This is a genomic window from Streptomyces sp. NPDC046308 (assembly GCF_055588065.1).
Genome location: NZ_JBVJFB010000008.1, coordinates 360,921 through 416,832 on the forward strand (window position 1 = coordinate 360,921; position 55,912 = coordinate 416,832).

General features: G+C 73.4%; 49 protein-coding genes (2 of these 49 only partly in view). 21 read left to right on the forward strand and 28 right to left on the reverse strand.

Annotated elements, in window-relative coordinates; translation table 11 throughout:
* The 5 genes from ACZ6JT_RS29485 to ACZ6JT_RS29505 form a co-directional block, all read right to left on the reverse strand.
* Window positions 1-14: the 5' portion of an ATP-dependent DNA helicase gene (locus ACZ6JT_RS29485; protein WP_376618413.1), read on the reverse strand. The gene continues 1,957 nt to the left of window position 1, outside the view; 14 of the gene's 1,971 nt are visible here — the first part of the coding sequence; it begins with the start codon at window positions 12-14; its stop codon lies off the left edge, out of view.
* Window positions 15-66: 52 nt separating this feature from the next.
* Complete coding sequence (locus tag ACZ6JT_RS29490; RefSeq protein ID WP_469214330.1) at window positions 67-1,995, reverse strand: IucA/IucC family protein; 1,929 nt, start codon at window positions 1,993-1,995, stop codon at window positions 67-69.
* Between the two features lie 98 nt (window positions 1,996-2,093).
* Entirely contained in the window at window positions 2,094-2,792 is a 699-nt protein-coding gene (locus ACZ6JT_RS29495; protein ID WP_469214332.1) for a GNAT family N-acetyltransferase, read from the reverse strand.
* Between the two features lie 32 nt (window positions 2,793-2,824).
* Window positions 2,825-4,942: an IucA/IucC family protein gene (locus ACZ6JT_RS29500; RefSeq protein WP_469214334.1), complete on the reverse strand. Its 2,118-nt coding sequence runs from the start codon at window positions 4,940-4,942 to the stop codon at window positions 2,825-2,827.
* 543 nt (window positions 4,943-5,485) lie between these two features.
* On the reverse strand, window positions 5,486-6,829 hold the full coding sequence (locus ACZ6JT_RS29505; RefSeq protein ID WP_469214452.1) for a diaminobutyrate--2-oxoglutarate transaminase family protein: 1,344 nt from the start codon (window positions 6,827-6,829) through the stop codon (window positions 5,486-5,488).
* Between the two features lie 303 nt (window positions 6,830-7,132).
* Between ACZ6JT_RS29505 and ACZ6JT_RS29510 the strand changes: the two genes are divergently transcribed.
* Window positions 7,133-8,302 carry a trypsin-like serine peptidase gene (locus ACZ6JT_RS29510; RefSeq protein ID WP_469214336.1) on the forward strand — a complete coding sequence of 390 codons (1,170 nt, stop codon included), beginning with the start codon at window positions 7,133-7,135 and terminating at the stop codon, window positions 8,300-8,302.
* Between the two features lie 122 nt (window positions 8,303-8,424).
* On the opposite strand, the gene hflX is transcribed toward ACZ6JT_RS29510, so the two are convergent.
* From hflX to miaA, 6 genes are all read right to left on the reverse strand, one after another.
* The gene (hflX, locus tag ACZ6JT_RS29515; protein ID WP_469214337.1) at window positions 8,425-9,930 is read right to left on the reverse strand and encodes a GTPase HflX; all 1,506 of its coding nucleotides are present in this window, start codon (window positions 9,928-9,930) and stop codon (window positions 8,425-8,427) included.
* A gap of 139 nt (window positions 9,931-10,069) precedes the next feature.
* Window positions 10,070-11,605 (reverse strand): M1 family metallopeptidase, encoded by a 1,536-nt coding sequence (locus ACZ6JT_RS29520; protein ID WP_469214339.1) that lies wholly within the window; start codon window positions 11,603-11,605, stop codon window positions 10,070-10,072.
* A 142-nt stretch (window positions 11,606-11,747) separates the two neighbouring features.
* Complete coding sequence (locus ACZ6JT_RS29525; RefSeq protein ID WP_469214341.1) at window positions 11,748-13,829, reverse strand: RelA/SpoT family protein; 2,082 nt, start codon at window positions 13,827-13,829, stop codon at window positions 11,748-11,750.
* Between the two features lie 140 nt (window positions 13,830-13,969).
* Complete coding sequence (gene dapF, locus ACZ6JT_RS29530; protein WP_469214343.1) at window positions 13,970-14,845, reverse strand: diaminopimelate epimerase; 876 nt, start codon at window positions 14,843-14,845, stop codon at window positions 13,970-13,972.
* A 72-nt stretch (window positions 14,846-14,917) separates the two neighbouring features.
* Complete coding sequence (locus ACZ6JT_RS29535) at window positions 14,918-15,430, reverse strand: hypothetical protein (protein WP_469214454.1); 513 nt, start codon at window positions 15,428-15,430, stop codon at window positions 14,918-14,920.
* A 132-nt stretch (window positions 15,431-15,562) separates the two neighbouring features.
* Window positions 15,563-16,501 (reverse strand): tRNA (adenosine(37)-N6)-dimethylallyltransferase MiaA, encoded by a 939-nt coding sequence (miaA, locus tag ACZ6JT_RS29540; protein WP_469214345.1) that lies wholly within the window; start codon window positions 16,499-16,501, stop codon window positions 15,563-15,565.
* Window positions 16,502-16,710: 209 nt separating this feature from the next.
* On the opposite strand from miaA, the gene ACZ6JT_RS29545 reads away from it, so the two are divergent.
* Together ACZ6JT_RS29545 and ACZ6JT_RS29550 are read left to right on the forward strand one after the other, a co-directional pair.
* Window positions 16,711-16,926 carry a gliding motility protein gene (locus tag ACZ6JT_RS29545; RefSeq protein WP_469214347.1) on the forward strand — a complete coding sequence of 72 codons (216 nt, stop codon included), beginning with the start codon at window positions 16,711-16,713 and terminating at the stop codon, window positions 16,924-16,926.
* Between the two features lie 23 nt (window positions 16,927-16,949).
* On the forward strand, window positions 16,950-17,195 hold the full coding sequence (locus tag ACZ6JT_RS29550) for an antitoxin (RefSeq protein WP_469214349.1): 246 nt from the start codon (window positions 16,950-16,952) through the stop codon (window positions 17,193-17,195).
* 103 nt (window positions 17,196-17,298) lie between these two features.
* Here the strand turns inward: ACZ6JT_RS29550 and ACZ6JT_RS29555 are convergent, their stop codons facing one another.
* From ACZ6JT_RS29555 to ACZ6JT_RS29565, 3 genes are all read right to left on the reverse strand, one after another.
* Window positions 17,299-18,021, reverse strand: a complete 723-nt coding sequence (locus ACZ6JT_RS29555) for a class III extradiol ring-cleavage dioxygenase family protein (RefSeq protein WP_469214350.1) — start codon at window positions 18,019-18,021, stop codon at window positions 17,299-17,301.
* A gap of 161 nt (window positions 18,022-18,182) precedes the next feature.
* Window positions 18,183-19,715 carry a tRNA (N6-isopentenyl adenosine(37)-C2)-methylthiotransferase MiaB gene (gene miaB, locus ACZ6JT_RS29560; protein WP_469214351.1) on the reverse strand — a complete coding sequence of 511 codons (1,533 nt, stop codon included), beginning with the start codon at window positions 19,713-19,715 and terminating at the stop codon, window positions 18,183-18,185.
* The gene (locus ACZ6JT_RS29565; protein WP_469214353.1) at window positions 19,712-20,410 is read right to left on the reverse strand and encodes a maleylpyruvate isomerase family mycothiol-dependent enzyme; all 699 of its coding nucleotides are present in this window, start codon (window positions 20,408-20,410) and stop codon (window positions 19,712-19,714) included. Before ACZ6JT_RS29565 ends, miaB begins: the two co-directional genes overlap by 4 nt.
* 70 nt (window positions 20,411-20,480) lie before the next feature.
* Here ACZ6JT_RS29565 and ACZ6JT_RS29570 point away from each other — a divergent pair, with 70 nt between their 5' ends.
* Window positions 20,481-21,437, forward strand: coding sequence for a LysR family transcriptional regulator (locus ACZ6JT_RS29570; protein WP_469214355.1), 957 nt, complete (start codon window positions 20,481-20,483; stop codon window positions 21,435-21,437).
* 31 nt (window positions 21,438-21,468) lie between these two features.
* Window positions 21,469-22,464, forward strand: a complete 996-nt coding sequence (locus tag ACZ6JT_RS29575) for a TAXI family TRAP transporter solute-binding subunit (RefSeq protein WP_469214357.1) — start codon at window positions 21,469-21,471, stop codon at window positions 22,462-22,464.
* Window positions 22,465-22,527: 63 nt separating this feature from the next.
* On the opposite strand, the gene ACZ6JT_RS29580 is transcribed toward ACZ6JT_RS29575, so the two are convergent.
* Window positions 22,528-23,616, reverse strand: a complete 1,089-nt coding sequence (locus ACZ6JT_RS29580) for an ROK family protein (protein WP_469214358.1) — start codon at window positions 23,614-23,616, stop codon at window positions 22,528-22,530.
* Between the two features lie 21 nt (window positions 23,617-23,637).
* Window positions 23,638-24,708 (reverse strand): LacI family DNA-binding transcriptional regulator, encoded by a 1,071-nt coding sequence (locus tag ACZ6JT_RS29585; RefSeq protein WP_469214360.1) that lies wholly within the window; start codon window positions 24,706-24,708, stop codon window positions 23,638-23,640.
* Window positions 24,709-25,118: 410 nt separating this feature from the next.
* Between ACZ6JT_RS29585 and ACZ6JT_RS29590 the strand changes: the two genes are divergently transcribed.
* Together ACZ6JT_RS29590 and ACZ6JT_RS29595 are read left to right on the forward strand one after the other, a co-directional pair.
* Window positions 25,119-26,372 carry a glycoside hydrolase 5 family protein gene (locus ACZ6JT_RS29590; protein ID WP_469214362.1) on the forward strand — a complete coding sequence of 418 codons (1,254 nt, stop codon included), beginning with the start codon at window positions 25,119-25,121 and terminating at the stop codon, window positions 26,370-26,372.
* A gap of 33 nt (window positions 26,373-26,405) precedes the next feature.
* Window positions 26,406-28,622, forward strand: coding sequence for an endo-beta-N-acetylglucosaminidase (locus ACZ6JT_RS29595; protein ID WP_469214364.1), 2,217 nt, complete (start codon window positions 26,406-26,408; stop codon window positions 28,620-28,622).
* Window positions 28,623-28,626: 4 nt separating this feature from the next.
* On the opposite strand, the gene ACZ6JT_RS29600 is transcribed toward ACZ6JT_RS29595, so the two are convergent.
* Together ACZ6JT_RS29600 and ACZ6JT_RS29605 are read right to left on the reverse strand one after the other, a co-directional pair.
* Window positions 28,627-30,039: a sensor histidine kinase gene (locus ACZ6JT_RS29600; protein ID WP_469214366.1), complete on the reverse strand. Its 1,413-nt coding sequence runs from the start codon at window positions 30,037-30,039 to the stop codon at window positions 28,627-28,629.
* A 12-nt stretch (window positions 30,040-30,051) separates the two neighbouring features.
* Window positions 30,052-30,786, reverse strand: a complete 735-nt coding sequence (locus ACZ6JT_RS29605; RefSeq protein ID WP_469214368.1) for a response regulator transcription factor — start codon at window positions 30,784-30,786, stop codon at window positions 30,052-30,054.
* A gap of 300 nt (window positions 30,787-31,086) precedes the next feature.
* Here ACZ6JT_RS29605 and ACZ6JT_RS29610 point away from each other — a divergent pair, with 300 nt between their 5' ends.
* The 8 genes from ACZ6JT_RS29610 to ACZ6JT_RS29645 all read left to right on the forward strand — a co-directional run bounded on the left by ACZ6JT_RS29610 (window position 31,087) and on the right by ACZ6JT_RS29645 (window position 37,385).
* Complete coding sequence (locus ACZ6JT_RS29610; RefSeq protein ID WP_469214369.1) at window positions 31,087-31,872, forward strand: amino acid ABC transporter ATP-binding protein; 786 nt, start codon at window positions 31,087-31,089, stop codon at window positions 31,870-31,872.
* 118 nt (window positions 31,873-31,990) lie between these two features.
* Window positions 31,991-32,842, forward strand: a complete 852-nt coding sequence (locus tag ACZ6JT_RS29615) for a glutamate ABC transporter substrate-binding protein (RefSeq protein WP_469214370.1) — start codon at window positions 31,991-31,993, stop codon at window positions 32,840-32,842.
* Between the two features lie 83 nt (window positions 32,843-32,925).
* The gene (locus ACZ6JT_RS29620) at window positions 32,926-33,600 is read left to right on the forward strand and encodes an amino acid ABC transporter permease (RefSeq protein WP_469214373.1); all 675 of its coding nucleotides are present in this window, start codon (window positions 32,926-32,928) and stop codon (window positions 33,598-33,600) included.
* Window positions 33,597-34,490 (forward strand): amino acid ABC transporter permease, encoded by an 894-nt coding sequence (locus ACZ6JT_RS29625; RefSeq protein ID WP_469214375.1) that lies wholly within the window; start codon window positions 33,597-33,599, stop codon window positions 34,488-34,490. Before ACZ6JT_RS29620 ends, ACZ6JT_RS29625 begins: the two co-directional genes overlap by 4 nt.
* A 188-nt stretch (window positions 34,491-34,678) precedes the next feature.
* On the forward strand, window positions 34,679-36,253 hold the full coding sequence (locus ACZ6JT_RS29630; protein WP_469214377.1) for an FAD-dependent monooxygenase: 1,575 nt from the start codon (window positions 34,679-34,681) through the stop codon (window positions 36,251-36,253).
* Window positions 36,254-36,285: 32 nt separating this feature from the next.
* A complete protein-coding gene (locus tag ACZ6JT_RS29635) occupies window positions 36,286-36,372 on the forward strand; it encodes a putative leader peptide (RefSeq protein WP_311318651.1) in 87 nt (28 codons plus the stop codon).
* A gap of 78 nt (window positions 36,373-36,450) precedes the next feature.
* A complete protein-coding gene (locus tag ACZ6JT_RS29640) occupies window positions 36,451-36,999 on the forward strand; it encodes a cupin domain-containing protein (RefSeq protein WP_376617997.1) in 549 nt (182 codons plus the stop codon).
* Window positions 36,996-37,385, forward strand: coding sequence for a rhodanese-like domain-containing protein (locus ACZ6JT_RS29645; RefSeq protein WP_376617999.1), 390 nt, complete (start codon window positions 36,996-36,998; stop codon window positions 37,383-37,385). The genes ACZ6JT_RS29640 and ACZ6JT_RS29645 overlap by 4 nt, the downstream gene beginning before the upstream one ends.
* 239 nt (window positions 37,386-37,624) lie before the next feature.
* On the opposite strand, the gene ACZ6JT_RS29650 is transcribed toward ACZ6JT_RS29645, so the two are convergent.
* The 3 genes from ACZ6JT_RS29650 to recA all read right to left on the reverse strand — a co-directional run bounded on the left by ACZ6JT_RS29650 (window position 37,625) and on the right by recA (window position 41,974).
* Window positions 37,625-40,198, reverse strand: coding sequence for an FtsX-like permease family protein (locus ACZ6JT_RS29650; protein WP_469214379.1), 2,574 nt, complete (start codon window positions 40,196-40,198; stop codon window positions 37,625-37,627).
* 90 nt (window positions 40,199-40,288) lie between these two features.
* Window positions 40,289-40,855 (reverse strand): recombination regulator RecX, encoded by a 567-nt coding sequence (gene recX / locus ACZ6JT_RS29655; RefSeq protein ID WP_469214381.1) that lies wholly within the window; start codon window positions 40,853-40,855, stop codon window positions 40,289-40,291.
* A gap of 3 nt (window positions 40,856-40,858) precedes the next feature.
* Complete coding sequence (gene recA, locus ACZ6JT_RS29660) at window positions 40,859-41,974, reverse strand: recombinase RecA (protein WP_376618004.1); 1,116 nt, start codon at window positions 41,972-41,974, stop codon at window positions 40,859-40,861.
* Window positions 41,975-42,241: 267 nt separating this feature from the next.
* On the opposite strand from recA, the gene ACZ6JT_RS29665 reads away from it, so the two are divergent.
* Window positions 42,242-42,736, forward strand: coding sequence for a hypothetical protein (locus ACZ6JT_RS29665; RefSeq protein ID WP_469214383.1), 495 nt, complete (start codon window positions 42,242-42,244; stop codon window positions 42,734-42,736).
* 91 nt (window positions 42,737-42,827) lie between these two features.
* Here ACZ6JT_RS29665 and ACZ6JT_RS29670 read toward each other — a convergent pair whose 3' ends face one another.
* On the reverse strand, window positions 42,828-43,958 hold the full coding sequence (locus ACZ6JT_RS29670) for an NADH:flavin oxidoreductase (RefSeq protein WP_469214385.1): 1,131 nt from the start codon (window positions 43,956-43,958) through the stop codon (window positions 42,828-42,830).
* A 184-nt stretch (window positions 43,959-44,142) separates the two neighbouring features.
* Here ACZ6JT_RS29670 and ACZ6JT_RS29675 point away from each other — a divergent pair, with 184 nt between their 5' ends.
* On the forward strand, window positions 44,143-44,592 hold the full coding sequence (locus ACZ6JT_RS29675; protein WP_469214456.1) for a MarR family winged helix-turn-helix transcriptional regulator: 450 nt from the start codon (window positions 44,143-44,145) through the stop codon (window positions 44,590-44,592).
* A gap of 125 nt (window positions 44,593-44,717) precedes the next feature.
* On the opposite strand, the gene ACZ6JT_RS29680 is transcribed toward ACZ6JT_RS29675, so the two are convergent.
* The gene (locus ACZ6JT_RS29680) at window positions 44,718-45,170 is read right to left on the reverse strand and encodes an iron chaperone (RefSeq protein WP_469214387.1); all 453 of its coding nucleotides are present in this window, start codon (window positions 45,168-45,170) and stop codon (window positions 44,718-44,720) included.
* Window positions 45,171-45,349: 179 nt separating this feature from the next.
* Between ACZ6JT_RS29680 and ACZ6JT_RS29685 the strand changes: the two genes are divergently transcribed.
* Window positions 45,350-46,105, forward strand: a complete 756-nt coding sequence (locus tag ACZ6JT_RS29685; protein ID WP_469214389.1) for a Clp protease N-terminal domain-containing protein — start codon at window positions 45,350-45,352, stop codon at window positions 46,103-46,105.
* Here the strand turns inward: ACZ6JT_RS29685 and ACZ6JT_RS29690 are convergent.
* Window positions 46,059-47,348, reverse strand: a complete 1,290-nt coding sequence (locus ACZ6JT_RS29690; RefSeq protein WP_469214390.1) for an AI-2E family transporter — start codon at window positions 47,346-47,348, stop codon at window positions 46,059-46,061. The genes ACZ6JT_RS29685 and ACZ6JT_RS29690 overlap by 47 nt on opposite strands.
* Before the next feature lie 54 nt (window positions 47,349-47,402).
* Complete coding sequence (locus tag ACZ6JT_RS29695) at window positions 47,403-47,597, reverse strand: DUF3046 domain-containing protein (RefSeq protein ID WP_030154244.1); 195 nt, start codon at window positions 47,595-47,597, stop codon at window positions 47,403-47,405.
* Window positions 47,598-47,678: 81 nt separating this feature from the next.
* Here ACZ6JT_RS29695 and ACZ6JT_RS29700 point away from each other — a divergent pair, with 81 nt between their 5' ends.
* Window positions 47,679-48,752: a hypothetical protein gene (locus tag ACZ6JT_RS29700; protein ID WP_469214391.1), complete on the forward strand. Its 1,074-nt coding sequence runs from the start codon at window positions 47,679-47,681 to the stop codon at window positions 48,750-48,752.
* On the opposite strand, the gene ACZ6JT_RS29705 is transcribed toward ACZ6JT_RS29700, so the two are convergent.
* From ACZ6JT_RS29705 to ACZ6JT_RS29715, 3 genes are all read right to left on the reverse strand, one after another.
* A complete protein-coding gene (locus ACZ6JT_RS29705; RefSeq protein ID WP_469214393.1) occupies window positions 48,721-49,029 on the reverse strand; it encodes an AzlD domain-containing protein in 309 nt (102 codons plus the stop codon). The two genes, ACZ6JT_RS29700 and ACZ6JT_RS29705, sit on opposite strands and share 32 nt — an antisense overlap.
* On the reverse strand, window positions 49,026-49,706 hold the full coding sequence (locus ACZ6JT_RS29710; protein ID WP_469214395.1) for an AzlC family ABC transporter permease: 681 nt from the start codon (window positions 49,704-49,706) through the stop codon (window positions 49,026-49,028). The genes ACZ6JT_RS29705 and ACZ6JT_RS29710 overlap by 4 nt, the downstream gene beginning before the upstream one ends.
* Before the next feature lie 138 nt (window positions 49,707-49,844).
* Window positions 49,845-50,678 (reverse strand): AraC family transcriptional regulator, encoded by an 834-nt coding sequence (locus tag ACZ6JT_RS29715; protein ID WP_469214397.1) that lies wholly within the window; start codon window positions 50,676-50,678, stop codon window positions 49,845-49,847.
* 80 nt (window positions 50,679-50,758) lie between these two features.
* Between ACZ6JT_RS29715 and ACZ6JT_RS29720 the strand changes: the two genes are divergently transcribed.
* The gene (locus ACZ6JT_RS29720) at window positions 50,759-55,348 is read left to right on the forward strand and encodes an ATP-dependent helicase (RefSeq protein WP_469214399.1); all 4,590 of its coding nucleotides are present in this window, start codon (window positions 50,759-50,761) and stop codon (window positions 55,346-55,348) included.
* A 157-nt stretch (window positions 55,349-55,505) separates the two neighbouring features.
* Window positions 55,506-55,912 carry the 5' portion of a hypothetical protein gene (locus ACZ6JT_RS29725; RefSeq protein WP_469214400.1) on the forward strand. 289 nt of this gene lie beyond the right edge of the window, so only the first 407 of its 696 coding nucleotides appear in the window; it begins with the start codon at window positions 55,506-55,508; the stop codon falls past the right edge of the window.

Below are 55,912 nucleotides of genomic sequence, written 5' to 3' on the forward strand. Positions count from 1 at the left end.
GAGGGCTTCGTCATAGCACTGCCAACCCTACGGGGCGCCACCGACAGCGAGCGCATCAACGAGGAATCACGGCCGGTACAAGGGGTTGGGTACGGTGCCGTGCTGCACGGCGTGCGGGCGGTCGGGGCGGTCGCGGTAGCCGTCCTCGTAGAGCCGGTTCCGGTTGAGGCAGAGGCGGCCGATGCGCTCGCCGAGCAGGTCGAAGAGCTCGTACCGGTCCTTGAGCTCAGGGAAGCGGGCCTGGTGGCGCAGGATCTCCGCCCGTACGAGGGACCAGAAATCGTCCTCGGGGACACCTAGGCGGTCCTCGCACACGGCCGACAGGTAGCGGAAGACACCGACGAACAGCCCGGAGTGGATGAACTGGGGGAGGAAGTCGGCGGGCTCGGTGAGCAGGGCCGCCCGGACCTCGTCGGGCAGGGAGGCCAGCTCGGGCAGCGGCTCGTCGCTGATGTTGATGTCGTCCACGAAGTCCTTCACCCCGAGCCGGACCGGTACGTCGTGCTCGTCGAAGATCACGATGGCGTTCTCGCCGTGCGGGGAGAAGACGGTGCCGTAGCGGTAGAGGAAGTGCAGCAGCGGGGGCAGGAGGGCGGCGAAGAGGCGCTGCAGCCAGACGGCGGGGGTGAGCCCGGACCGGGCCACGAGCTCGGCGGTGAAGGACCGGCCGCGCGGATCGGTGTGGAGGAGGGAGGCGAGGGTGCGTGCGCGCTCGCCGGGGGCGAGGAGCCCGGTGAGGGGCTCGCGCCAGATCGCGCCGAGGAGTTCCTTGTACTGGTACGGGACCTCGGGGAGCTCTTCGTAGACCGGGTGGCGGACGGTGACCGAGGCTACCTCGCCGAGCAGGACGACCCGGCACTCGTCGCGCAGGAAGGGGTCGCCGTCGCGGAGGGAGTGGATCCAGGCGGTGACGGCGGGTGCGGCGAGGGCGAGGTCGGAGGGGAGGCCGCGCCAGACCATGGTGTTGAAGACGGACAGCGGGAGTTTGACGCTGTGCCGGTCGGGGCGGCTGAGATTGAGGAAGGTGCGGATCGACTGCTGGGGCAGGCGCAGGTCGGGATCGGCCGGGAGCGGCACGAGGGTGCCGGAGGCGAGCGCCGGGGCGAAGAGGGGGAGGACGACCTCGTCCCACTGCCAGGGGTGGAGCGGTAGGTAGAGGTAGTGGAGCGGGTCGAGGCCGCGATCGCGCAGGGTTTGGTCGAAGGCGGCGCGGGTGACGGGGTCGAGCTCGGCGGAGTAGAGGCGGACGGGGTCCTCCAGCCCGGCGGTGCCGCGGTAGGCGGCCAGCGAGGTGTGGGCGGCGAGCCAGGGCAGGCGCTGGCGGGTGCGGGCTTCGGGGGCCCAGGCGGCGGTATCGGAGGCGGAGAGTCCGATGCGGCCCTTGTTGAGGACGAGCCAGGGGTGGCCGGTCTGGTGCCCTTCGAGGGCGGCGTAGTCGAGGTCGGCGAGGACGTCGGCGGTGAGGGCGGTGTGGTCGATACGGGCGTCGGCGGTGAGGGTGGCGCTGAGCTCGCGGACGAGGTGGCCGAGGGTGGGGCCGTCGAGCCCGAGGAGGGTGCGGGCGCGGATGAGGAAGCCGTACGGGTCCCCGAAGGCGGTCGGGTTCCCTGAGGGGGTGGGGTTTCCGGAGGGGGTCGGGTGCCCTGGGGGGGTCGGGTTTCCAGAGCCTGTCGGTGTCTGTGGGGAGGCCGGCGGCGGGGTGATCGTGATGGTGTCGGGGGCTACGTGCCAACTGCCGTACGAGCGGCGGCGGGCCCGGAAGCCGAGGCTGCTGCCGTCGTCGAGGGTCAGGGTCCATGCGTCGCCGGCGGCGGACGGGGCGGCGACGGGGGTGATGATCTCCTCGTAGGCGAACTCGGCGAGCATCTTGGCGAGCAGTCGACGGGCGGCGAAGTCCCAGGTCGAACGGTTGAGTTCGGGTGGCGTGCAGGGGTGCTGGGGCGACGGTGGCACGGTGGGTTCCGCCGCGTCGGGGGTTGCGTGGAATTTCGGCACGGGACTCCTCGAAGATCGGGAACTTTGCTGCGCGACGCAGAGTTTTCTAAGGGAGAGGTGCGAAGCGGCGACGACGGTCAGGGCTTGCGGGGCGGCACTCAGAGGAGATTGCGCAGCGCCCGCTCCCGGATCATCAGGGCGGCGCGCTTCTCGGGAAGGTCGATTTCCGCGGAGCAGCGGAAACCGGAGCTCAGGAAGGCAGATACGGAGGGGGTGTTGCGGATGTCCGGTTCCGCGATCACGCGGGTGCAGCGGGGGCGGTTGCCGAGGACCATGTCGGCGACGGCGCGCAGCAGGGTCGTGCCCAGGCCGCGGCCTCGGTTCGTGCCGTCTCCGATGAGCAGGTGGATACCGGTGTCGTGGGGGCGCGCCGGGTAGTGGCGGGAGAGCGGGTCGAGGTCGGCCCGGTAGATCTCCCAGTAGCTCATCGGCGTGCCGTCGAGGAGGCCGAGGCAGGGGATGCTGCGGCCGTCGCCGTCGAGCTGGGCCCGTAGGTGGGCTGCGGTGACCGCGGCGGGGCCGGCGAGTTCCCAGTAGGCGGCCACCTCTGGGTCGTTCATCCAGCCTGTGAGGAGCTCCAGGTCCCGGCCCGGCCGTACGGGTTCGAGACGGAAGGCTCCGGCGGGCGTGGCGACGCTGCCCCAGATGGCCGGTGAGTCGAGCAGGTCGGCTTCGGCGAGCTGGGGCAGCAGGTCGGCTTTGAGCCGTGTTTCGACGGTGTGCTCCACCACCTTGGGGGGGCCGAGGGCGTCGGTGGCGGATCCGGCGGAGTGGGCGGGTGTGTCGGTGGAGCGCATCGGGGGCTCTTCTCCGCGTCGGCGCCGACGCGTCAATCGTGAAGGGGGTTGGTGATGGTGACGTAGACGGACTGGGTGTCGACGGGGCCGACCAGCTCGTCGAGACCTCCCAGGCGGGTGAGCAGATTCGCCTTGCAGCGCAGGGTGGGCGAGTCGAGCAGCCGTGTGGGGAGCGGGCCCAGGCCCGCGGCCTTGGCGAGGAAGCGGCGGAAGGCAGCGAGGAGCACGCGCTCGTCCGCGAGCCGCTGGGATCCGAAGGCGCCGATGAGTCCGAGCACGTTGTTGATGCCGAGGTAGTAGGCGAAGCGCTCGTCGGTGACGGCGTCGGAGACGAAGGTGTCGCTGGCGCTGCCGATGCCGGGCAGCCGTTGCTCCAGTTCCGCGCGGCGGGATGCGCGGAAGTAGTAGCCCTGGTTGTCGCGGTAGCGGCCGCCGGCCGGCCAGCCGGCGGCATCGAGGAGCACCAGGGTGTTCTGCTGGTGCGCTTCTAGGGCGATGCCGGCGAGCGCGTCGAAGGCGAGGACCGGCAGGACCACGTGGTCGAGGTAGCGCAGGAACCACTCGGCGGCGACGGCGGACGTGCTGCGTCCGGTGGCGGCGGCGAGGCGGGATACGAGTTCGGCGAGTCGGGAGCTCATGGTGGGCCGGCCGGGCCATGGGCGGGGAGAGGTCAGTGCGGCGATGCAGACGGCGTCGTCGCCCGAGCGGAAGGGGTTGTGGCGCAGCAGGGCGTCGAGTCCGGGCACGGGGGTTCCGTCCGGGGCGTCCACGGCGACCCAGGCGGGGTCGCGGACGATGTCGAAGCGGGGGTGGCCCGCCTGCCACTGCTCGGCGAGGCCGGTGCGGAGCAGCCGGTGGACCTCCACGCCTCGGTGCAGTTCCTTGCGGAGGTTCTCGCGGCGGGAGTTGGTGATGCGCAGGCCCAGGGAGAGCTTGATCATCGCGGGGTCGCCGGGACGGTGGACGGTGCGGACGGAGGAGGTGGGGTACCAGGGCTTGCCGTGCGGGCCCAGGTCGTGCAGAAGTCCCGCGTCGCGGAGGGCGGTGACGGCGGGGCGCTGGAGCAGGTCGCGGGCCTGCCAGGGGTGCAGGGGAAGGGGGGTTGCGCCGTCGGGCAGCGGGAGCCCGGGAGCGAGTCGGCCGAGCAGCTGGGGCGCGGAGACGGGGCGGCCGCGTTCGGTCCAGGCGGATTCGGTGGCGAGGACGGAGGAGTCGACCGCGAACCAGTGCAGGGGGAAGGAGCCGTGGAGTTCGGGCGAGTAGTGACGTGCCTCGGCCTCGGAGAGTCCTTCGCGGCTCTTCGGGTCGGGTTGGAGGGGGTGACCGAGGAGGAGTGACTGTTCGGCTGTGAGGAAGCGGTCCCCGCCCACGGGGGCCGGGGCGGTGGGGCGTTCTCGCCGGTCGGCGATGAACTCGGTGGTACGGCGCACCGAGTCGGCGACCCGGCCGACGAGGTCGGCGCTGCCTCGGCCGCCGCCGGTGCCCTCGCGGGCGATGAGGGAGGCGAAGGTGACGGCGTCCAGGCAGGGGGCGCCGGCGGGGGCGCCTTCGAGCCGGGCCGGACCGAATCGGTGCCAGCCGGTCTGGGACCAGTAGCGGACGGCGACGAGCGCGGCGGTGCCCGAGGCGGGGAGGGAGACGCGGAGGGGGGTTCCGACGGGGCCGTCGGGGTGGCCGATCCCGGCCTCGCGGACCCAGCACCGGAGCAGGTTCTCCACCGCCGCGGCCTCGGCTGCGACGGCCGGGTCCGGGTGGTTCAGGAGGTCGGGCAGCGCGGCCGGCTCGGGCCAGACGGGGCCCGCCCAGCCGGCACGGGCTCTGGGCGTGCCGTCCTTCTGCCGCGGGACGGTGGCCGTCGCCCCCGCGGCGGTCACGGGGAGCGGCCCTCCTTCGGCCTCCCGCGGGGCGGCCGGGGTGCCCGCCGGGCCCTCGTCCGGACGCTCCGGCGCGACCTCGCGGGGCTGGGCCGACGCACCGGAGCGGAGCCCGTCGGACGGGTCGGCGGGAGTCCTGTCCGGTCTTCCGTCCACAGCCGCCTGCCCTTCGGCGTCCAGCGGTGCGAGGGGCGGCACTGGTGCCGGGCCGCCGTCGGCGGAAGCGGCCTGCGCCGTGGCCGCCCCGGTACCGGCCATGGCGTCGGGAAACGCCATGGCACCCGCCCACGGCTGCCGACCGTCGATCGAGCTCACGCCCGACCCAGGGGCGATGGCGTCGGGAGACGCCGCTGAGCGTTGCAGCTGTCGGCTCTCGGTCGCACCGGCCGGCGGGCTTCCTGCGGAGCCGGGGGCGGCGGTGTCGGGAGACAGCGCTGAAGTCGCCCAAGGCTGCCGGGCTTCGGCAGGGCTGCCCGGGACGCTCAAGGCCGGGCCCGGGGCAGCAGGGTCGGGGGTATCCGCAGAGGGCGGCTGCGGCTGCCGGCGCTCGGTCGCGCCGGCCGACGGGCTCAGGGCCGAGCCCGGGATAGCGGTGTCGGGAGACGGTGCGGCCGCCCGTGACTGGCGGGCCTCGGTCGGGCCGGCCGACGGGTTTGCGGCGGCGTCGGGAGACGTTGCCGAGGGCTGCCGGTGTTCGAGTGGGCTCGGGGGCGGTGGTGCCGGTGGCGTTGTGGGGGTGGGGTTCGACAGCGGGGGCGGCTGGTGGGGGTTCGGGGTGGACTGGTGCGGGTCTGGCATCGCGGGTCCTCGGGGTGCGGGTCAGTGGGGGCGGCGGGCGGCGGCCGGGATGGCGTCGGCCAGGCGGTCCAGGACCGCGGCGGCCTGCTCGTCGGTCAGGGTCAGCGGGGGGAGCAGGCGGACCACGGCGCCGTGGCGGCCGCCGAGTTCGACGATCAGGCCGCGGTCGAGGCACTCCTGGCGGACGGCCGCGGCCAGGGCCGGTGCGGCGGCCCCTGTCTCGGGATCGACGAGTTCGACGCCGATCATCAGGCCCCGGCCCCGGACGTCCCCCATGCACGGGTGGTCGGCGGCCAGCCCGCCCAGGGCCGACAGCATCCGCTCGCCGAGGACGGCTGCGCGCTCGGCGAGGCGGTTCTCGCGTACGAAGGCGAGCGTGGCGGTTCCGGCGGCCATGGCGAGCTGGTTGCCGCGGAAGGTCCCGGCGTGGGCTCCGGGGGCCCAGAGGTCCAGGCCGGACCGGTAGACGATCACCGCGAGCGGCAGGCTGCCCCCGATCGCCTTGGACAGGACCATCACGTCGGGGACCACCCCGGCGTGGTCGACGCCCCAGAAGGCGCCGGTGCGGCCGACGCCCGTCTGCACCTCGTCGGCGATCAGCGGGATGCCCCTCGCGGCGGTGATCTCGCGCATCCGGCGCAGCCAGGCGTCCGGGGCGGGGATGACCCCACCCTCGCCCTGCACCGGCTCGACGATCAGGCCGGCCGGAGCGGGCACCCCGCCCTTGGGGTCGTCCAGCAGGTTCTCCGTCCAGCGCGCGGCGAGTTCGGCTCCCTCGGCGCCGCCGACTCCGAACGGGCAGCGGAAGTCCTGCGGGTACGGCAGCCGGGTCACCCGTACGTCCGGGGCGCCGCCCGAGGCGTCCAGCGCTCCGGCGGTCATGCCGTGGTAGGCCCCGGTGAAGGTGAGCAGGCCCGAGCGCCCGGTCGCGGTGCGCACCAGTTTGAGGGCGGCCTCCACGGCGTCCGTGCCGGCCGGCCCGCAGAACTGGATCCGTGCGTCGGCGGCCAGCGCCGGCGGCAGGTTGGTGAACAGCTCGGTGGTGAAGGCGTCTTTGACGGGGGTCGCGAGGTCGAGGACGTGCAGCGGGGCTCCGGAGTCGAGGACGCCCCGGACGGCTTCGAGCACCACCGGGTGGTTGTGTCCGAGGGCGAGGGTGCCGGCGCCGGAGAGGCAGTCGAGGTAGCGGCGGCCGTCGGCCCCCTCGATGGTCAGTCCGCGGGCGCGCACCGGGACGATGGGCAGGGAGCGCGCGTACGTCCGGGCGGCGGACTCCCGCTGCGCCTGCCTGCGCAGGATTCCGTCGGCGGCGACGGAGCCGCCCGGTCCGCCGCGCCCCTGCACCCGGCTGCCCCGCAGCGGCACTTGAGGCTCCTGCGGCGGGATCTGTGTCGCGGCCGCCGCCGCGGCCGGCTCGGTCAAAGCCACGAGTGTCGGTCCTCCCGCACTGAACGCTCTTCCGGATTGCGCCTCGAACACCAACGCTGCTCCCCCATCCCCCGTACGTACCAACGACGGTGACGCCGACGGATCACGGGTGGCCCCAAGATCCTTGCGGCGCAAGGGGCGAGCGACAGGAACCACGGCCCCGGCCTGTGTCGTCCTGGGCGGCAGCGGCATAGTGGGGGGCTGCACTCCACGCCTCGAACTACCAGGGGGACGAACGACATGCGACCGAACCGACCGGTCACCGCGATCCTGTGCGCGGCCGCGCTCGCGCTGACCGCAGCTGCCTGCGGCCCCGGCGACGAGGAGGCCGGCGGCGACGCCAAGCCGACCGTGGCGGCGAGCCTCCCGGGCCCGGACGGGATCAAGATCCCGGACCAGCTCAAGGAGAAGCTCAAGGAGCGCGGTATCGACCTGGAGAAGTGGAAGGGGGGTGAGTGGAAGAACTGGAAGAAGGAGGACTGGCTCCGCGAGGCGGGCGACTACATCAACCCGATCATCGAGGGCCTGTGGGACCCGGACCGCATGCGTGACGCCGAGCAGCCGCAGCGCCCGGCCGTCGACCCGGACGCGGGCAAGGACCAGGGCGTCACCGACCCCACTCCCGCCCCGGTGGCGGCCAAGCCGGCGAATGCGCCCTACCACCAGAGCGTTCCGGAGTCCGGCAAGGTCTTCTTCGACGGCCCCGAGGGCTCGATGGTCTGCTCCGCGACCGTGGTCAAGGACCCGGCGCACCCCGGTAAGTCGAACATGGTCTGGACCGCGGGCCACTGCGTGCACGCGGGCAAGTCCGGCGGCTGGTACCGCAACATCGCCTTCGTCCCGTCCTACAACAACGCGGGCAAGCCGTCGGCGCAGCTCAAGGGCGCGCCGCGCGAGCAGGTGGCCCCGTACGGCGTCTGGTGGAGCGACTGGGCGCAGACCTCGGACCAGTGGATCGCGACCGGTGGGCCGACTGGCGGCGCGGGTGCCCCGTACGACTTCGCGGTGCTGCACGTGACGCCCGAGAAGGGCAGTGGCAAGTCCCTGGAGGAGGTGGTCGGTTCGGCGCTCCCGGTGGAGTTCGCCGCGCCGGCGGTGCCGAAGGTCGCGAGCATCACGGCGACGGGCTACCCGGCGGCGGCTCCGTTCGACGGCCAGAAGGCCTTCCAGTGCACGGACAAGCCGGGCCGGCTGTCCCTGAACGCGACCGACCCGGCGATGTACCGCATCGGCTGCACCATGACCGGCGGTTCCTCCGGTGGCGGCTGGGTCGCGGCGGGCGCGGACGGCAAGCCGGCGCTGGTGTCGAACACCTCGATCGGCCCGGCCAAGGCGGGCTGGCTGGCCGGACCCCGGCTGGGTCCGGAGGCGAAGGGCGTCTTCGAGGCCGTCAGCCGCAAGTTCAAGTAAGTCGGAACCTGAACGACCGAGGGCCCCCTGCACGTGGTGCAGGGGGCCCTCGCCCGTCAAGCCGTCAAACGGTCCGGCCGTTCAGCCGCTGAGCCATTCAGCCGCTGAGCCGTCCGGCCCGCTTACTGCTTCGCGAGCGCGTACGGCGCCAGGTCCGCCGCGAGCTCCTGGTGGACCCGCGCCCTGAGCAGGGTGCCGTCCGGGGTGTGCTCCTCGGAGATCACCTCGCCCTCGGCGTGTGCCTTGGCGACCAGCGAGCCGCGCGTGTACGGCACCATGGCCTCCACCTCGACCTCGGGCCGCGGCAGCTCGGAGTCGATGAGCGCGAGGAGCTCCTCGATGCCCATCCCCGTCCGCGCCGATACGGCGATCGAGTGCCGCTCGATCCGCAGCAGCCGCTGCAGGACGAGCGGGTCCGCGGCGTCCGCCTTGTTGATCACCACGATCTCGGGCACGTTGACCGCGCCGACCTCGCGGATCACCTCGCGCACCGCCGCCAGCTGCTCCTCCGGCGCCGGGTGCGAGCCGTCCACGATGTGCAGGATCAGGTCGGAGTCTCCGACCTCCTCCATCGTGGAGCGGAACGCCTCGACGAGGTGGTGCGGCAGGTGTCGGACGAAGCCGACCGTGTCGGCCAGGGTGTAGACCCGGCCGCTGGGCGTCTCGGCCCGGCGCACGGTCGGGTCGAGGGTGGCGAACAGGGCGTTCTCCACCAGGACGCCCGCGCCCGTGAGGCGGTTGAGCAGCGAGGACTTGCCGGCGTTGGTGTAGCCGGCGATGGCGACCGAGGGCACCTTGTTGCGGCGGCGTTCCTGCCGCTTGATGTCGCGGCCGGTCTTCATCTCCGCGATCTCCCGGCGCATCTTCGCCATCTTCTCGCGGATCCGTCGCCGGTCGGTCTCGATCTTGGTCTCACCGGGGCCTCGGGTGGCCATGCCGCCACCGCCGCCGCCACCCATCTGCCGGGACAGCGAGGCACCCCAGCCGCGCAGTCGCGGCAGCATGTACTGCATCTGCGCGAGGGCGACCTGTGCCTTGCCCTCTCGGGACTTGGCGTGCTGGGCGAAGATGTCGAGGATGAGGGCGGTCCGGTCGACCACCTTCACCTTGACGACGTCCTCGAGGGCGATGAGCTGGCCGGGGCTGAGCTCGCCGTCGCAGACGACGGTGTCGGCCCCGCTCTCCATGACGATGTCACGCAGCTCCCGCGCCTTGCCGGAACCGATGAAGGTGGCCGGGTCCGGCTTGTCGCGGCGCTGGATCACACCGTCGAGTACGAGAGCGCCCGCGGTCTCGGCGAGGGCGGCGAGCTCCGCGAGGGAGTTCTCCGCGTCGTTCACCGTGCCGGAGGTCCAGACACCGACGAGAACGACGCGCTCCAGGCGCAGCTGCCGGTACTCGACCTCGGTGACGTCTTCGAGCTCGGTGGAGAGGCCGACCACACGGCGCAGGGCCGCGCGCTCGGAGCGTTCGAACTGCTCGCCGTCCCGGTCTCCGTCGATCTCGTGGCTCCAGGCGACGTCCTCTTCCATCAGGGCATCGGCCCGAAGGCTCTCGGTGAAGCTCTGCGGGTCCCGCACGTCCTGTGCGTCCCGCGCGTCCTGGGAAGGGGAAGAAGAGGAGGTCATTGGATCCTTACGTCGATTCGAATAGCGCTGACACGTTAACGGGCACGCTAACTGTCACGTCCAACGTGTCACACCGCCGGGGGATTCCCCGAACGGCCTCGTCGATGGTGACATGCCCGTTCCTCGGCGGTCACACGCTTTATTCGGCGGACGCACCGGACACACCGGTCACGCCGGACGCGGCAGGCTTGCCGGAGGCGCCGGTCTTGCCGGTCTTGCCGGTCTTGCCGGTCTTGCCGGACGGGGCCGGGGTGCTCCACTCCGGGTGCCCGGGCATCGCCGGGGTGGTCTTGCCGTACAGCCACGGCTCCAGGAAGGCCCCGAGGTCCCGGCCGGCCTCCTGCGAGGCCAGCCGTACGAAGTCCGCCGTGCCCGCGACGCCGTCCCGGTACTGCGACACCCAGCGGCGCTCCAGCCGGTCGAAGGCCTCGGCGCCGATCTCCTGCCGCAGCGCGTAGAGGATCAGCGCGGCGCCGTCGTAGACCACCGGCCGGAAGAGCCCGATCTTCTCGCCGGGCGGGGCGGGCTTCGGGGCGGCCGGCGGCCCGCCCGCCGCACGCCACTGGTCGGAGCGCTGGTACGCCTCGCGCATGCGCCGCTCCAGGGAGTACTTGCCGAGCCCGTCGGCGTACAGGGCCTCGTACCAGGTGGCGTGTCCCTCGTTGAGCCACAGGTCGGACCAGACCCGCGGGGTGACGCTGTCGCCGAACCACTGGTGGGCGAGCTCGTGGACCATCACGGACTCGACGTACCACTCGGGGTAGCCCCCGCCGGCGAAGAGGCTGTTCTCGAAGAGCGAGAGGGTCTGCGTCTCCAGTTCGAAGCCGGTCGTCGCCCGCGCGATCAGGACCCCGTAGTTCTCGAAGGGGTAGCGGCCGACGCGCTCCTCCATCCACGCGATGTGCCCTGCGGTCTTGTTCAGCCAGGGGGCCAGCCGCTCCCGGTCCGCCTCGGGCACCACGTCGCGCAGCGGCAGCCCGTGTGGGCCGGTGCCGTGCACGACGGCGGACTTGCCGACCGATACCTGGGCCAGTTCGGTCGCCATGGGGTGCTTGGTGCGGTACGTCCACGTCGTCGAGGGGCCGAAGCGCAGGGTGGGGACCACGGGCACCCCGTTGGCGACGGCCGTCAGCCCGGCCGGGGCGGTGATCCGGAAGGTGAAGAACGCCTTGTCGGCGGGGTGGTCGTTGCAGGGGAAGACGCGGTGGGCGGCGTCCGCCTGGTTGGCCATGGCCAGCCCGTCCTCGGTGGGGACCCAGCCGCCGTCGCCGCGTCCGCGCGGGTCGCTGGTGTGCCGGACGGTGATGTGCAGCGGCGCCTTGTCGACCACACCCCGGGCGGGGGTCAGTACGAGGTCCTCCCCCACGGTCTCGAACCGGGCCGGCTCCCCGTTGACCTCGGCGGACGCCACCTTGCCGTGGGTGAAGTCGAGGTTGATGCGCTCCAGCGGCTCCAGCGCGCGGGCTTCGATGACGGTGACCGCGTCGAGCGGGCTCCGGTTGTCCTTGTAGGCGAAGGACAGGTCGTATGAGAGCACGTCGTAGCCGGGGTTCCCGAGCTCCGGGAACAGCGTGTCGCCGATGCCCAGCGGCTTCGGCGGGGGCAGTACGGCGGCGACGAGGGTCAGGGAGGCCGCGGCGAGCAGGGCGGCGCGCAGGCGGGGGGAGGAGTGCATCCACCACCGCTTACCAGTGACCGCAACACGGCCGTGCACGACGCGCGACGGATCCACCCGAACGGGGACTTCCGCGGCCGCCCCGGCCTACGCCCGGGCCCGTCCCCGTGGTCGTGCCGGGCCCGCGGGGGGCCGTCCCGGACTACGCCCGGCTGACGTCGTACACGCCCGGGACGTCCCGCATCGCACGCATCAGCGCGGGCAGCCCGGTCGCGTCCGGCAGCTGGAGGGTGTAGGTGTGCCGGACCCGCTGCTCGACCGGGGGTTCCACGGTCGCGGAGACCACCTCGACCCCCTCGCGGGCGATGGCCTCGGTGAGGTCAGCCAGCAGGTGCGGGCGCCCGAACGATTCAGCGAGCAGGGTGACCCGGCAGTCGGCGGTGGCCCGCCAGTGCACGGCGACGGAGGTGCGCCCCACGGCGCGCATCTGCGCCACCGCCGCGCAGTGGACGCGGTGCACGGTGACGGCCCCGCCGCGGACCAGGAAACCGGCGACGGCGTCGGGCGGTACCGGGGTGCAGCACCCGGCCAGCCGCACGGTGGCGTCCGGCAGGTCGGCGACGGCATTGCCCCCGCCGCCGCGGGCGCCGACCACCGACAGCGGCGCCCGCGCGGCCGAGGTGGTGGACATGGCCCGGTCGGGATGGGATTCGAGCCAGCTGCTGATGGCGATCCGGGCGGCCGGGGTCCGCGCGTGGTCCAGCCATTCGGCGGCCGGGCCCGAGGAGGCGTCCTGTGCGAGCAGCAGCTGCACGGTGTCCCCGTCGGACAGCGGGGAGGACAGGGAGGCGAGGCGCCCGTTGACGCGGGCGCCGATACAGCCGTGGGCCGCCTCGCCGTGCTGGGCGTAGGCGGCGTCGATACAGCTGGCCCCGGCCGGGAGGCCGAGCGTGCCCCCGTCGGCCCGGAAGACGGTGATCTCCCGGTCCTGGGCCAGCTCCGCGCGCAGCACACTCCAGAAGGTGTCGGGGTCGGGTGCGGACTGCTGCCAGTCGAGCAGGCGGGACAGCCAGCCGGGCCGCGTGGGGTCCGCGCGCTCCTCGTCGGGGTCGGCGGCGGCGTCGGGCGTGGCGGTGGCGTAGGGGTTGCCGAGGGCCACCACGCCGGCCTCGGCGACGCGGTGCATCTGCCGGGTCCGCACGATGACCTCGGCGACGTAGCCCTCGGGCGTGGCGAAGGCGGTGTGCAGCGACTGGTAGAGGTTGAACTTCGGGGTGGCGATGAAGTCCTTGAACTCCGAGACGACCGGGGTGAAGCAGGTGTGCAGCTCGCCCAGGACCGCGTAGCAGTCGGCGTTCTCGCCGACGAGGACGAGGATGCGGCCGAAGTCGGAGCCGCGCAGTTCGCCGCGCGTGCGGGCGATCCGGTGCACGGAGACGAAGTGCCGTGGCCTGACCTGTACCTCGGCGGCGATGCCGGCGTCGCGCAGGACGGCGCGTACGGAGTCGGCGATGCCGGGCAGCGGGTCGCGTTCCCCGGCGTGGGCCGCGATGAGCGCGCGGGTGCTCTCGTACTCCTCGGGGTGCAGGATCGCGAAGACGAGGTCTTCCAGCTCGGTCTTCAGGGCCTGGACGCCGAGCCGTTCGGCGAGCGGGATGAGGACGTCGCGGGTGACCTTGGCGATGCGGGCCTGTTTCTCGGGGCGCATCACGCCGAGGGTGCGCATGTTGTGCAGCCGGTCGGCGAGTTTGATGGACATGACGCGGACGTCGTTGCCGGTGGCGACGAGCATCTTGCGGAAGGTCTCGGGCTCGGCGGCGGCGCCGTAGTCGATCTTCTCGACCTTGGTGACGCCGTCGACGATGAAGCAGACCTCGTCGCCGAACTCCGCGCGGACCTGATCGAGGGTCACTTCGGTGTCCTCGACGGTGTCGTGGAGCAGAGAGGCCGTCAGGGTGGTTGTCTCGGCGCCGAGTTCGGCGAGGATCAGGGTGACGGCGAGTGGATGTGTGATGTACGGCTCACCACTTTTTCGCATCTGGCCGCGGTGTGAGGTCTCCGCGAGGAGGTACGCGCGGCGCAGAATGGACAAATCGGCGTCCGGATGGTGGGCGCGGTGCGCCTCCGCCACGTGGCCGATCGCGTCCGGGAGCCGGTCCCGGGACGTCGGCCCGAGCAGGGCCGCGCGCCCGAGCCGGCGCAGATCGAGCCTGGTCCGGCCCCGTCTGCGGAGCTCAGGGCGCGCTTCGGGGTGTGCTTCGGGGTTCGTGGCCTCTGCACTCATGGGCACCTCCGGCGGCTTCGACCGGCGGTGGCGGGCATGGGGTGAGCCCTCAGGGCCGGTGCCTGATGTTACCGACCCCACCACGTGGCGCAGTCCACCTCTCGCTCAGCGTGAAACGGATCACCCATTAGAGGGAAGCTTCAGGCGAAAGCCGTTTCGGTGAGCCAGGCCTCGTCGAACTCGCCCGTGGCCACGATCACGGCCGGTCCGGTCATGTCGATCCGCCCGTCGGGGTGTTCGGTGATGAGCAGGGTTCCGCCCGGGAGGTCGACGGTGTACGTGACCGGTGCGCCGGTGACGGCCGGGTCGACGCCGTCGCGGCGGATGGCGGCCACGGCGACGGCGCAGGCGCCGGTGCCGCAGGAGCGGGTCTCGCCGGAGCCGCGCTCGTGGACGCGCATGGCCACGTGGCGCGGGCCGCGGTCGACGACGAACTCGACATTGACACCCGTCGGGTACGCGGACGCCGGGCTGAAGGGCGGGGCGGTGAAGAGGTTCCCGGCGTCGTCGAGGCTTTCGACGAAGGCGACGGCGTGCGGGTTCCCCATGTTCACGTTGCGCGCCGGCCAGCTCCGGGAGCCCACGCTGACGGTCACCTCGCCCTCGGGGAGCTCGGCGCGGCCCATGGAGACGGTGACGTCGCCGGTCTTGTCGAGGTGGACCCGCTTGATCCCGCCGCGGGTGGCGACGGCGAGGTCCCCGGGCTCGACGTGGCCGGCGTACTGGAGGTAGCGGGCGAAGACGCGCACACCGTTGCCGCACATCTCGGCGATGGAGCCGTCGCTGTTGCGGTAGTCCATGAACCACTCCGCCTCCTCGGCGAGGTGCGCCGCCTCGGGGTGGGCGGCGGACCGGACGACGTGCAGGACTCCGTCCGCGCCGATCCCGGCCCGTCGGTCGCACAGCCTGGCGACCGCGGAGGCGGGCAGCTCGACGGCGTTGTCCGGGTCCGGGACGATCACGAAGTCGTTCTCGGTGCCGTGGCCCTTGAGGAAGGAGAGGGTGCGCTGAGTCACCCGCCCATGGTAGCCAGGCGCAGCTCGGGGGCACCGCGCGGTCCGGTACGCGGACCTCTGCGGGAGGGCCGGTCAGCGGAGCCGGGCGACCCGGTACACGGCGAGGGACACGACGGCCAGTGCGATCACGGCGTACAGCGCGGCCATGCGCCAGTCGGGGCGGCAGCCGCTCCCCCGGGCCGGGAGGCCGGGCCAGGTGTAGCCGACCCGTCGGGCGGCCATCATCCCCCAGCCTCCGGCGCAGCAGCTGATCAGGAAGCCCAGCATGGCGACCACGGCTCCGCCGTCGCCGAATTCGAACGCGAGCGGGAAGGCGAACATGAGGGATCCGGCGGCGGCCAGCACCACGATGGGGGCGATCTGCCACAGGCGCAGGCGGCGCTGCGGACGCAGCTCGACCTCGAACTCGGGGACGGCGGCCGCCTCGGCCTCGGCGTTGTCCGGGGCGTCCGGGCCGTCGGGGGTCAGCCGCGCGGGGTCCGCGGGCAGCCCGAGGCCGGCGGGACCGTCCGTGCCGTCGAGAAGCGTCGGATCCGCTTCCCGCCGGGTGTCGTCCCGCCCGGTGTCGCGAGGGCCGGCCTCCATCGCCACGCGCCCTCCCCACTCGGACTCAGTGCGCCGCCATTCACCGCAGGTGACCGCACCCGCAGGAGTTTGATGATGGCACGCCCCCGGCCCCGCAACCGGCGCGCGGGGCGTCCCGATGCCATCACGTGATCAGGCTGTGACCGCTCGTTCGACCAACGACTGCGCGAGTCCGGGGAGTTCCCCCCGGTCGGCGGCGGCTCCGCTGAGCCAGTGCACGCGCGGGTCGCGGCGGAACCAGGAGTCCTGGCGGCGGGCGAACCGCTTGGTCGCCCGGACGGTCTCCGCCCTGGCCTCGTCCTCGGTGCACTCCCCGGCGAGCGCGGCGAGTACCTGCTGGTAGCCGAGCGCCCTGGAAGCGGTGATTCCGTCGCGCAGCCCGCGGGCTTCCAGCGCGCGGACCTCGTCCACCAGCCCGGCCTCCCACATCCGGTCCACGCGCAGCGCGATCCGCTCGTCGAGCTCCGGCCGGTCGACGTCGACGCCGATCTGCACGGTGTCGTAGACGGACTCGTGGCCGGGCAGGTTGGCCGTGAACGGGCGTCCGGTGATCTCGATGACCTCCAGCGCGCGCACGATGCGGCGGCCGTTGCTGGGCAGGATGGCCCGGGCGGCGGCCGGGTCGGCGGCGGCGAGCCGGGCGTGCAGGGCGCCGGAGCCGCGCAGCGTGAGCTCGTCCTCCAGCCGGGCGCGGACCTCGGGATCGGTGCCGGGGAACTCCATGACGTCCAGGGCGCCGCGGACGTACAGGCCGGAGCCGCCGACGAGGACGGGCGTACGGCCCTCGGCGAGCAGTTTGTCGATCTCCAGGCGGGCCAGGCGCTGGTACTCGGCCACGTTCGCGGTGTCGGTGACGTCCCAGATGTCGAGGAGGTGGTGCGGGACCCCGCCGCGTTCCTCGGTCGTCAGCTTGGCGGTGCCGATGTCCATCCCCCGGTACAGCTGCATGGAGTCGGCGTTGACGACCTCGCCGTCGAAGTGGCGGGCCAGGGCGACGCCCAGGTCGGACTTTCCTGCCGCGGTGGGACCGACGACGGCGATGACCCGCTGGGCGGGGGCTGCTTTCCTCACCGCCCCAGTCTCTCAGCCCCTGGTCAAGACGCGGGCATGTACCCGATCGAGTTACGTGACGGAGTGGGGGCGGGGTCGTTGCCCTGGCGAGGTTCCGGCCCGGTGTGCGCCCTGCGTACCCCCTGCGCATGCCCGGCGTACGCCTTGCGGGTTGGCCGGTTCGGTCGCGGCGGAACTTCATTCACACGAGTATCGTTATAGGAGGAGACATGGGCGTTTTTGACTGGTTTTTTCGTCGTAAGGACGAGGTCGCGACCGAGGAGGTCGCTGCCGAGGCCGTGACGGCGGAGTCCGGTGCGGCCGAGGAGGCCGAGGCCGAGCCGGCCGTTGCGCAGGCTCCGGCGGCGGAAGCCGTGGAGATCCCGAAGCAGCAGTCGGCGGAGGTTGCCGCGGACAGCGAAGCCGGCGAGGGCGCCCGCACGTAGCGACCGCCAACGGAAGGTGACCCATGGGCCTGCTGGACAATCTGAAGGCCAAGCTCGGTCCGGCGAAGGACAAGGTCGGCGACCTCGCGCAGAAGAACGAGGGCAAGATCGCCGAGGGCCTGGACAAGGTGGCCAAGGCCGTGGACTCCAAGACCCACGGCAAGTACAGCGACCGGATCACGAGCGGCACGGGCAAGGCGAAGGACGCCCTGGGCAAGATCGCACACAAGGACACCCCCGGCGGTACGACGCCGCCGGCCACGCCCTGACGCACTCCCGAAAGGGGCGCGGGACCAGCAGCTGCTGCCGGTCCTGCGCCCCTTCGCCGTTTCCCGGGCCCATGGCCGGTGCGCGTCCAGGGCCGGTACGCGGCTACGACCAGGCGGCGACGAAGTACCCGACCCCGTACGGCGCGTCCTCGTACAGCAGCCGGCCTTGAAGGCCGGCGCCGTCGGCGGCGCCGGCCAGCACCTGCCAGGGGGCCCGGCCGGCGGCCTGGAGTTCGGCCGCGAGTTCGGCGTCGAGGGCGGCGAGGGCGGCCGCGTCGGCGGTGCCCAGGGCGCGGGCGGCGGCCGCGTCGAAGGCGGCGGCGCGCTCGTCGAGGTAGCCGGGGGCCTTGAGGGTCCGGCAGGCGCTGCCGTCGCCGAGGACCAGCATGGCCACGCGTTCGGCGGAACCGCCCAGGTCCGCGCCGAGCAGGCGGCAGCCGTTCGGGGCGAGGTCCGCGGCGACGGCCACACCGGCGACCGGGGCGGACGACCAGCGGGCCTGGCCGAGCAGCCAGCCGGCCACCGCGAGGGAAGCCGGCAGGGTGTCCCCGGTGGCGTGGCCGCTCGGCGGTTCGCCGAGGTCGGGGCCCAGGGTGACGGTCAGGTCCACGCCGAACCCGGCGAAGCCGCCGGGGGTGCCCTGGTCGTACGCGCCGCCCTCGGCGGCGGCCCCGACCACGACCAGCAGGTCGGGCCGGGAGGCGGCGAGCACGGCCAGCGCGTCGGAGCAGGCGGTGCGGGCGGCGCCGAGTTCGGCGGCGGCCCCCGCGGCGACCTCCGGCACGAGCAGCGGCGGGGCGGGGCAGACGGCGGCGGCTACGAGCATGATCCGCAGCCTAACGCCAGTGCCGCGCGGGCGGGACGGCCGTGCGCTGCGCTGGGCCGCGCCCGACTGCGCGCCCCGAGCCCCGGCGGGGCCGGACGTGGTTCCCCCAAGCGGCTCGGTGCGGCTTCACACCTCTGGGGCTCCGCCCCGGCCCCCGCGCCTCAGACTCCGGCGGGGCTGGAATCCACCGCGCAGCCCGACGTGGTGACCGGGAGCGGGGCCGGGACGCCGAGGGTCGGGATGCCGAGCATGACGCCCGCGGGCTGGGCGGGGGCGGCGTTGCGCTTCTCCCAGGCGTCGCCCGCCCGGGTGCGGCGCACGGTCAGGGTCGGGCCCTCGGCCAGCAGGTGGTGCGGGGCCGCGTAAGTGATGTCCACGGTGACCACGTCGCCCGGGCGGACCTCCGCCTCCGGCTTCGTGAAGTGGACCAGGCGGTTGTCGGGCGCGCGGCCCGACAGCCGGTGGGTGGCGCCGTCCTTGCGGCCCTCGCCCTCCGCGACCATGACCTCCAGGGTGCGGCCGACCTGCTTCTTGTTCTCCTCCCAGGAGATCTCCTCCTGGAGGGCGACCAGGCGCATGTACCGGTCCTGCACGACCTCCTTGGGGATCTGCCCGTCCATCTCGGCGGCGGGGGTGCCGGGCCGCTTGGAGTACTGGAAGGTGAAGGCGTTCGCGAAGCGGGCCTCGCGCACGGTGTGCATGGTCTGCTGGAAGTCCTCCTCCGTCTCACCGGGGAAGCCCACGATGATGTCGGTGGAGATCGCGGCGTGCGGGATCGCGGCGCGGACCTTCTCGATGATGCCGAGGAACCGCTCCTGCCGGTACGAGCGGCGCATCGCCTTGAGGATCGGGTCCGAGCCGGACTGCAGCGGCATGTGCAGCTGCGGCATCACGTTCGGGGTCTCGGCCATCGCCGCGATCACGTCGTCCGTGAAGTCGCGCGGGTGCGGGGAGGTGAAGCGGACCCGCTCCAGGCCCTCGATCTGGCCGCACGCGCGCAGCAGCTTGCTGAAGGCCTCGCGGTCGCCGAGGTCCGAGCCGTAGGCGTTCACGTTCTGGCCGAGCAGGGTGATCTCCGAGACGCCCTCGGCGACCAGGGCCTCCACCTCGGCGAGGATGTCGCCGGGCCGGCGGTCCTCCTCCTTGCCGCGCAGCGCCGGGACGATGCAGAAGGTGCAGGTGTTGTTGCAGCCGACGGAGATCGAGACCCAGGCGGCGTACGCGGACTCGCGGCGGGTCGGGAGGGTGGAGGGGAACGCCTCCAGCGACTCGGCGATCTCGACCTGCGCCTCTTCCTGGATGCGGGCGCGCTCCAGCAGCACGGGGAGCTTGCCGATGTTGTGCGTACCGAAGACGACGTCGACCCACGGGGCCTTCTTGACGATCGTGTCGCGGTCCTTCTGCGCCAGGCAGCCGCCGACGGCGATCTGCATGCCGGGCCGCTTGGTCTTCATCGGGGCCAGCCGGCCGAGGTTGCCGTACAGCTTGTTGTCGGCGTTCTCGCGGACCGCGCAGGTGTTGAAGACCACGACGTCGGCGTCGCCGTCGGAGCCCTCGGGGGCCCTGACGTAGCCGGCGTCCTCCAGCAGACCGGAAAGCCGCTCGGAGTCGTGCACGTTCATCTGGCACCCGTAGGTGCGCACCTCGTAGCTTCGCTTCTCGTCCACTGCCTGGCTCCGGTCGCTGCTGGTCATGCAACAAGAGTAGGCGGTACCCGGGAGCCCTCCGGCCCCCCGTGCAGCCGGCCCTCGGGGAGCCGGCGGCCGAAGAGGAGCAGCAGCAGGTCCTGGGCGTTCCCGTAGAGGGGGGTTCCGTTTCCGTGGGACCAGTCGAGGTCGTCGGCGCACAGCCGGAGGCCCGTCAGGTCGGCGCCGAAGAAGCGCAGGGTGCGGGGGGTGACGGCGTCGAGGAGGAGCCGCAGCCGGTCCTCGGGGACGCGGCGCGGGTGGCCGAGGGCGGTGGTGATGTCGAGGCCGTGGACCACGTCGTGGGCGAGGGCCCCGGTGGGGCCGGCGGCTGGGGGCTTCCAGGGGTGGCCGGCGTTCTCGCGGAGCAGCGCGGCGAGCTCGCGCGGGCCGAAGGCGGCGGCGTCGCGGCGGGCGGTGCGGTCGGTCATCCGGTGCAGGTTCCCGCGGGCCCGCAGCAGCTCGGCGGCGAAGCCGGGGAGGGAGGTGCGGAACCCGAGCGACATGTGGGCGGCGACCTCGCGGACGCGCCAGCCGCCGCAGAGGGAGGGGGCGTCCCACTGGGCCGGGGCGAGGGCGTCGAGTACGTCGGCCAGCTCGCGGCGTTCGGCGGCGACGGCCGCGGCGATCGTACGGCGGTTCTCGGCTCGGCCCACGGGACGGGAGGCGGGGCCGGACGGGGGTTGCGGTGTCGATCGGCTCATGGAACAAGGCTCGGCCGGCGCTCCGCATAAGTCCAAGAGCGGGTTCTTCTGCGATCTAGAATCAGCGGTTATGGAACTGGCTCAGCTGCGCTATTTCGTGGCGGTGGTGGAGGAGGGCAGCTTCACCGGGGCCGGGGCGCGGCTGCACGTCTCGCAGCCGGGGGTGAGCGCCCAGATACGCCGGCTGGAACGGGAGCTGGGGCAGCGGCTGCTCGACCGGTCCGGGCGTCGGGTCACGCCGACCGAGACGGGCGAGGCCGTCCTCTCGTACGCGCGGGCCGCGCTCGCGGCGGTGGAGGGGGTGCGGCGGACGGCCGAGGAGTTCTCCGGGCTGCTGCGCGGGCGGGTGGCCCTCGGGCTGATCCCGGGCGCGGCCGGGGCGGTGGTGAACGGGTTCGACGTGGTGGAGGCGCTCGGGAACTTCCACGACGAGCACCCCCGGGTGGAGATCGCGCTGTCCGAGGACACCTCGGAGCGGATGCTGACCGCCCTCCTGCGCGGGGAGCTGGACCTGGCGGTGGTCGGCCTCGGCGGGGAGCCGCCTCCGGGCATCTCCTGCCAGGTGCTGCTCGACGAACCCCTGGTGGCGGCGGTCCGGGCGGACGATCCCCTCCTGGCGCAGACCGTGAACGGCGGGATCCCGCTCGCGGCCCTGCGCGAACGGGCGCTCATCAGCCTGCCGCGCGGGACGGGACTGCGCGCTGTGCTGGAGCGGGCGTGCGCGGAGGCGGGGTTCGCGCCGCGGGTGGAGTTCGAGGCGGCCGCGCCCACGGTGCTGGTCCGGCTGGCCGCGCGGGGGCTGGGGGTGGCCGTGGTGCCGTCCGGGGCGGAGTCCGGCGCGGGCTCCGGCCCGGAGTCCGGTGCGGGGTCACGGGCCGGCGGTGCGCTGTGCGCGCTGCGGATCACCGAGCCGGCGCTGAACGGGCGGGTGGCGCTGGCCTGGCGCACGGCCGGGCCGGCCGGACCCGCCGCCCGCAGGCTGCTGGGTCGGCTGCGCGCGGAGGCCCCCGGACGACCCGCGCCGTGACAGGAGGGCGGACGGGTGGCAGGATCGCGCCATGCCTCTCGTACCGCCCCGGATCAGCAGGCGCCACGCCCTGCGGGTCCTGGTGGCCGTACTGGCCGTGCTCGGGGTCCTGACCTGGTGGCTGAAGCCCTTCGGGGAACCGGAGCTGCACGGCGAGCTGACCTTCAGCACGGGCGCCCGCACCGGGGTCTACCACCGGTACGGACAGCTGCTGCAGCAGGCGCTCGCGCGGGACGCGCCCGGCGTGGACGTCCGCCTGGAGACCAGCGAGGGCTCGCAGGAGAACCTGAAGCGGGTGGCCTCCGGTGAGGCGGACTTCACGGTGGCGACCGCGGACGCGGTCGCCAAGTACCAGCTCGACGGCAAGCCGCGCGCGGACCTGCTGCGCGGGGTCGCCCGGCTCTACGACGACTACGTGCAGCTGGTGGTGCCGGCCGATTCCGCGGTGCAGTCGACCCGGGACCTGAAGGGCAAGCGGGTGGCGATCGGCCAGCCGGGATCCGGGGTGCGGCTCGTCTCGGAGCGGCTGCTGAGGGCGGCCGGACTGGACCCGGTGCTGGACATCACACCGGTGTCCATAGGGATCGACACCATGCCGGCCGAGCTGGAGGCGGGCCGGATCGACGCCTTCTTCTGGTCCGGCGGCCTGCCGACGAACGCGGTGCGCGAGCTGTCGGAGCGGTACCAGATCCGGCTCGTGCAGCTCGGCGACCTGGTGGAGCAGCTGCAGGGCAGCGGCAGTCCGGCGCGCTACTACCGGACGGCGGTCATGCCGCAGGACGCGTACGCGCGGGCGCGCAACACCAGCACGGTGACGACGCTGGCCGTGCCGAACCTGCTGGTGACCACCGCGGAGACGGACCCGAAACTGACGGAGCAGCTGACGCGGACGGTGATCCTCAGCCGCGACCTCGTCGGGCGCGAGGTGCACGCGGCGCAGCTCGTGGACCTGCGGACGGCGATCTACACCGACCCTCTGGACCTGCACGAGGGGGCGGGCCGGTACTACCGGTCGGTCAAGCCCTGAGGCCCCGACCAGCCTCATGAGCCCTACGGGGCGGAGGCCGAGGTCGGGGTCGAGGACGCGGCCCTACGAGGAGGGCGGTGACGGCAGCAGCATCATCGCCGCCGCGGCCGCGCCGATCAGGCCCGCGTGGGTGCCCAGGCTCGCCGGGACCACCTGGAGCTCCTTGACGAAGGAGAGCGTGGCGTAGGCCGCGAGGTGGCTGCGGATCGGGGCGAAGAGGATGTCGCCGGAGGCGGCGACCCCGCCGCCGATCACGGCGACGTCCGTTTCGACGAGGGTCGCGGTGGCGGCGATGGCGGCGGCCAGCGCACGGCCCGCGCGGTCGAAGGCGGCCAGGGCGATCGGGTCGCCCGCGGCGGCGGCCGCGGCCACGCCGGCGGCCGAGGCGTCGCGCGCGCTCCCCGCGCTCCCCGCACCGTTCGCGCGGTTCGCGAGGTCCGACGCGCTCCCGCCCTCCGCTCGGATCCCGCCGTTCACGGCCCCGGCCGGGGTCCAGCCCTGCTCCCGGGCCCAGCGGGCGATCGCCGTGCCGGAGGCGATCGACTCGACGCAGCCACGGCTGCCGCAGACGCACGGCTCGCCGTCGAAGGCCACGCTCATGTGGCCGATGTGCCCCGCGTTGCCCGTGGGGCCGGGGTGCAGCTGGTTGTTCAGGATGAGCCCGCCGCCCACTCCGGTGGAGACCACCATGCAGAGCGCGTTCGCGTGGCCCCGGGCCGCGCCCAGCCAGTGCTCGGCGGCGGTCATCGCCACGCCGTCCCCGGCCAGTACGGTCGGCAGCTCGGCCCCGCGCGCCGCGAGCTCCGCCGCGACCCGGGCCTGGACCGGGAACTGGCGCCACGCCCCGATGTTCACCGGGCTGACCGTGCCTCGGGAGGTGTCCACCGGGCCGGCGCTGCCGATGCCGCAGCGGACGGCCGAGGCCCACAGCGGGGAGGCGGACAGGTCGGCGACGACCTCGGCCACCGCCGCCATCACGCCCTCCGCGTCCACTCCGCGCGGGGTCGCCCGGCGGGTGGTGGCGGTCATCGTGCCGTCGGGGTGCACCAGCGCGCCGGCGATCTTCGTACCGCCGATGTCGATCGCCACCGTGAGACCGGCGGCCGCCGCGGCGGCGCGCGGTGCGGGGAAAGGGGCGGTGGGGGTGATCACGGTGGCGGCTCCAGGAAGGGTTCAGGATTCAGTATGCGCCGGGGGCGGCGCCGTGCTCTCGCGAGGCTCCAGTCGCGGCCGCTCGCTGATCCGGACCCCGGGCGAGCCGCCCGCGAGGACGGCGAGGAGTTCCTCGGCGGCGAGCCGGCCGAAGCCGGCGGTGTCGCGGACGAGGGCGGTGAGCCGCGGGTGGGTGACCCGGCAGAGCGCGGAGTCGTCCCAGGCCACGATGGAGAGCCGGCGCGGGACGGGGATGCCCAGCTCGGCGGCGACCGCGCTCCCGGCGACGGCCATCACGTCGTTGTCGTAGACGAGCGCGGTGGGCGGCCGGGGCTCGGCGAGGACCCGGCGGGTGGCGGCGGCGCCCTCGGCGTCGGAGTAGTCGGTGACCACCGAGCGCACCCGGTCCGGTCCGAGCCCGCGGCGCGCCGCCTCCGTCCGCAGGGAGTCCATCCGGCGGACCGTGTGGGCGAGGCCGGGGAGGCCCGCGATGTGGACGATCCGTCGGTGGCCCAGCCCGTGGAGGTGGTCCAACACCTGGGCCATGGCTCCGGCGTCGTCGGCCCGGACCGAGGACACCACCGCGGGCACGGGGACGGCCGGGACCGCCGGCTCCCGCGCCGGCTCCGGCTCGCCGATGGTGACCGCGGGCAGGCCCAGCTGCCCGAGGAGCGACGGGCGCGGGTCCCGCGTGCGCGGGTCGACGACGAGGACCCCGTCGACCCGCCGCTCGGCCCACCAGCGCCGGTATACCGCGCATTCGGCGTCGATGTCCTCGACGACCTGGAACAGCAGGGCCGTCCGGGCGGCGGAGAGGACCTCCTGGATGCCGGAGACGAGCTGGAGGAAGAACGACTCGACGCCGAGCGTGTGCGCGGGCCGGGCGAGGACCAGCCCGACGGCGCCGGACCGTTCGCCGGAGAGGGCGCGGGCGGCGCTGTTGGGCTGCCAGCCGAGTTCCTCGGCGACGCGGCGGATCCGGGCCCGGGTGTCCTGCGAGACGCCGGGCCGGTCGTTGAGCGCGAACGACACGGCGCTCTCCGACACCCCGGCCTGCCGAGCGATGTCCTTGATCGTGGGTCTGCGGGCCATGGCCTGCCTCATTCGTCCTTCGGGTGCGTCACGCGTGGCGGAATACGGACGGCAATGGCCGGACCGTACGCGATCCCGCCCTGGCAGGCGGCCCTGATGGCGAACCCGTACTCCCGGGGAGGGATGCCCAGCCGCGGCCGGAGAGCGGGACGCGTGCGTACCCGCCGGGGGCCGTGGCCATCGCAGTGGTGACCGCCGTGACCGAGAAACCGCTTCTCATTTCCACGCGCCACCCTGGGGCATGTCGCAGCTAAACCGCATTAGTTCCGCCAGCTTCCAGCGAGAAGAACCCTTGTGTCAACTGGACTGAAGCGCATAAGTAGCCGCGCAACAGGCCCTGTTGACTTTCCCCATCGGCACCGGCAGGTTGTGGCCCACCCGGTGAATTCCCCCGAACTCCAGGACGCCCCGTGCACGATCACGCGCTCCGCTTCGGCGCCAACTACACGCCGGCCCGCGGCTGGTTCCACCACTGGCTGGACTTCGACCTCGACGAGGTCAGGGCCGACCTCGACTCGATCGCCGCGCTCGGGCTGGACCACGTCCGCGTCTTCCCGCTGTGGCCGGTCTTCCAGCCGAACCGGACGCTGATCCGGCCACGGGCCGTGGAGCAGCTCGTCGCGCTCGCCGACGCGGCCGCCGACCGCGGGCTCGACGTCAACGTGGACGGGTTGCAGGGCCACTTGTCGAGCTTCGACTTCCTGCCCGCCTGGACGCGGACCTGGCACCGGGGCAACCTCTTCACCGACCCGGACGTGGTCGCCGGGCAGCAGGAGTACCTGCGCACGCTGGCCGCCGCGCTCGCCGATCGGCCGAACTTCCTGGGCATGACCGTGGGCAACGAGATCAACCAGTTCTCCGACGCCCCGCACCCCGACCCCGACCGCATCACGCGGGACCAGGCCGCCCGCTGGCTGGAGCGGATGCTCGCCGCCTGCGAACGGGGCGCGCCCGGACGGCAGCACGTGCACGCCGAGTACGACGCCGCCTGGTACCGGGACGGGCACCCCTTCACCCCGGCCCAGGCGGCCCGGCTGGGCGCCGCCACCGCCGTGCACTCCTGGGTGTTCAACGGCACCGCGCAGCGCCACGGCGGACGCGGGACGGCGACCGAGCACCACGCCGCGTACCTCGTCGAGCTCTCCAAGGCCTGGGCCCTGGACCCGCACCGCCCGGTGTGGCTCCAGGAGGTGGGCGCCCCGGCGCCGCTGATCCGGCCGGAGCACGCGGCGCGGTTCACCGAGGCCACCGTCACGAACGCGCTGGACTGCCCGGACCTGTGGGGCGTGACTTGGTGGTGCTCGCACGACGTGTCCCGCGAGCTCGCGGACTTCCCCGAGCTGGAGTACGGGCTCGGCCTGCTCACCAACGACCGCCGGACCAAACCGGCCGGCGCCGCCGTGGCCCGCATCGCCCGGGAGTGGCGGGGCCGGACGCACCGCCCGCCGGTGCGCTCGACCGCGCTCGCCGTGGACGTCGGCGGGGAGCACGAGGCCCCCGGCCGGTCCGTGTGCGCCCCGGGCGGCACGTTCTTCGAAGCGTGGGCCGCGCTGACGGCCCGGGGGGTGCGCCCCGCGGTGGTCCTGGCGGAGCGCGCCGAGGACCCGGCCCACCTGTCGGCGCGCGGCATCACCGAGGTGCTGCGCGTGCACGACGTGACCTGACCGATCGATCCGATCCCTCGTGAGGAGCCCCGCATGGCCCGCACTGACGAGACCGACGAGACCGACGAGACCGGCACGCCCGACGAGAACCGCGAAGCCGACGTGCCGCGCGTGACCGCCAGCGGCGTCGCAGGTCGTACCCCGGCCGCCCCCTCACGGCCGACCCGGCGCGCGGTGCTGGCCGCCGGGGCCGGGGCCGCGGCCCTGCTGGGCGCGGCGGGCGGGGCCCCGTACGCGTCCGCCGCGCCGGCGCCGGCGTCCGCCGCGGCGACCCCGGCCGACCTGGCCCCGTACGCCTCGTACTGGTTCCCGGACTCCCTCCCGGCGGGCAGCCCCGGCCCCGGGATCGTGTGGCGCTCGCTCCTGCGGTGGAGCCCGGAGAGTGATCCCGACCTGGCTTACAACACCGCGACCGTGCCCCTGGCGCAGCGGTTCACCCCGGTGCCCGCGCACCGGGACGCCCGGGCCGGCCAGGCCCGGATCTCCTCCCTCGTCTCCTTCGGGCCCACCGCCGGCAACCCCTCCCAGGGCTCCGCGACCGCGGACTACTACGCGCTCACGCACTGGGCGTACATCGACGAGCTGGTCTTCTGGGGCGGCTCAGCCGGCGAGGGCATCGTGCTCGCCCCGAACGCCCCGGTGGTCGACGCCGCCCACCGCAACGGGGTCCGGGTGCTGGGCAACGTGTTCCTGCCTCCCGTCGCCTACGGCGGCGATCTCCAGTGGACCCGCGACCTGGTGCGGCGGGACGGCGCCGGCCGCTTCCCGCTCGCGGACAAGCTCGTCGAGGTGGCACGGACGTACGGCTTCGACGGCTGGTTCGTGAACGCCGAGACGGACGGCGGCGACAGCGCGCTCGCGGCGCGGATGCGGGAGTTCCTGCGTGCCCTGCGTGCTGCGGGCGCGCCGTACGGGCTGCGCATCACCTGGTACGACGCCATGAACGCCACCGGTCGGGTGGGCTGGCAGGGCGCCCTCAACCAGCTCAACCAGGAGTTCTTCGAGGACCGGGCCGGGAGGGTCGCGGACACGGTGTTCGTGGACTTCCGCTGGACCGCGCAGACCCTGGCCGCGTCGGGGGCGCTCGCCGAGCGGCTGGGCCGTTCCCGCCACGAGCTGTGGGCGGCCGTGGACACGGAGTCCCGCGGCTGGGACTCCGCCGTCCCGTGGGACGCGATCGTCCCGCGCGACCGCGAGCACGTCGTCAGCTACGGCTTCTACCGGCCCGAGTGGACCCGCAACCACCTCGCCGACCGCTCCCCCGGCGCGTTCCACCTCGCCGACGACCGGTTCTGGACGGGCGAGTCCCTGGACCCCGCCCGGCCCACACCCGAGTCGGGGTCCGGGTCCGGCTGGCGGGCCCCGGCCACGGCCGTCGCCGACCGGTCCACGGTCACCGGGCTCCCCTTCGCCTGCTCCTTCAACACCGGGCACGGGCTGCGCTGGTACGAGAACGGCACGGCCGTCTCCGACACGCCCTGGAACCACCTCGGGCTCCAGGACCGGCTCCCGGGCCGCCGCTGGGTGGTGGACACCGCCGGCGAACGCCCCTGCGTCACCCTGGACTTCGCGGACGCCTGGCGCGGCGGCTCCAGCCTGCTGGTCACGGGCGCCCTGACCGCTCCGGCGGTCGTCGGGCTGCACTCCACGCGGCTGCCGCTGACCCGCGCGAGCGTCCTGGAGCTGGTGCACGCCGGCGGGTCGGGGCCGGTGGCGGTGGAGGTCGGCGTGGCCACCCGCGAGCCCGCTGCCCCCGGCGAACCGGTCCCGTACACCTGGCTGCCCGCCGGGAGCACGGACCGCGGGCGGGGCTGGCGCACGGCGCGGGCCGGACTGGGACCGCTGGCGGGGAGGACCGCGTACGGCCTGGCGGTACGGCTCACCGCGCTCGACACGGTGCCGGTGGTGTGGCGGCTCGGCGCCCTGTCGGTCCACGACGCCCCCCGCGCCCGGCGGCCGGCCCCGCCCACCGCGCTGCGGGTCGACGCCTCGGCCCGGCAGGACGGCAGGGCCCGGCTCCGTCTGTCCTGGCGCGCGGCGGGTGGAGGGGAGCCCCGGCCGCGCCACTACGAGGTGTCGCGCGTCCGGCCCGACGGCACCCGCCGCTTCCTCGGCGGCACCTGCGGCACCGCCCTCTACCTCCCGGCCGTCCCGCGCGCCGGACGGGAGCGCGCGGCCGCCTTCGAGGTCCGGGCCGTGGACGAGCTGTACGCGGCCTCGACCCCCGCCCGCACCACCCTCTCCTGGTAGCGGCTCAGGAGCCGTGGGGACCGGTGCGCGGCACGGACACGGTCACCCGCAGCCCGTGCGGCGGGTTCGTCCCGTACGAGAGGGACCCGCCGCCCGCGGCGAGCAGCGCGCGGGAGATCGACAGGCCGAGCCCGGAGCCCTTGATGTTCTGGTGGCGGCCGCTGCGCCAGAAGCGGTCGCCGACGCGGAGCAGCTCCTCCTCGGTGAGGCCGGGTCCGCGGTCGGCGACGACCACGCGGGCCACGCGCCCCTCGGCGGCGACCGACACCTCGACCTCCTCACCCTCGGGGGTGAACTTGAGGGCGTTGTCGATGACGGCGTCGAGCGCGCTGGACAGGGCGATGGGGTCGGCCCAGCCGGTGACGGCGGAGCGGCCCGTCTCGGTGAGCCGTACGCCCTTCTCCTCGGCGTACGGGCGCCATGCGGCGACCCGCTCCGCGGCCAGTGCCCCGATGTCGGTGAGGCTGATCTCGGCGGAGGCGTGCTCGGCCAGCGCCAGGTCCAGGAGGTCGTCCAGCACCTGCGTCAGGCGTTTGCCCTCGGTGCGTACGGAGGCGATCTCCTCGTTCCCCTCGGGCAGTTCGAGGGCGAGCAGCTCGATCCGCAGGAGCAGTGCCGCGAGCGGGTTGCGCAGCTGGTGGGAGGCGTCGGCGACGAACGCCCGCTGCTGCTCCAGTACCTCTTCGACGTTGTCGGCCATCTCGTTGAACGAACGGGCCAGGCGTTGGAGTTCCGGGGGGCCGCCCGCGGCCGCGACACGCGAGTTCATGCGGCCGGTGGCGATGCCGTGGGCGGCCGCGTCCAGGGTCTGCACGGGCTTGAGCACCCAGCTGGTGAGCCGCAGGGCGGCCGCGAAGGCGACCAGCATGGCGGCGGCGAGGCCGGCTGCGATGAGCAGCCAGCCCTGCAGGATCCGCCCGCGCATCAGGTCGGTCGGCGAGTCGGTGGCGACGACCGCGACCACGTCGCCGTCGAGGACGACGGGGGAGACGACCAGCAGTCGGCCGTGGGTCTGCCAGGGCCACACCTGCGGCGGGTCGTGGCTGCGCCGGCCGGCGAGGGCCTCCTCGAAGGCACGGCGGCCCTCGCCGGATTCGGGGAGCTGCCACCAGCTGGGCGAGCGGGCCATGTCGTTGTCGTCGCGGTAGAAGATGCCGACGCGGATGCCGTACAGCTCCTGGTAGCGGGCGAGTTCGAGCTGGAGGGTCTCGCGGCGGGCGTCGGCGCCGGTGGATCCGGAGCCCTGGGCGTCGATGACGAGCTGGGCGAGGGCGGCGAACCGGGCGCTGTCGTCGATGCGGTCGACGACCACCCGCTGCTGCTGTCCGGCGGCGAGGCTCACCGCGAGCGGGAAGCCCAGCGCGAGCAGCGTGCCCGCCATCAGGATGACGAGCAGCGGGAGCAATCGGGCGCGCACGGCAGAAGACCCCTAGGGGGCGGACGGGGCGGTCGGGGCGGTCGGCGTGACGAGCCGGTAGCCCACCCCGCGGACGGTTTCGATGAGGGCGGGCATGCGCAGCTTGGAGCGCAGCGAGGCGACGTGGACCTCCAGGGTGCGCCCGGTCCCCTCCCAGCTGGTGCGCCAGACCTCGCTGATGATCTGTTCGCGGCGGAAGACGACACCGGGCCGCTGCGCGAGCAGGGCCAGCAGGTCGAACTCCTTGCGGGTGAGCGGTACGTCGGCGCCGTCCACGCTGACCCGGCGGTTGGGCAGCTCGATGCTGACGGGACCGAGCCGGACCGTGGCGGGCGTACCGGTCCCGGTGGCCGCGGCCTCCTCGGAGGCGCCGGTGCGGCGGGCGACGGCGTGGATGCGGGCGAGGAGCTCGCCGGTGTCGTAGGGCTTGACGACGTAGTCGTCGGCGCCCATGTTCAGCCCGTGGATGCGGGAGCGTACGTCGGCGCGCGCGGTCACCATGATGACGGGGGTGGCGGTGCGCTTGCGGATCTTGCCGCACACCTCGTACCCGTCCTGGTCGGGCAGCCCTAGGTCGAGCAGGATCACTCCGAAGGGAGAGGCGCCGGGCAGGGCGCCGGCGGGCAGCAGCGCCTGCAGGGCCTCCTCGCCGCTGCGGGCGTGGGTGACCTGGAAGCCGTGCCGGGCGAGGATCGCGGACAGGGCGGCGGCGACGTGATCGTCGTCCTCGACGAGCAGCAGTCTCATGTCGTCCCCCTCTCCTTCTTCTCACTCGCGGGCTTTCCCGGGCATGGTCACACGGATGGCCGCAAGGTGGCCATCATGCATACACGCCGATGCGGAGTCCCACGTCAAGAGGGTTCCGGCACGGCGCGCCTTCCGTTACCCACCCGGTACGCGGCGCATTCGGGCCGCGCCCGGGGCCGCGCACGGAGCGTATCCGGGGGAAGCCGGATCGTTATCCTCAATTCTCCCTCAGATGTGATGACGTTGTGGACGTGACGTCACTACTGTCCTCCCAACCGAGGAGGACGGAGCAAGAAGCCGATGAGCGGAGTATCAGTGACCAAGGACGTGCAGGACGCGGCCGGTGCCGCGGACGACCTGGTCGTACTGAGCAACGTCAACAAGCACTTCGGCGCGCTGCACGTGCTTCAGGACATCGATCTGAGCATTGCCCGCGGTGAGGTAGTCGTCGTGATCGGTCCCTCGGGATCGGGCAAGTCCACGCTGTGCCGGACGATCAACCGGCTGGAGACCATCGACTCGGGCACCATCACGCTCGACGGCAGGGAACTGCCCTCGGAGGGCAAGGAGCTGGCCCGGCTGCGCGCCGACGTCGGCATGGTCTTCCAGTCGTTCAATCTCTTCGCGCACAAGACGGTGCTGGAGAACGTCATGCTGGGCCAGGTCAAGGTCCGCAAGACGGACGCGGCCGCGGCGCGCGAGAAGGCGGTGGCCCTGCTGGACCGGGTGGGCGTCGGCTCGCAGGCCGACAAGTACCCGGCGCAGCTCTCCGGCGGCCAGCAGCAGCGCGTGGCGATCGCCCGGGCGCTGGCCATGGAGCCGAAGGTCATGCTGTTCGACGAGCCGACCTCGGCCCTCGACCCGGAGATGATCAACGAGGTGCTGGAGGTCATGCAGCAGCTCGCCCGTGAGGGGATGACCATGGTGGTCGTCACGCACGAGATGGGCTTCGCCCGCTCCGCGGCCAATCGGGTCGTCTTCATGGCCGACGGCAAGATCGTCGAAGAGGCCACCCCCGAGCAGTTCTTCAGCAACCCGCGCAGTGACCGCGCCAAGGACTTCCTGTCGAAGATCCTGCACCACTGAGGTTCTCGTCTGGTAGTCATCCGTATGCGGATCGCCGCCGGATCGGTTCCTGTCGGCCGCGCGTACGCCGTAAGCGTCGCTCGTCGTTCAACAACGTCTCATCCGAGGGAAGTTCACCATGAAGATCTCCAAGGCCGCTGCGGCCGCGGCCGTCGCCGTAGCCCTTTCCCTGACCGCGACCGCCTGTGGCGGCAGCGAGAAGGACGCCGCCAGTGACGGCGGCGCGTCCGGTGGCGCGAAGGACAAGATCGTCGTCGGCATCAAGTACGACCAGCCCGGCCTGGGCCTGAAGACCCCGGACGGCAAGTTCACGGGCTTCGACGTCGACGTCGCCACGTACGTGGCCAAGGAGCTCGGCTACGAGCCGAACCAGATCGAGTTCAAGCAGGCCCCCAGCGCCGAGCGCGAGAACCTGATCTCGAACGGCGACGTGAAGTTCGTCGTCGCGACCTACTCGATCAACGACAAGCGCAAGGAGAAGGTCGACTTCGCCGGCCCGTACTTCCTCGCGCACCAGGACCTGCTGGTCCGCGCCGACGACACGAGCATCACCAAGGTCGAGGACCTGAACAAGAAGAAGCTCTGCTCGGTCACCGGCTCCACCTCGGCGCAGAACATCAAGAAGACCCTGGCCCCCGAGGCGGACCTGCTCGAGCAGGGTGGCTACTCCGAGTGCCTGACCGGCCTGGAGAACAAGGCCGTCGACGCGCTGACCACGGACAACTCGATCCTGGCCGGTTACGCCGCGCAGGAGAAGAACAAGGGCAAGTTCAAGCTCGTCGGCCTGAGCATGAGCAACGAGAACTACGGCATCGGTCTGAAGAAGGGCGACAAGGAGCTCCAGACCAAGATCAACGCCGCGCTCAAGAAGATGGTCGAGGACGGCAGCTGGCAGAAGGCCGTGGACAAGAACCTCGGTCCGGCCAACTACAAGAACGAGCCTGCCCCGCAGATCACCGAAGGCAGCTGATTCATCGGTGAGGAGCGTCGCCGCCCGCCTGCCGCGGGCGGCGGCGCACCTCACCGGCCATCCTGGGGAGAGCGCAGGGCATCGTGTTCGATTTTCTTGATTCCGGGCAGTACGACGTGCTCGGAGCCTTCTGGGTGACGGTTCAGCTCACCCTCTACTCGGCGGCCGGGTCACTGATCTGGGGCACCGTCCTGGCCGGAATGCGGGTCAGCCCGGTCCCGCTGCTGCGGGGCTTCGGCACCGCGTACGTCAACCTGGTGCGCAACACCCCGCTGACGCTGCTGATCATCGGCTGCTCGCTGGGACTCAACCAGACGCTCGGCATCGCCCTGGGCGGCGAAACGTTCAAGGAGACCGGCTTCCGGCTCGCCGTCCTCGGACTGATCGCCTACACCGGCACCTTCGTCTGCGAGGCCCTGCGCTCCGGCATCAACACCGTGCCCGTCGGCCAGGCCGAGGCGGCCCGCGCACTGGGGCTGAGCTTCTTCCAGGTGCTCACCCTGATCGTGCTCCCCCAGGCCTTCCGGGCGGTCATCGCACCGCTCGCCAACGTACTGATCGCGCTCACCAAGAACACCACGGTGGCGGCGGCCATCGGCGTGGCCGAGGCGGCCCTGCTGATGAAGGAAATGCTCGAGAACGAGGCGCAGGCGACCTTCGCGGTCTTCGCGGTCTTCGCCCTCGGTTTCGTCCTGCTGACCCTGCCCACCGGCCTTCTGCTGGGCTGGGTCGCCAAGCGAGTGGCGGTGAAGCGATGACCTCCGTGCTGTACGACGCCCCGGGCCCCAGGGCCAAGGCGCGCAACTGGATCTACAGCGGCATCTTCGTCGTGCTGTTCGGGCTCGTCCTGTGGTGGGCGCTGTCCCTCATGGGCGAGAAGGGCCAGCTCGACGCCGACAAGTGGTCCCCCTTCGTCACCGACAGCCGGGTCTGGACCACGTACCTGCTCCCGGGCCTGATGGAAACCCTCAAGGCCGGCGCGCTCGCCATGGCGATCGCCCTCCCGCTCGGCGCGGTGCTGGGCATCGGCCGGCTGTCCGACCACGCCTGGGTGCGGGCGGCGGTCGGTGCGTGGGTGGAGTTCTTCCGCGCCATCCCGGTGCTGATGCTGATGCTGTTCGGCAACGCGCTGATGGCGCCGCGGTTCCTGGACGTCCCGTCCGACACCCGGCCCTTCTGGGCCGTGGTCACGGGCCTGGTCCTCTACAACTCGGCCGTCATCGCCGAGATCGTCCGGGCCGGCGTGCTCTCCCTGCCCCGCGGCCAGACCGACGCGGCCAAGGCGATCGGCATGCGCAAGGGTCAGACCATGACCTACGTGCTGATCCCGCAGGCCGTCACGGCGATGCTGCCGGCCCTGGTCAGCCAGCTCGTGGTGATCCTCAAGGACACCGCGATCGGCGGCGCCCTGCTCGGCTTCGCGGAACTGCTCTCCGCGAACCGGCAGATCTCGGCCAACTACAGCAACACCATCGCGACCCTCGTCGTGATCGCCCTGATCTACATCGCGGTGAACTTCGCCCTCACCACCTTCGCCTCCTGGACGGAGGCCCGGCTGAGGAAGTCGCAGAAGGGCACCGGCGCCGTGCTCGGCGCGGAGGAGATCGACGACGCGGTCCCCGGCGCCAACACGGCGGCCGGAGCCTGACGCCGGGTCCCCCTTCGGACGACCCCCCGGTCTGACATACGGTCAGCCGGATTGCGTAGCCTGTGTGGTGCGGCGGAGCTCATCCGCCGCACCACACTGCGTTGTCCCGACGGGGGGCACTTGACGCAGGCACCTCCAGTGGGTTGCATACGTTCTGTGATCACATACCGGACATCGGGAGCCACATCATGGACCCGGTGATCGTCGTCGGCGCGGGGCCCGTCGGGCTGTCCCTGTCCCTCGCCCTGGCCGGCCAGGGCGTGCCCTCCGTCGTACTCGACGAAGGGCCCGGCAAGGAGGAACCACGCCCGGCCCGTACGGTCGTCCTGCACGCCGACACGGCGGCCATGGCGCACCGGCTGGGCTGTACGACGCTGCGCGACGAGGGGGCGTACTTCGCCGCCTGGCGCACCATGCGGCGCGGCCGCGACACCCAGCGGATCACCTTCGAGGACCACCCGGCGCCCCTGCACGTGCCGCAGCACGCGCTGGCCCGCGGGCTGCGCGACGCCGCCGCGGCGCACCCGCTGGTCCAGCTGGTCGCCGAGAGCCGTCTGGACGCCCTGGAACAGGACGGCCGCGGCGTCACCGCCCACACCCGAGGCGCCGAGACCACCTGGTGGCGCGGGAGCTACCTGGTCGGCTGCGACGGCGCCCGCTCCACCGTGCGCAAGCTGCTCGGCATCCGCTTCCCCGGCCGGACCGCCGTGGAGCGGCACGCCGTGGCGGCGCTGCGCACCGAACTCCCCTGGCCGGGCGAGGCCTTGCTGCACCGCAGCGCGCCGCGCGAGGTCACCTCCCGGCCCCTGGCCGACGGGGTGTGGCGGCTGGACTGGCTGCTGCCCGCCCGCGGGGAGCTGGTGACTCCCGACACGCTGGTGACCCTGATCCGGGACACCCTCGCGGTGTGGTGCGGCGGCAGCACTCCCCCCTACGACCTCATCGACACCGGGGTCCACACCCTGCACCACCGCCTCGCCCGACGCTGGCGCGACGGCCGCGCCTTCCTCGCCGGCGACGCCGCGCACCTGCTGGGCGCCCTCGGCACCCAGGGGGTCGAGGAGGGGCTTCGGGACGCCGAGAACCTCGCGTGGAAGCTGTCCCTGGCCTGGCACCAAGGAGCCTCCGAGGCCCTGCTCGACAGCTACGAGGGCGAGCGGCGCACCGCGGTCGCCTCCCGGCTGCGCGCCGCCGACCAGGCGATCCCGACGCTGCGGTCAGGAGGCGGGCTGCGCACCTACCTGCCCGGAGCTGCGCGCTCCGCCGAATCCCTCCTCACCGACGGCCACCTCGGGCGCGGGCCGCTGGGCGCGGAGCCGACGTACGCCCCTCCGGTCGCCGTACGCGAGGTTCCGACGGCCACGGAACCGGGCGGTCCGGTGGCGAACGTCCCGGTGACCGCGCCCGACGGTTCGACGGTGCCGCTGCGGGACCTGCTGGGGCAGGGGCGGCTGCTGGTGGTCCTGGTCGCCCCGGGCACCGGGGTCTGGGACCGGCGCCACTGGCTCGGCGCCGGGCTGATGCCCCGCCTCGCCGCGGCGGTGAGCGCCCTCCCCGTCCGTACCGACCTGCTGGTCGCGGACTCCTACCCGGGGGCACCGGCCCACACCGTGCTGCTCGTACGGCCCGACGGGCACCTGGCGGCGACCTTCGCGGGGGTCCGCCCGGCGGAGCTGTACGAGGCGGCGGACACGGTCCGGGCGGGCGCGCCCGCGTCCCGGCTGCCCGCCCGCTCGACGACACCGACCGTGGTGATCGATTGACCGCTCTCCCGGAGTCGTGGTTCACTCGCCGAATGACCGGCAACGACGTACGCCTGTGGCGGAGGGTCCATATGGACCTGCTCCGCTATGCGGGCTGCGTGTGTCGCCCTTCCTGTTGATTCGCCCTTCCCTCCGCGCGCCCCGTGCCGTCCACCGGCCTGCGCGCATCTCCGCGAACCCAGGAACGGTCCCCCTTCATGTCTGCACCCGCGTCCACCGCACGCCCGTACGTCCCTGAGCCGGCGTCGGCCGGGGGCCCCACGGCCGCCGAACTCCTCGACTTCGCCCTGCGCACGGCGGCCGACCCCGCCGTGGTGGCCTCACTGCCGCTCGATCCCGAGGGCCGCACCTGGATCCGGCTGGACGGGCCGGGCGGCAGCGAGGCCTGGCTGATCGGCTGGCCGCCGGGCACCGGCACCGGGTGGCACGACCACGCCGACTCGCGGGGCGCGTTCGCCACCGCCCGGGGCCGGCTCACCGAACATTCGCTGGCCGTACGCCTGCCCTCGGAGGGCTGGCGCTCGCTGGAGCTGGCCCCCGACGTCGACCGCAGCCGCACGCTGGACGCGGGCACCGGGCGGGCCTTCCTGGAGCACCACGTGCACGAGGTCCTCAACGAGTCCCCGACCGAGCACGCGGTCTCGGTGCACGCGTACTACCCGCCGCTCCCGCTGATCCGCCGCTACAGCCGCAGCGGGCCCGTGCTCCACCTGGAGCACGTCGAGAGCCCGGCGGACTGGCAGTGAGCGCCCCCGTCGGCATCGACGAGCTGCTGGAACAGGTGCGCGCGGGCTACACCCGCGTCGGCCCGGAGGAGGCGTACGCCGCCTCACGCGCCGGCGCGCTGCTGGTGGACATCCGCTACCAGGCCCTGCGCGAGCGCGACGGCCTGATCCCCGGGGCGCTGGTGGTCGAACGCAACGAACTGGAATGGCGCCTGGACCCGCGCGGCAGCCACCGCGCCCCCGAGGCCACCGGTCACGACCTCCAGGTGGTGGTGATCTGCAACGAGGGCTACGCCTCCAGCCTCGCCGCGGCCTCCCTCCACACCCTGGGCCTCCACCGCGCGACCGACCTGACCGGCGGCTTCCAGGCCTGGAAATCAGCCGGCCTCCCGGTCACCCCCGCCTGACCCCCTCCCGCCCCGCCCTTCCAGCCCCGCCGGCGTTTGAGGCGCGGGGTCCGGGGCGGAGCCCCGATCCTCAGCCCCGCCGGCGTTTGAGGCGCGGGGTCCGGGGCGGAGCCCCGATCCTCAGCCCCGCCGGCGTTTGAGGCGCGGGGGCTCGGGGGCGGAGCCCCCTGGGGGTCCCCCCGGACGGAGTCTGGGGGAGGCGCCGCACCGGCGGGGCTCCGGCGGGGCTCCGCGGCGGGTTAGCCCTTGGCCGTGGCCACGTCCACCGGAGCCACCCTCAACGCCACCCTCCCCGGGAGGGAAGTCGCCGCGAGGGCCAACAGCCCCGCCACCCCCACCACCCCCGCGTACGCGACCGGCAGGACCGCCGGCGCCGCCACCCCCGTCATGCCCACGCTGAACGCGGTCAGTACGGCCAGCGCGATCCCCGACCCCAGCACCACCCCGATCAGGACCACCGCCAGCGCCTCCGCCCGGAGCATCCGCAGCACCTGGCGCCGCTTCGCCCCGGCCAGCCGCAGCATCGCGAACTCCCGGAAGCGTTCGGCGGTCGACATCGCGAGCGTGTTCACCACCGCGATCGCGGTGAAGGCCAGGACGAGCCCCATCGCCAGCAGGTTGATCTCCGCTCCGGCGTCCTGCCGCCGCGCCAACGCCTCGTGCGCTTCCGCCGCGGACAGCACCCGCACCCCGGGGAACTCCCGTACCGCCGCGGCCAGCCGCTCCCGCCCGGCCTCCGACCCCGGGCCCGCCCCCGCCCCCGGCCCCGCCGCCACCAGGACACTGCTCGCCAGCGGATTGTCCGCGTGCGCGGCCACCAGCCCGTGCGGCAACGTCAGATCTCCGAAGCCCAGCCCCCGTGCGTACACGGCCGAGACCGTCAGCGTCACCGGGGTCCCGTCCCCCAGCGTCAGGCTCAGCGGGCTCCCGGGCTTCAGCCCGAGCTGGTCGGCGGCGAGTTCGCTCACCGCCGCCGTACGGTCCCCGAACCCGTCCAGGCTGCCGGCCGTGACCCGGGGGTCCCAGGTCCGGGTCAGCCCGGCCGGGGTCACGCCCTGCGCGGCGTACTTCGCCAGCCCCACCCGTACCGACGTGTGCACGATCTCGGTGGCCGCCGTGACGCCCGGCGTCCGCCGGATCCGCTCTGCGGCCTCGCGCGTGATGCCGGGACCCTGCGCGGCCAGCACCCAGTCGGCCCGGATCCCGTCTCGGGCCTGCGCGCGGGCTGCGTTCCCGAGCGTCGGGGTGACGAAGAGGACGGTGCAGGTCATGCCGACCAGCAGGGCGAGCGGGGTGACGGCGGAGGCCATCCGGGTGGCGTTCCCGCGCAGGTTGGCGGTGGCCAGGTGGCCGCCCGGGCCGGTCAGCCGCAGCGGTCCGGCGAGCAGCGCGCCGGCGCCCCGTACGAGCAGCGGTCCGAGCAGCGAGACCGCTCCGGCCAGCACCACCACGGCCAGGAAGGTGACGGGGGTCGACGCGGGCTCGGTGCGCAGCGAGCCCAGTACGACGACCAGCACTGCCCCGCCGGCCAGCAGCAGCACGCCGAGCACGCTGCGGATCCAGCCGGGCCGGCCCCGCTCGACGGCGGCTTCGGCGAGCGCCTCGGCCGGGCGGATCCGGGCGATCCGCCGCCCGGTGATCCGCGCGGCGGCCCAGGCGCCGAGCAGGCTGGCCCCGACGGCCGCGCACATCGGGAAGATGCCGGCGGTGCGCTCCAGGGTGACGGGGACGACCGCGGCGTCGACGAACCGGCCGTGCAGCCAGGCCGCGAGCGGCTGCCCGGCGAGCGCGCCGGTGATACCGGCGGCCAGGCCGACGAGCAGCGCCTCCCGCCCGATCATCCGCCGCAGCTGTGCGGGGGTGGCGGCGACGGCCCGCAGCAGGGCGAGTTCGCGGTGGCGCTGCTGGACGGAGAGCGCGAAGGTGCCGACGACGACGAGGATCGCGACGAGCAGTGAGGTGCCGCCCATCGCGCCGCCCAGGGAGACCAGCTTGGTGCGGGCACCGGCGGCATCCAGGAATTCCACCGGTCCGCGCTCGTCCCCCGTGCTGACCTGCGCCGTGGTGCCCTTCAGCGCCTGTGCGACGCGGCCGGCGAGTTCACGGGCGTCGACGCCCGGCGCGGGCAGCACCCCGATGGCGCCGACCTGCCCGTCGCGGGCGGCGAGCCGGCGGGCCTCGTCGTCGCTGAAGAAGAGCGCGCTCTGCCGGGCGAGGTCGCCGCGGGGGGTGGTCGCGATGCCGCTGACCTGGTACGTCCTGGGCTCGCCGGTGGACTGGACGGTGAGCTCGGAACCGGGCTTCAGCCCCGTGCGGGCGGCCAGCGCGCGGTCGACGACGACCTCGCCGCCGCTCCGGGGCGCCCGGCCGTCGGCGATCGTGAAGGGGGTCAGCGCGGCCGAGGTCCAGGCGTGTCCGTACGAGGGCTTCGGCTCGCCGGAGGCCTTGACCAGCGGGACGGCCTGGAACGTGAGCTCGGGCACGGCCCGCTCGACGCCGGGCACGGCACGGACCGCGTCCACGGTGGTGTCGGGGAGCCAGGCCCGCTCGGCGACGGGCTTGGCCTTGTGCTTGGCCTTGGCCTTCTTCCCCTCGCCCTTCTCTTTGACCGTGGTCTCGTGGACGTTCTGGTCGGCGGAGACGAGGACCGGCGCGGACGCGTAGCGCTCGGTGCCGATCCTTCCGCGGAGTCCCGTTTCCAGGAGGGTTCCGCAGGCGGTGACGAGGGCGGCCGCGCACACGAGTGCGATGAAGGCGCCCAGGAAGCCGGCCTTGCGGTCCCTGAGGGTCTGAAGGGCGTAACGCAGCATCATGCCGTCAACTCTGCTGGCGGGCACGGCTCCTGACACTGGCGTACCCCGGCATCCGCACCCGGGGGCTACCCCCACCCCGGGCCCGGCGGTTCACTGCCCCGGGTACCCGAGCTCGTCGGCGTCCTCGCCCTCCGCCTCCAGCGCGCGGCGGACCACCCGCAGGGCCATGCCCTCCGGGTATCCCTTGCGGGCGAGCATCCCGGCGAGGCGCCGGATCCGCTTGTCGCGGTCCAGGCCCCGGGTGGCGCGGAGCTTGCGCTCCACGAGCTCCCGGGCGGTCTCCTCCTCCTGCTCGGAGTCGAGCAGTTCCAGGGCCTCCTCCACGAGAGTGGCGTGCACCCCCTTGGTCCGGAGCTCCTGGGCGAGCGCCCGGCGGGCCAGGCCCCGGCCGCGGTGCCGGGACTCGACCCACGCTCCGGCGAAGGCGGCGTCGTCGATCAGGCCCACCTCCTCGTACCGGGAGAGGACCTGCTGCGACACCTCCTCCGGGATGCCCCGCTTGTGCAGGGCGTCCGCGAGCTGGCGCCGGGTGCGCGGGCTCCCCGTGAGCAGGCGCAGGCAGATCGCCCGCGCCTGCTCCTCGGGGCTCTGGGGCGGCAGTTCCTGACGGTCCTCACGACCGCGCCTGCTCCTGCCGCCCCCTTCCTGCTCCCGCACGGGTCAGCTCTTGGCCACGGCGGCCTTGGCCGTCGTCTTGGCCTTCGACGCGGGGGCCGGCACGGCCGTGGCCTCGGCGGGCGCGGCGGCACCGGCGTCGGCGGTGGCCGCGGCGGCGTCCTTGCGGACACCCACGCCCAGCTTCTCCTTGATCTTCCGCTCGATCTCGTTGGCGAGATCGGGGTTGTCCTTCAGGAAGTTACGGGCGTTCTCCTTGCCCTGGCCGAGCTGGTCGCCCTCGTAGGTGTACCAGGCACCGGCCTTGCGCACGAAGCCGTGCTCCACGCCCATGTCGATCAGTCCGCCCTCGCGGCTGATGCCCTGGCCGTAGAGGATGTCGAACTCGGCCTGCTTGAACGGGGGCGCGACCTTGTTCTTGACCACCTTGACGCGGGTGCGGTTGCCGACCGCGTCCGTGCCGTCCTTCAGGGTCTCGATGCGGCGGATGTCGAGGCGCACGGAGGCGTAGAACTTCAGCGCGCGGCCACCGGTGGTGGTCTCCGGCGAACCGAACATCACACCGATCTTCTCGCGGAGCTGGTTGATGAAGATCGCCGTGGTCTTGGACTGGTTGAGCGCACCGGTGATCTTCCGGAGCGCCTGGCTCATCAGTCGGGCCTGGAGACCCACGTGCGAGTCGCCCATCTCGCCCTCGATCTCCGCGCGCGGCACCAGGGCCGCCACGGAGTCGATGACGATCAGGTCGAGGGCACCGGAGCGGACGAGCATGTCCACGATCTCCAGCGCCTGCTCGCCGGTGTCCGGCTGCGACAGGATGAGGTTGTCGGTGTCGACGCCGAGGGCCTTCGCGTACTCGGGGTCGAGCGCGTGCTCGGCGTCCACGAAGGCGACGGTGCCGCCGGCCTTCTGCGCGTTGGCCACGGCGTGCAGGGTCAGGGTCGTCTTACCGGAGGACTCGGGCCCGTACACCTCGATCACGCGGCCGCGGGGCAGCCCGCCGACGCCGAGCGCGATGTCCAGCGCGGTCGACCCGGTGGGGATGACCTCGATGGGGTCGTTCGGCTTGTCGCCGAGGCGCATGACCGCACCCTTGCCGAATTGCCGTTCAATCTGTGCGAGCGCGGCGTCGAGAGCCTTCTCGCGGTCGGTGCCTGCCATGGGTTCCACCCGGTTTGCTTGAGTCGATCGCTTCACGCCATTGACGCTAATGCCTGCCACTGACAATGCGCCTCCACGACCGGTTCAGCTGTGGATAACTCATCAGAATGGATGTTCGATTTTCCTGTCAAGCGCACCACGCCCACCGGCCCGGGACGGCTGTCCGGTCTCACTGAACCTTGACCGATCTCACTGAACTTTGACCGGGTCTGCGGTTGGTCAGGGGGGCCTGGGGTCCGAAGGAGGCCGTGGCGAAGGATATGCACCATGTACGAGACCTTCCGCTTCCGCTACCTCCGCGCAGGTGTGGGCCTGGCCGCCGACCTGCGCGCCGACGCGTACGAGACGGACGGGCCCCCGCCCCCGCCCACCCTCCTCATCTACCGCTCGCTGTACCTGCGCCTGCCCACGGACCGAACCCCGAACTGGCTGGAGGCGGCCTGGCTTGCGTTCGGGGCTTCCCTGCACGCCGAGCAGCTGTTTGACGGCCGGGCCCTGGTCCTCGACGTGGATGCATTTACGTACCCAGGCGCCGACTTCCGCGCGGAGGTCGCTGCCCTCGCCCTCGACGGCTGGGTCCACCGTCGCTTCGGACTCGCCCCCTGCGGTGCCTCGGTGACCTACGACGGGCCCTCTCGCCGCTTCGCCTTCACCTGGCCAAGCCCGATCATCCCCTTCGCCGACGAGTTCCCGGCACCAGGCCCGGCCCGAGTTGCCGCGGCTGCTTGCCGATGCGGGACCTCGGCGCCCGGACCTCCCTGACCAGTTGCGGAGCCGGTCAAAGTTCAGTGAGAACGGTCAAGGTTCAGTGAGACAGGACAACCGCTTCCGGCCTGCGGCTACGGGCTGCCGGCTACCGGCTGAGCGACTTGAGCGCCGCCGCGTCGTACGGCTGCAGCTCGTCGAAGCGGTTGCCGAGGACCTTCGCCGCCCACTGCGGGTCCTGGAGCAGCGCCCGGCCGACGGCGACCATGTCGAACTCGTCCCGTTCCATGCGGTCCAGGAGGTTGTCGATGTCACCGAGCGCCGCGCCCTCGCCGGCGAAGGCGCGGATGAAGTCGCCGTCGAGGCCGACGGAGCCGACGGTGATCGTCGGGCGGCCGGTGAGCTTCTTGGTCCAGCCCGCCAGGTTCAGGTCCGAGCCCTCGAACTCCGGGAGCCAGTAGCGCCGCGTGGAGGCGTGGAAGACGTCGACGCCCGCCGCCGCCAGCGGGGCCAGGATCGCCTCCAGCTCCTGCGGGGTCTGCGCGAGCCGCGCGTCGTAGGCCTCCTGCTTCCACTGCGAGTAGCGGAAGATCACGGGGAAGTCGGCCGGGACGCGCTCGCGGACCGCGGCCACGATCTCCGCGGCGAACTTCGTACGGGCCACCGCGTCGCCGCCGTAGGCGTCGGTGCGGCGGTTGGTCCGCTCCCACAGGAACTGGTCGAGCAGGTAGCCGTGGGCGCCGTGCAGCTCGACGCCGTCGAAGCCGATGCGCTCGGCCTCCGCGGCGGCGTCGGCGAACGCGCCGATGACGTCGTCGAGGTCGTCGCGGGTCATCGCCTTGCCGGTCCCCTCGGTTCCGTCGACGCGGATGCCGGAGGGGCCGACGGCGGGGGCGTCGGCATACGGCGCCTCGCCCTGCTTGCGCACCATGCCTATGTGCCACAGCTGGGGCACGATCGTGCCGCCCGCCTCGTGCACGGCCGCGGCGACCTTCTCCCACCCGGCCAGCTGGTCCTCGCCGTGGAAGCGCGGCACCCGGTCGCTCTGCCCGGCGGAGTCGTGGCCGACGTAGGTGCCCTCGGTGACGATCAGGCCGACGCCCGCGGCGGCCCGGCTGGCGTAGTACGCCCGCACGTCCTCGCCGGGCACGCCGTCGGGGGAGAACATCCGCGTCATCGGGGCCATCGCGATGCGGTTGGGGACGGTCAGGCCGTTCAGCCGGACGGGCCGGGACAGGATCTCGGCCGCGCGGGAGGCGGTGGACGTGGTGACGGTCATGCGGATCCTCCGGTGTGAGGCTGTGGCTCGTCGGACGGCAACGAGAAGTGCATAGTACACATGCTATGTATCATGCATATTGCTGCGGCCCGGCCCGCAGAGGTTCACCGGTCCGCCGGTCCGCGATAATGGAGCGCCGGAGGGAGCGGGAGGCGCAGTGCTGGAGAAACTGGAGCGGGAGCTGATGCTGCTCTCGCGGCACCAGGTGCTCGCCCGCCGCGAGCGCGACCCCGAACGCCTGGAGCGTTCGGCGTACCTGCTGCTCAGCCGGATCGACACGCAAGGCCCCATGTCCATAGGGCAGCTGGCGGAGGCCTTCGGGCTCGACACCTCGACCGTGAACCGCCAGACGGCCGCGCTGCTGCGCTGCGGACTGGCCGAGCGCGTCGCGGACCCGGACGGCGGCATGGCCCGCAAGCTGCGCATCACCGTCGAAGGCGGCCGCCGGCTCGCCGAGGACCGCGAGGTCAACCGTTCCTGCCTGGCCCGGGTGGTCGCCGACTGGTCCCCCGAGGAGGTTCAGGAGCTGGAGGACGCCCTGGTCCGCCTCAACCGCAGCGCCGAGGCCCTCGAAGGACGGTACTGGCCGCGCGCGGAGGAGGACGGGGGCCCTTTCGCGTGCTCGACGCCGTGAAAGACGGCTGGACGGTCGAGGACCGAAGGGGCTGAGCCACACCCGCGGCCGCAGGAACCCCGGCCGGCGGGCGGGCGAGGGTCAGGCCGTCCGGGCGCGCCGGTCGGGTCCGCCCGGCGCGAGCGTCAGCTCACGGCCCGCTTGACCAGCGCCGCTATCCGCTCCTCCACCTCGGCCGTCACCTCGGTCAGGGCGAAGCCGGCCGCCCACATCGCGCCCTCGTCCAGTTTCGCGAGGTCGCTGAAGCCGAGGGTCGCGTAGCGCGCCTTGAACTTCTCCGCGCTCTGGAAGAAGCAGACGACCTTGCCGTCCAGGGCGTAGGAGGGCATGCCGTACCAGAGCTTCGGCGCGAGGACCGGGGCGCTGGCCGTGACGACGGCGTGCACGCGCTCGGCCATGATCCGGTCCGAGTCCCGCATCTCGGCGATCTTCGCGAGGACGTCCCGCTCCGCCTCCTCCGCCTTGTCCGCGCGGGAGCCGCGGCGCGCGGCCGCCTTCAGCTCCTGCGCGTGGTCCTTCATCGCGGCCCGTTCCTCGGCCGTGAATCCCTCGTGCGTGCTGCCAGTGGTCTCGCTCATGACGGATCTCCCCCTTGAGGCTCTCGATGCGCGCCTTGGGAGAGACCTTAAGCCCGCCCACTGACAGCGCACCTGTCGAGGCGTCACATACACAGGACGCGCAACGCCGCACGCGCGAGCAGCACGGACTGACAACCCAGGGTTGACACCCTCTTGACTGTCAACCTACGGTTGCATCCATGACGAACCCTTCCGTGGAACCCGTTCGCATGACCAATCCGGTCCGCCTCGACGACCTGATCGAGGCCATCAACAAGGTTCACACCGACCCCCTGGAACAGCTCAGCGGCGCCGTCGTCGCCGCCGAGGCCCTCGGGGACGTCGCGGACCACCTCATCGGCCACTTCGTCGACCAGGCCCGCCGCTCCGGCGCCTCCTGGACCGACATCGGCCGCAGCATGGGCGTCACCCGCCAGGCCGCCCAGAAGCGCTTCGTACCCAAGGCGGACAAGGAGGGTGCCGCCGCGCTCGACCCGAACGCGGGCTTCGGCCGCTTCACCGCCCGCGCCCGCAACGTGGTCGTGACCGCGCAGAACGAGGCCCGCGCCGCGGGCAACAGCGAGATCGGCACGGCGCACCTGGTCCTGGGCCTGCTGGCCGAGCCCGACGGCCTCGCGGGGGTCATCCTGCGCACCCAGGAGGTCTCGCCGGACGACGTACGGGCCGCCGCGAGCGCCGCGCTCCCGCCGGCGCAGGACGAGATCCCCGCCCTCGTCCCCTTCGACGCCCCGGCGAAGAAGGCCCTGGAGCTGACCTTCCGTGAGGCCCTGCGCCTGGGACACGACTACGTCGGCACCGAGCACGTCCTGCTCGCGCTCCTGGAGCTGGAGAACGGCGAGGGCCTGCTGAGCGGCCTCGGCCTCGACAAGGCGGCCGCCGAGGCCACCGTCAACGAAGCCTTGGCAGCCGTACTCGGCGGCGAGGACGCGAAGTAGAGGAGTCCGCCGCCTCCGTCAGTGCGTAGCGCTTCACGTACACGCCGAGGAAGGCCTGCAGCGTGGCGACGGCCGGGATCGCGATCAGCGCCCCGACCGCGCCCAGCAGGGCGGTGCCCGCGATGACCGATCCGAAGGCGACCGCCGGATGGATGTCCACGGTCTTCGAGGTCAGCTTGGGCTGCAGGACGTAGTTCTCGAACTGCTGGTACACCACCACGAAACCGAGGACGTACAGCGCGTACCAGGGGTCGACGGTGAAGGCGATCAGAACCGGCAGCGCACCCGCGAGATAGGTGCCGATGGTGGGGACGAACTGGGAGACCAGCCCCACCCACATCGCGAGGGCGGGCGCGTACGGCACCTCGAGGACCGCCAGCACGATGTAGGTGGCGATTCCGGAGACCAGCGCCATCAGCCCGCGCGAGTACAGGTAGCCGCCCGTCTTGGCGACGGCGATCTCCCAGGCGCGCAGCACCTCGTCCTGCTTGGCGGGCGGCAGTACGGAGCACAGGGCGCGCCGCAGCCGCGGTCCGTCGGCGGCGAAGTAGAAGGAGAACAGCCCGATCGTCAGCAGCTTGAAGAGTCCGCCGAGCACGGTGGCGGACACGTCGAGCACGCCGGACGCGCTGTTCTGCACGTACTTGCGCAGCCAGTCCGAGCGCAGCACGCTCTCCTGGATCTCCAGCCGGGACAGTTCGGTGTGGAAGGTGGAGTTGATCGCCTTGATCACCGCGTCGATGTAGCCCGGGAAGCCCTCGACCATGGCGACGATCTGCCCGGCGAGCAGCGAGCCGAGCAGTGCGAGGAAGCCGGCGGTCACGATGAACACCGCGAGGAACATCACGAAGGTGGCGAGCCCGCGGCGCATACCGCGGGCCGCCATCCCGGACACCGCCGGTTCGACCGCGAGCGCGAGGAAGAACGCGATCAGGATGTTGACGAGCAGCCCGATGAGCTGGTGGAAGGCCCAGCTGCCGAGCTGGAAACAGGCGACGAGCGCCAGGACGAGGATCACGGCGCGCGGCAGCCAGCGCGGCATCCGCGCCTGCGCCCCTGCGGGGGCCGCTCCGGCCGGGGGGAGGCCCGCCCCACCGGATCCGGCCTGCGGGACGGGGCCGCCGGGGGCTACCGGACGCCGGGGACCGCCGGGGCCGTCACCGGCGCTGCCGGTACGCGCACCGCCCGGATCGGGGACGTCGGCGGTCTGGTCGTCGGTCGTCGTCTCATCACTGGCTGCCACGCCGCCCAGTCTGGCCCACCGACCGCCCGAACCACGAAGTGGTGCGCGGCGGCGTCAGCGCAGCGAGGCCGGCACGTCCATCGCCGAACACACGGCGCGCCACACGTCCTTGGCCTCCCAGCCCGCGTCCAGCGCCTGGTGGACGGTCCGCCCGCCCAGCTCGGTCATGACGTGGTCCCGCGCGAAGGAGTCGGCGTAGCCCGCGCCGAAGTGCTCGGCCATCCGCTCCCAGAAAATCGTCAACCGCATGCCTCCAGTATCCCGCCCCGGGAGAGTGCACCGGCCGCGTTCGCCCCTCCCGGCCGCACCGCCGCGTCCTACGTTGCACGCATGCCCGGAGACGAAGCTTCCTCGCAGACGTCGCACACCCCACGGCCCACGCAGGCCACGCGGGCCGCTCAGGCCCGGCAGCTCGCGCATCCCCCGCAGCCCGCGCAGAGCCCGGAGAGCCCGCAGGGCCCCCAGAACCCGCAGAGCCCGCTGGCCCGCGCCGAGCAGTTCATCTGGCTCACGGCCCGCGTGCTGGAGCAGCGGCGGTTCGCGTTCCACTTCCTGGGCGGGGACGCCGACCCGGTGGACACCGCCCTCGGTTCCTACCTCAACGGCGACGGCGGCTACGGTCACGCCCTCGATCCGGATCTGCGCGGTCCGCTCAGCCAGCCCCTGCACACCGCGCACGCGCTGCGCGTGCTGGACAGCCTGGGCCGCTGCGCAGGGCAGCGCATCGAGCGGCTCTGCCGCCACCTGACCGGGGTCTCCACCCCGGACGGCGCGCTCCCGGTGGTCTCCCCGGGCCCGCGGGCCTACCCGGCGGCCCCGTACCACCCCGCGTACGACGCCCCGCCGGGCGAGCTGCTGACCACGGGCCCCGTCGTCGGCCTGCTGCACCGCAACCGGGTCTGGCACGCCTGGCTCTTCCGGGCGACCGACTTCTGCTGGGACCGGGTCGAGGGCCTGCGCCACTCGCATCCGTACGAGGTCCAGAGCGCGGTGGCCTTCCTCGACGGCGTCCCGGACCGGGCGCGCGCCGCTGCGGCCGCGGACCGGCTGGGCCGGCTGGTGCGCGAGCAGCGGCTCGTGGTGCTGGACCCGCGGCGGCGGCCCGAGTACCCGCCGGCTCCGGGCTATGCGCCGGGCGAGCAGCTGTTCCCGCACGACTTCGCGCGGCGGCCCGAGTCGCTGGCCCGCGGCTGGTTCACGGACGAGGAGATGCGCCGCTCGCTGGACTTCCTGACCGCCGCCCAGCAGGCGGACGGCGGCTGGCCGGTGCGCCGCGAGGCCTGGGCGCCGGGCAGCTCGCTGGAGCGGCGGCCGATCGCCACGCTGGAGGCCCTGCTGACCCTGCGGGCCTACGGGCGCCTGCCGGACGGGATCAGCCGCCCAGGGCCCGTACCCCAGCGGTGACAAGGACGGCGGCCGCGACCACGACCAGGAACGGGGCCCGCAGCAGCAGCGCCAGCCCGGCGGCGGCGAGCCCGGCGGCGCGGGCGTCGACGACGAGGGCGGACCCGGTGCTGAAGGTCTGCTGCGCGGTGAGCGCGGCGAGCAGCGCGACCGGCAGCAGGGCGGCCAGCCGGCGCACCGCCGGCCGCTCCAGGGCCCCGGCGGGCACGAGCAGCCCGGCGAGCTTGACGGCGTAGCAGCCGACGACGGTGACGGCGATGGCGATCCAGACGTTCACGGTCGGCGTCCCTTCATCCACAGCACGACGGGGGCGGCGAGGGCCGCGATCAGCACGGGCACCCCGGCGGGCAGCACGGGCAGGAAGCCGAGCCCGAGCACGAGCGCGAGGGCGGCGACGGCCCGTTCGGTGGCGGTCTTCAGCATCGGGGCGAGCAGGGCCAGGAACACGGCGGGCCCGGCGGCGTCCAGCCCCCACGCCTTGGTGTCCCCGATGGCCTCGGCGCCGAGCGCGCCGAGCAGGGTGGTCAGGTTCCAGAGTGCGTACAGGGTGAGCCCGGTGACGGTGAAGCCGAGCCGGGCCGACTTCCGGTCGGGCTGGGCCAGCGCCACGGCGGTGGTCTCGTCGATCACCCAGTGCGCGGCGAAGGGCCGTACGGCGCGGGGCAGCGCGAGCAACTGCGACAGCCGCAGCCCGTAAAAGGCGTTGCGGGTCCCGAGGAAGAAGGCCCCGGCGGCGGCGGTGAACGGGTTCCCGCCCGCGGCGAGCGCTCCGACCAGGGCGAACTGCGAGGCACCGGTGAAGACGAGCAGGCTCAGCACGCACGCCTGGAGGGTGCTGATGCCGGCCCCCGCGGCCGTCACCCCGAAGGCGAACCCGGACAGTCCGACGGCCACCCCGACCCCGAGCGCGTCCCGGATCACGGCGGCCCGCGGCCGCTCGCCGGGCGCTGGCATCTCTCGTATCTCTGGCTCTGTGACCAGCTGCTTCTCTCCCACGCCCCGAAACTACGCGGAGCCCACCGAGTGGGTCTTGTACGTTCTTGCACGCAGCCGGCATCAGCCGCGCCGCCGCACCGGACCGCCGAGCAGCCCCTAGAAGGCCCGCCCCCGCCGGTAGGCGCCCGGCGGGACTCCCACGATGCGGGTGAAGTGGCGGTTCAGGTGCGGCTGGTCGGTGAAGCCGACGGTGACGGCGGCCTCCGCCGGCGGGGTGCCCGCGTCGAGCAGTCGGCGGGCCTGGCGGACCCGGGCGTCGGTCAGCCAGGTGTGCGGCGGCATCCCGTACTGCTCGCGGAAGGCCCGCAGCAGTGCGAAGGGGCTGGTCCCCAGGTCCGCCGCCAGCTGCTCCAGCGACGGCGGGGCGGCCATCCGCTCCGCCAGCACCGCCCGGGCCCGTTCGGCGTCGGCGGCGCCCGCGCGCCGTACCGTACGGGCCGGCAGCGGGCCCGCGTGCCGGTTCAGCATGCGTGCCACGACTGCCCGCAGCAGCGTGTCGGCGGCCAGCGCGTTCCCCGCCTCGGCGGCCCGGTGCACCTCGGTGATCGTCCGCGAGCCGTGCGGGTCGGTGACCACGTCGGCCGTGAAACCGGGGGTGCCGCGCAGGGTGCCGATCTCGTCGGCGACCTCGGTGATCAGCTCGCGGGAGGGGTAGAGGGTGGCGTAGGCCCATCCCTCGGGCGCCCCGGCGCGCGCGGTGTGCGGCACCTCGGGGTTGATCAGGACCACGCTGCCCGGTCCGGCGCGCACGACGTGGCCGGGCAGGCCGACCTCCTCGACGCCGCCGGTGACGGCCGCGATGACGTACCCGTCGTGCGCGTGGCGCGGGAACGTGTGGCGTACGTAGTGGGCGCGCAGCAGGTCCAGCCCGGGCAGCTCCGCGTACTGCCAGTGCCGCGCCCACTCCCGGCCGCCCTCTTCCGTCCCCATGCCCCCATTCTGCGCCCTGGCGGCGACGCACGTTTCCCCAGGTCCGGGCCGTTGTCAGTGCCCGGGTGCACGATGGGGGCATGGCAGGCGCTGCGCTCGACTCGTTCTCCCCCGCGACCCGCTCGTGGTTCACGGGGGCCTTCCGTACGCCCACCACCGCACAGGAGGGTGCCTGGCGGGCGATCGGGGAGGGCTCGGACGTGCTGGTCGTGGCTCCGACCGGCTCCGGCAAGACGCTGGCAGCGTTCCTCGCGGCCCTCGACCGGCTCGCCTCGACCCCACCGCCCGCTGAGTCGAAGAAGCGCTGCCGCGTGCTGTACGTGTCGCCCCTGAAGGCCCTGGCCGTCGACGTGGAGCGCAATCTGCGCAGCCCGCTGACCGGGATCCGGCAGGAGTCGGTCCGGCTCGGCCTGCCCGAGCCGGACATCCGGGTCGGGATCCGCTCGGGTGACACCCCGCCCGCCGAGCGGCGGGCGCTGGCCACCCGGCCGCCGGACATCCTGATCACCACCCCCGAATCGCTGTTCCTGATGCTGACCTCGGCGGCCCGAGACGCCCTCACCGGGATCGAGACGGTGATCCTGGACGAGGTGCACGCGGTCGCCGGGACCAAGCGCGGCGCCCACCTCGCCCTCTCCCTGGAGCGGCTGGACGAGCTGCTGCCGCGTCCGGCGCGCCGGATCGGGCTGTCGGCGACGGTCCGGCCGGTGGACGAGGTGGCCCGGTACCTCGCGCCGCGCGGCAAGGTGGAGATCGTCCAGCCGCCCTCCGCCAAGGAGTTCGACCTGTCGGTGGTCGTCCCGGTGCAGGACATGGGTGAGCTGGGCGGTTCGCCCGCGACGGAGGGCAAGGAGGGCGGGGACAAGCCGTCGATCTGGCCGCATGTGGAGGAGCGGATCGCGGATCTGGTGCAGGCCCACCGCTCGACGATCGTGTTCGCCAACTCCCGCCGCCTCGCCGAGCGGCTCTGCAACCGGCTCAACGAGATCGCGTACGAGCGCGCCATGGGCGAGCGGCTGCCGGAGGGTTCGCCCCCGGCCGAGATCATGGCCCAGTCGGGCGCCGCCCAGGGCGCCCCGCCCCTGCTGGCCCGCGCACACCACGGCTCGGTCTCCAAGGAGCAGCGGGCGATCGTGGAGGAGGACCTGAAGGCGGGCCGGCTGCCGGCCGTGGTCGCCACCTCCAGCCTGGAGCTGGGCATCGACATGGGTGCGGTGGACCTGGTGGTGCAGGTGGAGTCGCCGCCGTCGGTGGCGTCCGGGCTCCAGCGGGTGGGCCGGGCCGGCCACCAGGTGGGCGCGGTCTCCACCGGGGTGGTCTTCCCCAAGTACCGCGGCGACCTGGTGCAGGCGGCCGTGGTCACCGAGCGGATGCGCACCGGGGCGATCGAGTCCCTCCGCGTCCCCTCCAACCCGCTCGACGTCCTGGCCCAGCAGCTGGTCGCGATGGTGGCGATGGACACCTGGCAGCTGGACGACCTGCTCGCCCTGGTGCGGCGGGCGGCGCCGTTCGCCGCGCTGCCGGAGTCGGCGTTCACGGCGGTGCTGGACATGCTGGCGGGCCGCTATCCGTCGGACGCTTTCGCCGAGCTGAGACCGCGCGTGGTCTGGGACCGGGTGGCGGGGACGATCACCGGGCGGCCGGGGGCCCAGCGCCTCGCGGTGACCTCCGGCGGCACCATCCCCGACCGCGGTCTCTTCGGCGTCTTCCTGGCCGGCTCGGACCCGAAGAAGGGCGGCGGCCGGGTCGGCGAGCTCGACGAGGAGATGGTCTACGAGTCCCGCGTCGGGGATGTCTTCACCCTGGGCACCACCTCGTGGCGGATCGAGGACATCACCCGCGACCGCGTCCTGGTCACCCCGGCCCCCGGGGTGCCGGGCCGGCTGCCGTTCTGGAAGGGCGACCAGCTCGGCCGCCCGCTCGAACTGGGCCGCGCGGTCGGCGCGTTCCTGCGCGAGCTCGGCGGCCTCACCGACGAGGACGCCCGACTGCGGCTGCTGGCGGCCGGCCTGGACGCCTGGGCCGCCGAGAACGTCCTGGCGTACCTCGCCGAACAGCGCGAGGCCTGCGGCCACGTCCCCGACGACCGCACCATCGTCGTCGAGCGCTTCCGCGACGAGCTGGGCGACTGGCGGGTCGTGGTGCACTCCCCCTTCGGCGCCCAGGTGCACGCCCCGTGGGCGCTGGCGCTGGGCGCCCGCCTCGCCGAGAAGTACGGCATGGACGCGCAGGTGATGCACGCCGACGACGGCATCGTGCTCCGCCTGCCCGACGCGGACCTGCTGTCCATGGACCTGCTCGATCACGACCCCGCGGCTCCGCAGCCCTTCGAGTTCGACGACGAGCAGGCCCCGCTGGGCGCGGCCGACGTCGCCTTCGACCACGGCGACATCAACCAGATCGTCACCGACCAGGTCGGCGGATCCGCGCTGTTCGCGTCCCGCTTCCGCGAGTGCGCGGCCCGCGCCCTGCTGCTGCCGCGGCGCAGCCCGGGCAAGCGCACCCCGCTGTGGCAGCAGCGCCAGCGCGCCTCCCAACTGCTCCAGGTGGCCTCCGAGTTCGGCTCCTTCCCGATCGTGCTGGAGGCCGTACGCGAATGCCTCCAGGACGTCTTCGACGTGCCCGGTCTGACCGAGCTGATGGGGGACATCGAGGCGCGCCGCGTGCGCCTGGTGGAGGTCACCACCCCGGAGCCCTCCCCCTTCGCCCGCTCCCTCCTCTTCGGGTACGTCGCCCAGTTCCTCTACGAGGGCGACTCGCCGCTCGCCGAGCGCAGAGCGGCCGCGCTGTCGCTGGACTCCCGGCTGCTGGCCGAGCTGCTCGGCCAGGCGGAGCTGCGCGAGCTCCTCGACGCGCAGGTGCTGGAGGAGCTGGAGCGCGAGCTCCAGTGGCTCACCGAGGACCGGCGGGCCAAGGATCCCGAGTCGGTGGCCGATCTGCTGCGCATGCTGGGCCCGCTGACGCAGGACGAGCTGACCGAGCGCGGGGCGGAGCCCGCCTGGGCCCGGGAGCTCGCCGCGGCCCGCCGCGCCATCCCGGTCCGGATCGGCGGCGCGGACCACTGGGCGGCGATCGAGGACGCGGGGCGGCTGCGGGACGCGCTGGGCACGGCGCTCCCCGTCGGAGTCCCGGAGGCGTTCACCGAGCCGGTCAAGGACCCGCTGGGGGACCTGCTGGCCCGGTACGCCCGGACCCACGGGCCGTTCACCACGGCCGCCGTCGCCGCCCGCTTCGGCCTGGGCACGGCGGTGACCGAGGGCGCCCTGCACCGGCTCGCCGCGGCCGGCCGAGTGGTCCAGGGCGAGTTCCATCCGGCGGGCATCGGCCAGGAGTGGTGCGACGCGACGGTGCTGCGCCGGCTGCGCCGCCGCTCCCTCGCCGCGCTCCGCCAGGAGCTGGAGCCCGTACCGCCGACCTCGCTGGCCACCTTCCTGCCCCAGTGGCAGCACCTCGGCGGGGCCCTGCGCGGCCTCGACGGGCTGGCCCGGGCGGTCGAGCAGCTCCAGGGCGCCCCGGTCCCGGCCTCGGCGCTGGAGCGCCTGATCCTCCCGTCCCGGGTGGCGGGCTACTCCCCCGGCCTCCTGGACGAGCTGACCACTGCGGGGGAGGTGGTCTGGGCCGGCGCCGGAGCCCTCCCGGGCAAGGACGGCTGGATCTCCCTCTACCTGGCGGACGCGGCCCCGCTGCTCCTGCCGCCGCCGCACCCGCTGGATCCGAGCCCGCTCCACCAGGCGGTGCTGGCCTCCCTGACCGGCGGGTACGGCCTGTTCTTCCGCCAGATCGCGCAGTCGATCCGCGCCGACTTCCCCGAGGTCTCCGACCTCGCCCTCTCCGAGGCGGTGTGGGACCTGGCCTGGTCGGGCCGGCTCACCAACGACACCCTGTCGCCGCTGCGCTCGCTGCTGGGCTCGGGCCGCACGGCGGGCTCCACGGCCCACCGGGCCCGGCGCACGGTCCCCCGCGGCCGGTACGGCACGCTCAGCGCGACCGTGTCCCGTACCGGCCCGCCCACCGTCTCCGGGCGCTGGTCGCTGTTGCCGTCCCAGGCCCCCGACCCGACCCACCGGGCCCACGCGCTGGCCCGCACCCTGCTGGACCGGCACGGCGTGGTCACCCGGGGCGCGGTGGCCGCGGAGGGCGTCGAGGGCGGCTTCAGCGCGGTCTACCGCGTCCTGTCGGCCTTCGAGGACAGCGGCCAGGCCCGTCGGGGCTATGTGGTCGAGGGGCTGGGCGCGGCGCAGTTCGCGATGGACGGCGCGGTGGACCGCCTGCGGGCCGCGGAGCGGACCCCGCCCCCACTGGCGGCGGTGGTCCTGGCGGCCGCCGACCCGGCGAACGCGTACGGCGCGGCCCTGCCCTGGCCCGAGCCGCCGGCCGGGGCCACGCACAAACCGGGCCGCAAGGCGGGCTCCCTGGTCGTCCTGGTGGACGGCGAGCTCACCCTGTACCTGGAGCGTGGCGGCAAGACCCTGCTGGCGTGGCCGCCGCCGGAGGACCCCCGCCTCGCGGCCGCCACGGCGGCCCTGGCCGCGGCCTCCCGTGCGGGCACCCTCCCGGCCCTGACGGTGGAACGTGTCAACGCCACCGCCGCCCTGACCTCCCCCCTGGGCCGGGCCTTGGAGGCGGCCGGCTTCCATGCCACCCCGAGGGGTTTGCGCTTGCGTTCCTGACGGCTGCAAATCGGCGCCGACTGTTCCGCTCACGTCCTGGACATGTCACAGAACCGTCGTGGCCCGCCCTCTGGGCTGGCACATCCGCTTACTCGTCCTTTATCAAGATGATCACAGGCATTGCGTTGGCGATGCACAGTCATGGGGGAGTAGAAGAGTGAGCACCATCAGCATGCGTACCACCACCCTCGGCGCGGTCGTCCTGGCGGTCGCCGGCACCCTGGCCCTGACGGGCTGCAAGAACGGCAACGAGGAGCTGGCCCCGGCGCAGCCGAGCGGTTCCGCCTCGGCCGCAGCCCCGTCCGCCGCGCCCGACGGCCCGTCCGCGTCGGCCAGCCCCAGCGCCGCCGCCCCCTCCACGGGTGGCAGCGAGGCTCCCGCCGGGGCGAACGGCACGGCGAAGTCCGGCCAGACCTTCAAGATCGGCGAGGCCGCGGAGGTCCCGTTCAGCTACGGAAACAACAAGGGCGGCCAGATCGCCCTCACGGTCACCGCGATCGAGCAGGGCAACCCCGCCGACCTGGACCCGCTCAAGCTCGGCGACAAGGTGAAGGGGATGATCCC

Excerpts from the sequence above, each read along its gene's own strand:
- ACZ6JT_RS29700 (WP_469214391.1), top strand. The coding sequence starts at position 47,679 with ATGCCCGGAGACGAAGCTTCCTCGCAGACGTCGCACACCCCACGGCCC.
- ACZ6JT_RS29595 (WP_469214364.1), top strand. The coding sequence starts at position 26,406 with ATGGCCCGCACTGACGAGACCGACGAGACCGACGAGACCGGCACGCCC.
- ACZ6JT_RS29525 (WP_469214341.1), bottom strand. The coding sequence starts at position 13,829 with ATGAGTGCAGAGGCCACGAACCCCGAAGCACACCCCGAAGCGCGCCCT.
- ACZ6JT_RS29625 (WP_469214375.1), top strand. The coding sequence starts at position 33,597 with ATGACCTCCGTGCTGTACGACGCCCCGGGCCCCAGGGCCAAGGCGCGC.
- ACZ6JT_RS29570 (WP_469214355.1), top strand. The coding sequence starts at position 20,481 with ATGGAACTGGCTCAGCTGCGCTATTTCGTGGCGGTGGTGGAGGAGGGC.
- ACZ6JT_RS29535 (WP_469214454.1), bottom strand. The coding sequence starts at position 15,430 with ATGGAGGCCGGCCCTCGCGACACCGGGCGGGACGACACCCGGCGGGAA.
- ACZ6JT_RS29650 (WP_469214379.1), bottom strand. The coding sequence starts at position 40,198 with ATGATGCTGCGTTACGCCCTTCAGACCCTCAGGGACCGCAAGGCCGGC.
- ACZ6JT_RS29610 (WP_469214369.1), top strand. The coding sequence starts at position 31,087 with ATGAGCGGAGTATCAGTGACCAAGGACGTGCAGGACGCGGCCGGTGCC.
- ACZ6JT_RS29710 (WP_469214395.1), bottom strand. The coding sequence starts at position 49,706 with ATGCCAGCGCCCGGCGAGCGGCCGCGGGCCGCCGTGATCCGGGACGCG.
- ACZ6JT_RS29685 (WP_469214389.1), top strand. The coding sequence starts at position 45,350 with ATGACGAACCCTTCCGTGGAACCCGTTCGCATGACCAATCCGGTCCGC.
- ACZ6JT_RS29665 (WP_469214383.1), top strand. The coding sequence starts at position 42,242 with ATGTACGAGACCTTCCGCTTCCGCTACCTCCGCGCAGGTGTGGGCCTG.
- ACZ6JT_RS29680 (WP_469214387.1), bottom strand. The coding sequence starts at position 45,170 with ATGAGCGAGACCACTGGCAGCACGCACGAGGGATTCACGGCCGAGGAA.
- ACZ6JT_RS29585 (WP_469214360.1), bottom strand. The coding sequence starts at position 24,708 with ATGGCCCGCAGACCCACGATCAAGGACATCGCTCGGCAGGCCGGGGTG.
- ACZ6JT_RS29615 (WP_469214370.1), top strand. The coding sequence starts at position 31,991 with ATGAAGATCTCCAAGGCCGCTGCGGCCGCGGCCGTCGCCGTAGCCCTT.
- ACZ6JT_RS29605 (WP_469214368.1), bottom strand. The coding sequence starts at position 30,786 with ATGAGACTGCTGCTCGTCGAGGACGACGATCACGTCGCCGCCGCCCTG.
- ACZ6JT_RS29640 (WP_376617997.1), top strand. The coding sequence starts at position 36,451 with ATGTCTGCACCCGCGTCCACCGCACGCCCGTACGTCCCTGAGCCGGCG.
- hflX (WP_469214337.1), bottom strand. The coding sequence starts at position 9,930 with ATGACCTCCTCTTCTTCCCCTTCCCAGGACGCGCGGGACGCACAGGAC.
- ACZ6JT_RS29695 (WP_030154244.1), bottom strand. The coding sequence starts at position 47,597 with ATGCGGTTGACGATTTTCTGGGAGCGGATGGCCGAGCACTTCGGCGCG.
- recA (WP_376618004.1), bottom strand. The coding sequence starts at position 41,974 with ATGGCAGGCACCGACCGCGAGAAGGCTCTCGACGCCGCGCTCGCACAG.
- miaB (WP_469214351.1), bottom strand. The coding sequence starts at position 19,715 with ATGACCAGCAGCGACCGGAGCCAGGCAGTGGACGAGAAGCGAAGCTAC.
- ACZ6JT_RS29495 (WP_469214332.1), bottom strand. The coding sequence starts at position 2,792 with ATGCGCTCCACCGACACACCCGCCCACTCCGCCGGATCCGCCACCGAC.
- ACZ6JT_RS29720 (WP_469214399.1), top strand. The coding sequence starts at position 50,759 with ATGGCAGGCGCTGCGCTCGACTCGTTCTCCCCCGCGACCCGCTCGTGG.
- ACZ6JT_RS29555 (WP_469214350.1), bottom strand. The coding sequence starts at position 18,021 with ATGCTCGTAGCCGCCGCCGTCTGCCCCGCCCCGCCGCTGCTCGTGCCG.
- ACZ6JT_RS29550 (WP_469214349.1), top strand. The coding sequence starts at position 16,950 with ATGGGCCTGCTGGACAATCTGAAGGCCAAGCTCGGTCCGGCGAAGGAC.
- ACZ6JT_RS29520 (WP_469214339.1), bottom strand. The coding sequence starts at position 11,605 with ATGCACTCCTCCCCCCGCCTGCGCGCCGCCCTGCTCGCCGCGGCCTCC.
- ACZ6JT_RS29670 (WP_469214385.1), bottom strand. The coding sequence starts at position 43,958 with ATGACCGTCACCACGTCCACCGCCTCCCGCGCGGCCGAGATCCTGTCC.
- ACZ6JT_RS29630 (WP_469214377.1), top strand. The coding sequence starts at position 34,679 with ATGGACCCGGTGATCGTCGTCGGCGCGGGGCCCGTCGGGCTGTCCCTG.
- ACZ6JT_RS29715 (WP_469214397.1), bottom strand. The coding sequence starts at position 50,678 with ATGGGGACGGAAGAGGGCGGCCGGGAGTGGGCGCGGCACTGGCAGTAC.
- ACZ6JT_RS29500 (WP_469214334.1), bottom strand. The coding sequence starts at position 4,942 with ATGGCGTTTCCCGACGCCATGGCCGGTACCGGGGCGGCCACGGCGCAG.
- ACZ6JT_RS29575 (WP_469214357.1), top strand. The coding sequence starts at position 21,469 with ATGCCTCTCGTACCGCCCCGGATCAGCAGGCGCCACGCCCTGCGGGTC.
- ACZ6JT_RS29675 (WP_469214456.1), top strand. The coding sequence starts at position 44,143 with ATGCTGCTCTCGCGGCACCAGGTGCTCGCCCGCCGCGAGCGCGACCCC.
- ACZ6JT_RS29545 (WP_469214347.1), top strand. The coding sequence starts at position 16,711 with ATGGGCGTTTTTGACTGGTTTTTTCGTCGTAAGGACGAGGTCGCGACC.
- ACZ6JT_RS29510 (WP_469214336.1), top strand. The coding sequence starts at position 7,133 with ATGCGACCGAACCGACCGGTCACCGCGATCCTGTGCGCGGCCGCGCTC.
- ACZ6JT_RS29635 (WP_311318651.1), top strand. The coding sequence starts at position 36,286 with ATGACCGGCAACGACGTACGCCTGTGGCGGAGGGTCCATATGGACCTG.
- ACZ6JT_RS29565 (WP_469214353.1), bottom strand. The coding sequence starts at position 20,410 with ATGAGCCGATCGACACCGCAACCCCCGTCCGGCCCCGCCTCCCGTCCC.